This window comes from Bradyrhizobium sp. UFLA05-112 (assembly GCF_053572325.1).
Genome location: NZ_JBANBK010000028.1, coordinates 1 through 56,485, shown reverse-complemented (window position 1 = coordinate 56,485; position 56,485 = coordinate 1). Strand labels below are relative to the sequence as shown.

The window sequence follows — 56,485 nt, the reverse complement described above, 5'->3', positions numbered from 1 at the left end:
CGGCGCGTCAGTGGTGATCTCGCCACTTGCCGTGGCGCTGCTCGGCATCCTCTTCGAGCGCTTCATCCTGCGCCGTTTCTATACGTCCGACCCGATCCTCAGTCTTCTTGTGACCTTCGGCCTTGCCATGGTTGCCGAGCAGGCGATCCGCATGATCTGGGGCGCGGCGCCGGTGTCGGCCGAGATCCCGCAAAGCTTTCGCGGCTCGGTGATCGTCGGTGATTTTCTGTTTTCGCGCTATCGCCTGCTGATCTTGGCGGTGGTGGCAGTGGTGCTCGTCGGCATCTGGCTGCTCCTGCACAAGACCTCGTTCGGACGCGTGGTGCGCGCCGGCATCCAGCGGCCGGACATGGTGGCCGCGCTCGGCATTCGGCTTCAGCCCTACATGACCGCAATCGTCATGCTCGGCGTCGGCATGGCCGCGCTCGGCGGCGCGTTCTTCGCGCCGATCACGACCGTGCATCCGGCGATGGGCGCCGAGATCATGACGGTCGCCTTCGTCGTCGTCGTGATCGGCGGCCTCGGCAGCTTTTGGGGCGTCGTCATCGCCGCCCTGCTCGTCGGCGTCGTGCGCGGCATCGCCATTCATTTCGAGCCGGCCGCGGGCGAAGCCTCGATCTACATCCTGATGTTCCTGGTGCTACTGGTGCGACCGCGCGGCCTGCTCGGCGAACGCATCGAGAAGTTCGAATGAGGCGGGCGTCCACCTTCGACAAGCTGAAACCGCTGCTGATCGCGGCGATCGCAGTGATCGCACTGCCGTTCGTGCTGAGGGCCCTCGGCCTGTCACTCAACACCGGCACCTGGGTGATCGGCCTTGCGATCGCCACCATGGGGCTCAACCTCTGCATCGGTTACACCGGCCTCGTCTCCTTCGGCCACAGCACCTGGTTCGGCGTGGGCGCGTACGCGGCAGGCCTGATCCAGCTCCGCTTCTTTCCGGGCGAGATCTGGCTGCCGCTGCTGCTCTCGACGGTTATCGTCGGCGCGGCATCGGCGGTCGTCGGCGCGCTGATCCTGCGCCGGCGCGGCGTTTATTTCTCGCTTTTGACGTTGGCGCTCGCGGCACTGGTCTATACGACGGCGTTCCGCTGGACGAGCCTGACCGGTGGTGAGGACGGTCTCGGCGGGCTGAAGCGCGGCCACGTCGGCCCGCTCGATCTCGACAATGCGGTGGCCTATTACGCCGTCGTCGCCACGATCGGCCTCGTCGTCCTCTACCTCCTGTTGCGCCTGGCGCGCTCGCCGTTCGGCCATGTGCTGGTCGCGATCCGCGAGAACCAGCTGCGCGCGACGTTCCAGGGCTATCCGGTCGAACGCTACAAGCTCGCGGTCTTCGTGATCTCGGCGGTAGTCACCGGCATTGCCGGCGCGCTGATCGCGTTCCTGAACTATCTCGTCTCGGCGGAGGCCGTCTCCGTCCCGTTTGCCGGCGAGCTTCTTGCGATGGTCGTGATCGGCGGCATGCGCAGCATGCTCGGCCCCGCATTAGGCGCGTTGTTCTTCATCCTGTTCCGCGAGTTGTTCTCGATCTGGACGTCGGACTGGTTGCTCTGGTTCGGCATCACCTTCGTCGCCTTCGTGATGTTTTCGCCCGGCGGCCTCGTCGGCATCGGCGCGCTGATCATGCGTCGCATCCAGCCTGCCAGCGAAGAGTCGGCAGCGATGAGCCGGCGCAAGATCTATGATGGCCTGCCGCTGCCGGCCTTCCTGCGGACCGAGGCGCTGAAGGGCACGGTGCTCGAGGTGAGCGGCGTCTCGAAAAAGTTCGGCGGCATCCGTGCCGTGCACGATGCGAGCATCAGCATCAGTGCCGGCGAAATCCACGCGCTGATCGGGCCGAACGGCGCCGGCAAGACCACGCTGTTCAACCTGGTCTCCGGCCTTTACGCGCCCGACCAGGGCAGCATCCGCCTCAACGGCCGTGAGGTTGCGGGCGTACCATCGAACCTGATCTGCCATCGGGGGCTGGCACGCTCGTTCCAGATCACAAACCTGTTCCGCGGCCTCACCATTTACGAGAACCTAAGGCTCTCGCTTCAGGCGCGCCGGCCGATGCGCTTCAACATCTGGAACGACATCGACGCGTACGAAGAGATCCACGCCGAGACGGCTGAGCTGATCAAATTCCTCGGGCTCGAAGGCATCGAGGAGATTGAGGGCGGCGAGCTCTCCTATGGCGGGCAGCGACTTGTTGATTTGGGCATCGCGCTCGGCTGCAAGCCGCAGGTGCTGCTGCTCGACGAGCCGCTCGCGGGCCTTGCCGCCGCCGAGCGCGAGCGCGTCTCCAACCTCGTCAAGAACATCGCCGCCAACATCCCGGTGCTGATCGTCGAGCACGACATCGACCGCGTGCTCGGCTTCTCAGCCGTCGTCACCGTGATGAACCAGGGCGAAGTGCTGATGTCGGACTGCCCCAATGCGGTGCGCGCAGATCTGCGGGTGCAGGAGATCTACACCGGCACGGGCATCCCCGCCGTCGCGCATCAGCGCAGCGATGATGCCGCAAGCGCGACAAAGCCGATCCTGCGCTTCGAGCACGTCAACACGTTTTACGGCAAGAGCCACATTCTGAACGACGCCTCGCTCGACGTGCGCGAGGGCGAGATCGTCGCGCTCCTGGGTCGCAACGGCGCCGGCAAGTCGACGCTGCTGAAAACGCTCGCAGGCCTCGTGCCCGCGGCATCCGGCAGCATCGACTATCGCGGCGAGGACATCGTGCACCTCGACGCGCCCGACATCGCGCGCCGCGGCATCGGCTATGTGCCGCAGGGCCGCGGCCTGTTCGCCGGCATGACCGTCCGGGAGAACCTCGCGCTCGGCCGCCTCGCACGCAAGACCGACGGCAGCGACGGCGTGGTCTGGGACGAGGCGCAGATCCTGCGCACCTTCCCGCGACTGAAGGAGCGCATGAACGTCGCGGCAGATTATCTGTCCGGCGGCGAGCAGCAGATGGTGGCGGTCGCCCGGGCGATGTCCGGCAATGTTCGCCTGCTGCTGCTCGATGAGCCCTTCGAGGGGCTTGCACCGGCGGTGACGCTCGAGCTCTTCAAGGTTTTCGACCAGCTCCGGCGACACACGTCGATCGTGATCGTCGAGCACAATCTCGACCTCGTGCTCGCGCTCGCCGATCGCGTCTTCGCGCTGGAGCGCGGCGCGGTATTCCACCAGGGCCCAGCCAAGCCGCTTCTGACTGACCTCAGCTATCGCAAGCAGATCCTGTGGCTTTAAGCTGCGAGGCGCGCCATGTCAGGCCGGTTTGGCCAGCCCCATCAAAACTCTCGAAGACAACCCCGATGCAAAGTAGCGGGGACGGGAGGCACAGGCCTTACGATTTTACGAAATCCTTTGACACGTCGGGCAAATCACCGGCATAATGCCATCATTGCCAAATCCCTGAAGCGACCCACGGCGTGCCCGGCAACGGCGCGTCGCGACACCTTGCGCGCAAAACATCCTCAACGACATCAGCAATCGGTCCGGCGGGCCGCGGACAGGCGATCGGCCTGGCGCGCATCCACCCACGCGCCTGCGCCGACCCAAGGAAGCAGCGACATGACGCCCTCTTCGAACCACAACACCGCGGCAATCGCAGCAGGCGATCGACCGCAAACGACAGAATTCCCGAGGATCAAGTTCTCCAAACGCGGCTTTGAGATCGACCATCCGGATCTGGAGACGGGCGAACGGCTGATGGCTGAGACGTTCGGGGTCGCCGACAGCGACGCCATGTACGGCATTCTCAAGCAACTGTTGAAGGCGAGCGTGAACGGCAACAAGCTCGACCACGCCAACCTCGCCTTCATGATTTCGATGATGCAGGGCATCAAGCCCCGGGATGCCATCGAGGCCATGCTGGCGGCGCAGATGATCGCCGTGCACGTTACCGCGATGCGAAGTGCGCATCATCTCGCCAGCGCCGGCGACATCCAGTGCCAGGACAGCGCCGCCCGTGCGCTCGGCAAGCTCGTACGTACGTTTCCGGCCCAGATCGAGGCGCTCAACCGCTACCGGAACAAGGGCGAGCCGGCCATCACCGTGCAAAACCTGTCGGTGCAGGACGGCGGCAAGGCCATTGTCGGCAACGTCACGCAGCACGCGCGCATGATCGTGTCGGAGGCGAGCCCGGTAGCCGCGCTAGCGAATGCGCGGACGGTCCCGATGACACCTGTCGGCGGACGGGACCCCGTCGACGCAAGCCAAGATGCCTCCGCATGAGCGGCGGTCACGCCCGCACCACGAGCGCGATGCTGGCAAGCCCGCGCTGCGGCGCCAGAACGCGCGGCGGCGGCATCTGTCGCGCACCGGCAACGCAGGGTAAGAGGCGCTGCCGAATGCACGGCGGCGCGGAGAGATCGGGCGCGCCACGGGGAAACAGGAATGCCCGGAAGCATGGGCTGTTCACGAAGAAGGCCATGGCCGAGCAAAAGCAAATTCAGGAATTGTTGAGTGAGACGCGGAGACTGCTCAGGGAGCTCAAGTGAGACTGGCCGATTGCTCCGAGCGGGCGGCCCTTTTCGTCCTGCATTGACCCTTGATGTCACCATTCAATGGACTGCGCGCCTCCGCGGAAGAGGCGATTATCGTTGCTATCCGGCTGCCTCGCAGGCGATGCTCTCCCAACGGGTTCACTCGGTCGCCCGAGCGACACACAGAGGGGAGACAACATGAACTTCGCTTCTGCCGCCGCATTGACACTTATCGGCTGCCTCGCCGGCTTCAATTCAGCAAACGCACAAGGAGCCGCTATGAAAACGACGCCGACGACCAAAATTCTCGCCATCGGGACAATCAATCCCGGTTTTGAACAATCGCAGGTGTTTGCTGTCCTACCGGAGGAAGTTCGGGAAACTGTCGACCTTTACCTCGATGGCAAGATCGAGCAGTGGTACTCGTTACAGGGAAAGCCGGGCGTGGCGTTCATCATCAACGTCACTGATCCGGCGGTCGCTCACGAAATGCTCGAAAAGCTGCCTTTGGGTAAGGCACATATGATGAGCTTCGAACTGATCCCCATTGGCCCGCTCAACCCGCTTCGCTTTTTGCAGGGCATGCAGCCGAAACCTTGAGATATGCAGGGCCTTACTCGGACGTCATCTCGCTACCGCCGACGACGCCAGGGCTCTGCATGCCATGCTCTAAAAGCAGATGAGCGAGACTTGCTCGGAGTCACTTGGCGGCAATGGTCTCCTTGAACAGTTCGACCTTGCCGCAGGCGTTGTCGGTCACCGCAAAGACCTCGAACAGATCGATCTGCGGCTTCATGCCGTAGCGCTGGATGATGCCCTCGAGCCACGGCCCGGAGTAGAACGCCTTGGCGTCCTCGATGCGCTCCCACTGGTACACGCCGCCCGCCCAGCCGCTCTCGGACCAGATGAAGTGCTTGCTGATCAGCCCTGTCACTTCGCGGAAGTTGGGTGCGATCTTGTGAAAGTGCTCGCGACACGCCGCGTAGTCGATCTGCGGCGGCAGTTTGTATCGTACAACGGCGGTAATCATGCGACCTCCTTGCAAGGATGCCCCGGCGCAACATTGATGACATTCCCGCAATCGAGCAAGTGAAGCGAAGGGTCGACATGGATCAAGGGCGCGAAACCCAACCGGTAGCTTGCCGCGAGTAGGTCAACACGATTGACGAGAGCCTTGATCGTCGCGCAGCTATCTCCTTCCAATTTTTTGCGTTAGTGTGAAACGCTTCATACCAGTGCAGCCGACGGGCTCGGATGATGCCCAAAGCAAGAGAGGCGAGCTAAGGCCCCACAAAGCGCCACCCGGTTCCGATGGGTTTTTTCCATTCACACGCGAGTTTGGGAGCAACACATGGAAAAGCGCGAAATTGACAACAGCTTGACGCAAGGTCTGTCCGAGGCAAAGCGAGGTGCCCTCTCTCGCCGCTCGGTGCTCACCTTGGTTTGCACCGTCGGCGCCGCGGCGCCGTTTGGGATGTTCGGAGCAGCTCGCGCGCTGACGGCATCCGGGACTGGATCGCTGTCTGATATTCCGGCCGAGCCCTTTATTTGCCGCGTCGCAGCGAGCAGCGAAGAGCTGCAGGGCCCGCCCCGCCAACTCAAGATCGCCTGGAACGCGAACGCGGCCTGCACAGTCGCTGCGCCAGTCGCCAAGGAACGGGGTATCTTCGCCAAGCACAACCTCGATGTCGATTTCGTCAATTTCGGGGGTTCGACCGACCAGTTGTTGGAGGCGATTGCAACCGGCAAGGCGGATGCTGGTCTAGGATTGGCCCTGCGCTGGCTCAAACCGCTGGAGCAAGGTTTCGACGTTCGGATCACCGCCGGGGTGCATGGCGGCTGCATCCGGCTCCTCGGCTCCAAGGCCGCGAACATTGACAGCCTGGAGTCCCTGCGCGGCAAGGCGATCGCGATCAGCGATCAAGCGAGCCCCGCGAAGAACTTCTTTTCGATCTACTTCGCCAAGAAGGGCATCGATCCGGCCCAAGAGGTGGAGTGGCGCCAGTACCCGGCCAATCTGCTCGCGCTTGCCGTCGATAAGGGCGAAGTGCAGGCGCTGGCCGAGATCGATCCGCTGCCCTATCTGTGGCTCAAGGACGGCAAGCTCAACGAGATCGCGACGAACTTGACGGGTGAATTCGTCGATCGAACCTGCTGCGTTCTCGCGATACGTGGCAGCCTCACCCGAAACGAAATGCCGGTGGCGGCCGCTCTCACACGATCGATACTGGAAGCGGCAGACCGAGTTGCCACCGATCCCGCCGATGCCGCAGCAATCTATTCGGGCTATGGCGGGAAAGGGTCCGTAGAGGATCTCGCCACGATGTATCGCAGCCATACTCACCACAATCATCCCGTCGGCGCGGTGCTCAAGAAGCAGCTTTTACAGTACACCGATGAACTCAAGGCAGTGAACGTCATCAAGCGAAGCACTGATCCGGCCAAGTTCGCCGAACGGATCTATCTTGACGTTCTAAGCTGAGCCGATTGGGAAGATTCGCAGTGAGCTCGGTCATCGACGAAGTGCCGAGGCCATCAGAGAAATCGGGTTTCGGCGTTTTTGAACGTTCAACCACTGGGCCGTTAATCGGCGGACTATCTGTGGCCGCCGCATGGTCTGTGGTTGCCGCGCTCACTGCGTTCTGGCCGGATAGACCCGAAAACGATTGGATCTACACGGACGGCCTCGCCATTGCTTGTGGAGCATTGGCCATTGCCCTTGCCTTGGCGGCCGTTGCCGGCGTTCGTTTTTCTGCTTTTCAGCGTCTCAAGCGGCTTTTCCCCTGGCTGTTCGCGCTTGCGCTGTTTTTGGCTGCCTGGGAGGTCGTGACAGCAAAGCTCGGATTGCTTCCGTTGCCGTTTTTTCCGCCGCCGCAGGCCATCGTCGAAGTCGTCATCGACGACTGGGGGCGGCTGGTTGAAGGCATCTTCGCCTCGGCTCGTCTGCTCGCGACCGGTTATCTTATCGGTGCGGCGGTGGGGTTTGTGACCGGCGTGGCGATCGGCTGGTCGCGGCTCGTCGGCTATTGGATCCACCCAGTCTTGCGATTCATCGGGCCACTGCCCGCGACGGCCTGGCTGCCGCTCGCATTTTTCGTTTTCCCGTCGAGCTTCAGCGCCAGCATTTTCCTGATTGCGCTCGCCACCGGATTCCCGGTCACCGTGCTCACCTGGTCGGGTGTCGCCGGCGTGAAGAGCGCCTATTACGATATCGCGCGGACATTGGGAGCGACTCAGCGTTTCCTCGTGCTCAAGGTCGCCATTCCGGCGGCAATGCCGCATGTCTTCGTTGGCCTGTTCATGGGCCTCGGCAACTCGTTTGCGGTTCTCGTCGTTGCCGAAATGCTGGGCGTGAAGGCGGGGCTCGGCTGGTATCTGCAATGGGCGCAGGGTTGGGCGGCTTACGCCAACATGTACGCCGCGCTGCTGCTCATGGCGTTCCTATGCTCCGGACTGATCACGTTGCTGTTCCGCTTGCGGGACCACCTGCTATCCTGGCAGAAAGGTCTGGTGCGGTGGTAGCGGCGATCGCAAGCGAAAACCCGGTCCGCGGATCCGCGCTGACGCTCCGCGAAGTAAGCCATCGCTTCGATCTCGAAGGGCAACCGCTGCCGGTATTGGACCGCATCAGCCTGCAGGTCGGCCGCGGCGAATTCGTCGCTCTCCTGGGACCGAGTGGGTGCGGAAAATCGACCCTGCTGCGGCTGGTTGCAGGGCTCGACACACCAACAGCCGGCTCCCTGCTAACGGAGGGAAAGGAGATCGAAGCGCCCGATCCGTCGCGCGTCGTCGTTTTTCAAGATCCCACGCTTTACCCATGGCGGACGGTTTGGAGCAACGTTGCTCTGGGCCTGGAGGCACGCGGGTTGCTGCGTTCCCATCGAGGACGTATTGAAGACGCCCTGCGCCTGGTCGGGCTCACGAGTTTCGCCAATGCCTACCCGCACCAGCTTTCCGGCGGCATGGCGCAACGCGCGGCTCTGGCGCGCGCGCTGGTCAACGACCCGAAGCTGCTCATTCTCGACGAGCCATTGGGCCAGCTCGACTCGCTGACGCGCATCGCGATGCAGGCGGAACTTGTATCACTTTGGCAGCGCTCAAGCTTCACGGCGCTGCTGGTCACGCACGATGTCGAGGAGGCGCTCTTGCTTGCCGGCCGCGTCGTCGTGCTGAGCGACCGACCAGCACGGATCAAGGCCGAGATCGTCAACAGCCAGCCCTATCCACGCCACCGGGGCGATCCACGCTTCGTTGAGCTTCGTCGCGAAGTGTTCGAGCATCTCGGCCTCGATGAGGCATGGTAACCGTCAAAGGAGCTCGCCGAGTCCAGAAATCGAGCGAGCGCACGGAGACTTCGATGACCTCCGAATTCAACGTCCACAACGCCGCGGGCTATGAGCAGCTCATGGGCCGCTGGAGTCGACGACTCGCGCGGCTATTCATCGACTTCACAGGGGTTGCCGACGGCGAAAGGATTCTCGACGTCGGCTGCGGCACCGGGAGCTTGACCTTCGCGCTCGCCAAAACCGCTGACCTCGCCGAAATCGCCGCAGTCGACTATTCGCCGGTCTTTGTCGAAGAGGTGATCCGGCGCAACACACACCCGCGAATAAACGTCCGGCAAGCGGATGCCTGCGCCCTGCCCTTCGAGGACGGCGCGTTCGACCGCGCTTTGGCGCTTCTCGTGCTCCACTTCGTTCCCGAAGCCGGCAAGGCAGTAGCCGAGATGCGCCGCGTCGTTCGGTCGGGCGGCGTGGTCGCGGCAGCGGTGTGGGATCATCTCGGCGGCATGCCCGGCATGCGCATGATGGTCGACACGGTGGCGGCACTCGGTGAAAGCGGGCGACAGCTGCGCAGTCGCTATTGCTTTCAACCGATGATGCAGCCGGGAGAACTGAGGCGGAATTTTGTCGAACAGGGTCTCGTGGACGTGGCGGAAATGGAGCTGATGATCCGCATGGACTACCAAAGCTTTGCCGACTATTGGGCGCCGATTGCCGCTGGCGAAGGGCCGCTCGGCAAATATGTGGCATCGCTCGACGCTACGGAGCGAGCGCGCACCGACGCCGCCGTGCGCGATGCCTACGAGGCTGGCCGGCCCGATGGCCCGAGGTCCTTTGCAAACGTCGCCTGGGCCTGCCGTGGCATCGTTCCCTAGCTCGACCCGCCTCAAGAAGTTCCGCACCGCGAATTCGCTAGAGCATGGTCCGGAAAATGTATGAAGCGGTTTTCCCTCGCGACAAACGCGGAACACGGCGTCACATCGTCGTTCATCCCTGTGAAGTACAGGCGACGATGATACGCGAAGGTCCAGCCGAACCGCCGCAGCTCAACGTCGCCGGGACGACGGAAGGCAGGTGGGCTCGTCCCTATGGCATGCTGTTTACGGCGCTGGTCTCGGCCGCGGTCATCGTCATCGCGATCTATCTTGTCGCCACATAATCCGAGCAGGCCACGTCACGCATCCGACGCCCTGCGTAGCCGGGGATTTTTGGTCGCGTACGCGGAGCGTCCATCATCTACTCCTCTTTTGTTGAGTGCCACGCCGCCCTCCCCGCCGGCAGAACGTCTCCATTGCCCGATCGTTGCTTCACAAAATGCGTGTCCTTCGTCGCCAATGAAACCTGCGCCGAAAACCATCCTGTTCCGCATCGCGGTGACGATGAGTTTTGCTCCGCTTTACCCACAGGACCTCCGACGCGTATCCCCTCCGTTCCGCTCACCGCGAAACTCTGCCTGAAATCCGCATGTCGGCCGTTGAAGATCGAAGAACAGGACGCGGAACTGGGATGAACAACGCCATGGTTCACATCGGCGACGTCAGGGCGACCTTTGTGACCGCCGTGAGCCATCACGCGTGTGGCCGTCTTGCTGAGGCGGGGGCGCTGTGCCGTGCCATCCTGGCGAAAGACCATCGCCATCGGGATGCCATGGTGCTGCTGGCGGTGGCGCTCTGCCTCGACGGCACGCCCGAAGCGCGCGCTGAGGCGATCGAGCTGCTGCAGCGCGCCTTGGCGATCCGCCAGAACGATGCGCAGGCACTTGAGATTCTCGGCGACGCCTTCACGGTCGACGGCCGCCGCGTCGATGCCATCGCGTGTTATCGGCGCGCCATCCGATTGGCGGCGGCTCGCGCCCAGCTCCATTCCAAGCTCGGTATTGCCCTCAACGACAGCGGTCAGCACGCCGAGGCGGTCGAGGCCATGCAGCAGGCCGTGACCCGCGATCCGAACTCGGCCGTGATTCACTTCAATCTGGGCGTGGTGCTCAAGGATGCCGGCCGGCCGGATGCCGCCGTGGATGCTTACCGGCGGGCGATCGAACTCCGTCCCGACGGAGCCGATGCCTACGTCAATCTCGGCCTTGCGCTCGAGGAGCTCGGTCGCCACAACGAGGCAATCGTGTGCTACCGCAAGGCGCTGGTCCTCGATCCCGCGAACGTTGAAGCTTCCATTAATCTCGGTGCTGCCCTCGAAGAGCTTGGCTGTCGTGATGAGGCGGTCGCGGCATGCCGCCAGGCGCTGGCGCTCGATCCCGCGCATGTTGACGCACATATCAATCTCGGCGTTGCCCTCCAGGGGCAGGACCAGCTCGACGCCGCGATCGCATGCTATCGGCAGGCCCTCGTGCTGGATCCAGAGAACGCGAAGGCATTGTCCAATCTCGGCGTCGCCCTCCAGCAACAAGGTCGCGGCGAGATTGCGCTCGACGTCGTTCAGCGAGCTGCGGCGCTGGCACCGAGCTCTGGCAAGATCCGGTTCAACCTGGCAATCAACCTGTTACGGCACGGCAAACTTGACCAAGGCTGGGACGAATACGAGTGGCGCTGGCGCGGCGGCGTTCGCAACCTCAGCGCGCCGAACCTGCCGCAACCGCTCTGGCAAGGCGAAGATCTTGCTAACCGCACCCTGCTTGTGCGCTCTGAGCAGGGGCTCGGTGACGTCCTGCAATTCGTCCGTTATCTTCCGCTGCTGGCGCGCGCCGGCGCCCGCGTGATCCTGCTTGCGCCCCGCGGGCTCGAGCGGCTGCTGCGCTCATCGCTCGCCGGAGTAACGGTGATCGGTGAAGACGCGCAACGGCCGCACTTCGACTTTCATATTCCGCTCATGAGCCTGGCGCGGCTATTCAGGACCGATCTCGACAACATTCCGGCCGAAATCCCCTATCTTGTCGCTGATCCGGCGGCAGTCGCGGCCTGGCAGCAGCACCTCGGTGCCGACGGCGACCTCCGTGTGGGGGTCGTCTGGTCCGGGAACCCCAAACACAGGGGTGATCGCCAGCGCTCGATCGCCGCGGCCGCTTTGCTACCCGAACTGCTTACTCCCGGAGTACGGCTCTATGGCCTGCAGAAAGATGTCCGGCCTGCGGATCATGCCGCATTGCTCGAACTGTCGCACGCCGTTACCGATCTGTCGCCGCATTTGAACGATCTCGCAGACACGGCGGCTGCCCTGTGCGCCCTTGATCTGCTGATTTCGGTCGATACGTCGGTCGTGCACCTTGCCGGCGCACTCGGACGCCCGGTATGGACCCTGCTGCCGTTCACCCCCGATTGGCGCTGGCTCCTCAAGCGTGAGGACAGTCCGTGGTACCCGACCGCGAGACTATATCGGCAGGAGCGGCGAAACGACTGGAGTGGCGTCTTCGAGCGGCTGCGCGCCGACCTGCGGCGGCGGGCTATGCATCAAGTGTCGGCGTTGCCGGTCTCCGGATTACCGTGGCACGAGGAGACCGGCGCGATGCAGCGGATGCAAGTTTCGGATGGGTACAACACCAACGACATCGGGGCGATCTGACGTCACCCTGTGGCTCGTTCTCATGTGACCTAGATCATAGTCCGTGTTCGCCGGGCAGACTATGCTGGTACGTGAGCATTAGCTCGCTTTGCCGCGCCCCACGGGCGGTTCCTCCCTAGACTTGGCCGATCGCTTCGAACAAGCGAAGCGATCGGCTCGTTCGTCGCGCGTGGACCCTCAATATGGCGGCTGCCAAAGCTTTGAGGCTCGCCTCCGACCCCGACGACGCAAGGGATCACCAACAAATCCTGACGTGATTGCTGCGCGGTTTGCGCGTCGGAGAAATGCGTGATGAAGGCCGTGAAAGCATCGTTTCGTGTTGCGGTCACGGTGCTGACCCTGAGCCTGTCGCTCGGTGTGCCATCATACGCGGGACAGGATGAGGCCAGCAGCCTCGAACAGCAAATCAATCTGGAATAACGGGGCTGTCTTTCCCGCAGTTGGCACCCTTCCCCCAATCGTGTAACGCCACCGAAAAGCTTTATCGGGATAGGACGCTCATGACTGCGGTGACCACGGAGGAAACGGGAGTTGGCACCCGCGCTCTGATCCTTGCGCTGATCGCGCTCGCCTGCGGTCACATGCTCTCGACCTTGCTGCGCACCATCCCGGCGGTCAGCATCGATCTGATGGCGGCGGATTTCGGCATCAGGCCGCAGGCGCTGGCCAGCCTCACCTCGGTCTATCATTTCGCCTTTGCCGCAGCCCAAATTCCGGTCGGCGCGGCCATGGACCGCTTTGGCGTGCGGCCGGTGTCGCTCAGCCTGCTCGGCGGGACCGTGGTCGGCGCCACGGCTTCCGGCTTTGCGACCGGGCCGGAAAGTTTCGCGTTCGGTCAATTGCTGCTGGGCGTCGCCACCTCCGGCATGCTGATGTGCCCGATGACGTTGGCTGCCAAACAACTCTCGACGGCGCGGTTCGGCCTGTGGTCGGGCGCGATCCTCTCGATCGGCAATATCGGCATGCTGCTATCATCGAGCCCGCTCGCCTTCGTGGTCGATCATTATGGCTGGCGCGCCGGGTTCTGGATCGCTGGGCTCGCGGGCATCCTGGTGGCGCTCGCCGTGTTCGTGCTTGTGCCGAGCCAGCCGGCCGAGCACAAGGACGATTCCTCAGCCCTGTCGCAGATGATCGAGGTGCTGCGGCTCGGTCTGTCGCGTCCCCTGCGCGGGCTGATCGCGCTCGCACTGGTGTCGCTTGCGACCTCGCTGGTGCTGCGGGGACTGTGGGGCGGGCCGTGGCTGATGGAGATCAAGGGCTTGTCGCGAGTCGAGGCCGGCAACCAGCTCGGCGCCTTCACGATCGCGATGATCGCGGGGCCGCTTTGCATCGGCATGATCGATCGCAGGCTCGGCCGCCGCCGCGAGCTGGTTGCCAGCGCGCACCTCGTCGCCGCATTTCTGCTCGCGCTGATGGCGCTCGGCGCACCGCGCTTTGCGGTCTCTCTGCTGCTCGGCGTTCCCGTCATGCCGCCGCAATACGACCTCGTGCTGTTCGTGCTCATTGGCCTTGCGACCTCCGCACAACCGCTACTGTTCGGCATGTCCCGGCAGCTCGTCGACGCGCAAGTTGCGGGCAAGGCACTCGCCGCGGTCAACCTCGCCTTCTTCCTCGGCGCAGCCCTGATGCAGTCGACCACCGGCGCAGTGGCGGCGCTCGCGGGGCTGCCGGCGGTGCTGCTGTTCATGGCCGCAGCGCTTGCGGCGGGAACGCTGATTTTTCTGGCTTATACATCGCCAAGCTCGCCATCGCCGCGCATGAATCGATGAGAGAGCGCGCCGGGGCTTTCGCCCTGGCTGCCGACGTTCGGGGCGGGTTGAGGAAAGCTTGCGCACAACTTTCGGCACATTCTCGGCGAGACGAATTGTCGCGGGCGTTCGAAATTCGCTGCTGCCTGTGAATTCGCTCACAATGGCCCCTGCGGCAGCGAGCTAAAGTCGTCGACGGAAGTCGGCTTGCGAAATTTTCTGCGCAGGAGATTTCCATCAGGAAGCTGTTTGGACCGGAGCTATCGCGGGTGCCTTCGACGTAACCGTCGCAGCGGCTGCGCCTGCCTCCGTCAGACAGAAATGTTGGCTGCGCGCTCCAAGTGATAGCGAAGCCAACCGTGTTTCGATCACAGTTGATTTGAAGACTGCCCGCTAGCGAGGCGGCGGCGACGATGCGCGGGCCGGCCGATTTTGGAATCCGGAGATTGCGCCCATGAGCACGACCTACAATGCAACACGGTTGGACAGAAGGCTCGCTTCCGCCCGGCGCGTCGTCAGATTCCTGGAAAGACATTGGGAGGCGTTTCAAGAGCGGCGCAAGCGCGCGCGGCTGAGCGCCGCCTTGTCGAATCTCGCCGACCGGGAGCTGATGGACATCGGCATTTCGCGTGGCGAGATCGACTACGTCGCCTCGAACCCGAATATCGACCCGCGCGGTGCCCGATCGATTCCGCCAGCAATGCTCTGATATCTGCCTCCGACGCTTGAATTCCATCCGGCCGGGGAAGAGCCATCCAGGATATCGAGCTTCGCGCGAAGCCCATCTTGAAATGGATGATGGGCATCGCTTCCACCTTCGCCTCTCAGGCTTGCGCGGACAAGCCGCTTGACCCATCCTGCGAGCTGTCGCTTGATCCGGCTGGTGCGATCGGCGTACCCTGCAAAGAAAAATGCGGGATGGAAGCATGGCGCGCATCATAACGGCCGAGACCGGACTCTACCGGATCCCCCTCCCCGTCACCCTTTCCGACAGCACGCATGGCGAGATCAGGGCGTTCGAGCTCATCACCTGCCGCGTGCGCGATGCCGGTGGCGCGGAAGGAACGGGCTACACCTACACCGTCGGCCGCAATGGCGGCGCGATCGCCGATATCTTGAAACGTGAAATCCCCGAACTGATCGAAGGCTTTGAGGCCGACGACACCGAGGCGATCTGGCACCACGTCTGGTGGGGCCTGCATTATGGCGGACGCGGCGGCGCCGCGGTGCTCGCGCTTTCCGCGCTCGACATCGCGCTGTGGGACCTGAAGGCACGCCGCGCGAACCTGCCGCTGTTCCGCCTGCTCGGCGGTTTCGATGCCCGCGTGCCCTGCTATGCCGGCGGCATCGACCTTGATCTCCCGGTTGAGGCGCTTCTCAAGCAGACCGAGGCCAATCTCGCCAAGGGTTTTTGCGCCATCAAGATGAAGGTCGGTCGGCCCGATCTCAAATCCGACGTCGCGCGCGTCGCGGCGATGCGAGCACATCTCGGCGACGGTTTTCCGCTGATGGCGGATGCCAACATGAAATGGAGCGTCGAGGAGGCAATCCGCGCTGCCCGCGCACTGCAACCGTTCGATCTCACCTGGCTCGAGGAGCCGATCATCCCCGACGACGTCGCAGGCCATGCTCGTATCATCAGCTCCGGCGGCGTGCCGATCGCGGCGGGGGAAAATCTGCGCTCGCTATGGGAGTTCAAGAATTACATCGCCGCGGGCGCGGTGTCCTATCCCGAGCCCGACGTCACCAATTGCGGCGGCGTCACCGCGTTCATGAAGATCGCGCGGCTCGCTGAGGCCTTCAACTTGCCCGTCACCAGCCACGGTGCGCACGACATCACAGTGCACCTGCTCGCGGCCTGCCCGAACCGCTCCTATCTCGAGGCGCACGGTTTCGGGCTCGACCGCTATATCGAGCATCCGTTGGTGCTCGACCGCGGCATGGCGCTGGCGCCAATGCGTCCCGGTCACGGCATCAACTTCGACTGGCAAGGGCTGGCACAGCTTTCGCCTTGAGCGAAGCGCTTTGTTGCACGCGAGCCATTCCGGCATGCCGGATGTACGAGCCGGAGATTCGGCTATGGTGGCGGTGCCGGCACCATCCGAAAGACACCTGCCTTGACACCTGACCTTCACCAGAAACTGACCGCGTGGCGCCAGCATCTGCATGCTAATCCCGAGCTGTCCTTGCAGGAGAAGGCGACGTCGGCCTTCGTGCAGGACAAGCTAGCCGAGCTCGGCATTCCCTTCGAGGCCGGCATCGGCGGCCACGGCATCGTCGCGACGCTGACGCGCGGATCCGCGCAAGGCCGCGTCGGCTTGCGCGCCGACATGGATGCGCTGCCGATCACCGAGGAAACGGGGCTTGCCTACGCCTCGCATCATCAAGGTGTCATGCATGCCTGCGGCCATGACGGCCACACAGCATCGCTGCTCGGCGCGGCCGCGCTGCTCGCAGCAGATCGGAGCTGGAGCGGCACGATCGATTTCATCTTCCAGCCGGCCGAGGAAGGTTTTGGTGGCTCGCGCGCGATGGTCGCGGACGGCCTGTTCGAGCGTTTTCCGATGACGCGGATTTTCGGCTTTCACAACTGGCCGGGGCTGGACGCCGGCACCATCGCGGTCCACGACGGCGTCGTCATGGCGTCCGGCGGGCGCGTCACGCTCACGATCGAGGGACACGCCGGTCACGCCGGCATGCCACATCTGACGCGCGATCCGGTCGTCGCCGCCGGCCACCTGATCGTGGCGCTGCAATCGATCGTGGCGCGCAATGTCGATCCACTCGACACCGCCGTGCTGTCGCTGTGCGCGATCGAGGGCGGCACGGCGGCGAACCAGATCGCCGGGCGCGTGGTGATCCGCGGCACGCTGCGCAATCATCGCGGCGCGGTACGCGATACCATCGTCGAAGCCATCGAGCGGACCTGCGCCGGCATTGCGACGAGCTTTGGCGTCAAGGTCACGCCCGACATCACCTTCGGCGTCGGCACGGTCGTCAACACGCCGGCGGAGGCGAGCCTTGCGCGCATCGCCGCGGAGAAGGTGCAGGCACCGCAGCGCCGCGACCTCGCCCCGAGCATGGCCGGCGAGGATTTCGCCTTCTATCTCCAGCATTGCCCCGGCGCCTTCGTCTGGATCGGCAACGGGCCCTTGCGCGACGGCGCCGAGCTTCACAGCCCGCGTTACGATTTCAACGACGCGATCCTGCCGGTGGCATCAAGCTGGATGGCCGAGGTCGCCAAGATAGCGCTATCCGCGAATTAGCCGTCGACGGCTGGCCACACCGCTAGATGATGCCGCCTTGCCGAAGCGCCGCAATCGCAGCCGCGTCGTAGCCGAGTTCGGCCAAGACGAAATCGGTATGTTCGCCGAGCGTCGGCGGTCGCGCCGCGATTTCACCCGGCGTTTCCGACAGCCGGACGGCTGCTCGTGCGACCGGTGCGCGTTTCGGCAAGCCCGGATAATCGACGTCCTGCATGAAGCCGGCAGCACGGATGTGCGGATGATCCAGCGCCTGTTGCGGGCTCAGGACGGGCCCGGCCGGAATCATCGCACCGCCAAGCGTGTCGACAGCCTCCTGCGTGGTGCGCTCGGCGCACCAGCGTGCCATCCGTTCGCTGATGATGGGGCCATTGTTGCCGCGGCCGATGTCGTCGGCAAAGCGCGGATCGTTCAGCCACTTCGCCTCCTCGCCCATCAGCTTCGCCCAGCGTTTGAACAGCGGATGACCCGTGACCTGGCACAGCACCCAGCCGTCTTTGGTGCGGTAGATGTCGGCTGGAGCAGCGGTCTGGCCGAGATTGCCGGTCGGAACGCGATTGACTGATATCACCGCCTGCTCGATCAGCGTGGCATTGGTGAAGGACAGCGCGGTGGCGAGCAACGCCCCCTCGACGATCTGCCCGCGCCCGGATTTGCCGCGCTCGATCAGCGCGGCGAGCGTCCCGAACGCGCAATGCAGCGCAGTTCCGAAATCGACCCAGTTCACCGCGGCCCGGTAAGGCGGATCGCCAGCGCCCGTCATGTACACCGAGCCCGACATGACCTGCCCGACACCGTCGAAACCGACGCGGTCGGACCAGGGGCCCGGCCCGCCGAACGCGGTTGCCGTCGTCAGGATGATGTCGGGCCTGATCGCCTTCAACGAGTCGTAATCGAGCTTCACCGCGCGCAGGGTCTGCGGAGGCAGGTTGGCGACGACGACGTCCGCGGTCGCAACCAGGCGGCGCATTATCTCGTGCCCCTCCGGCTTCATCGGATCGAGCGTGATGCACTTCTTGTTGCGGTTGATCTGCAGAAACAGCGCGCCTTCACCGCCTTCGCCGACCGGTGCCACGAAGCGATCCTCGCTGCCGTCGCGCTTTTCCACGCGAATGACCTCGGCGCCGAATTCGGCCAGCAATGTCGCGCAATACGGTCCCGCGATATAGCGTCCGAAGTCGAGGACGCGCACGCCCTCCAGAACTCCCCCCATCGATGCCTTCCCTTATCTATGTTTTTGCCAGATTACAGGGACTGGCTGCCACGGCAAGGTGGCAACGAGCATGCTACTTTGCCCGCAGATGTGATCGGCTGACAGTTTCGGCTGACGGAAATTCTGCTCTAGTATGGCCAGTCCGTCATCGTTTCCAGAGCCGCATCCATGCCCCAACAATTCGACCGATCCGCCGAAGATCTCGGCAACGCGATCCATCTCGAGCACGTCAACGTCCAGGTCCCCGATCAGCGCCTCGCGACCTTGTTTTACGTCACGGGGCTCGGGCTCACCCGCGACCCCTATCTGATGGTGTCCGACACCAACATGTGGATCAATGCCGGTCAAAGCCAGTTTCACTTGCCGAGCGGCCGGCCGCAGGTGCTGCGCGGTCACGTCGGACTGGTCATTGCGGGCCGCGAGGCGCTGCTGGCGCGATTGGCATCGGTCGCCAGCAAGCTCGAGGGCACGGCGTTCGCGTTCGCAGAGCACAACGACTACGTCGAGGCGACCTGTCCGTGGGGCAATCGCCTACGCTGCCATGAACCGGACGCGGCGCGCTTTGGGCGCATCGCGCTCGGCATCCCCTACGTCGAATTCGAGGTGCCGCTCGGAACCGCGCCGGCGATTTGCGCCTTCTATCCCGAGATCATGGGCATGCCCGCCAGCTTGCGGAACGGTGACGGCCAGGTTGCCGCGGTGAAGACGGGCCGCGGCCAGCATCTCCTGTTCCGCGAGACCGATCGCCCCCAGGCCGACTATGACGGCCATCATGTGCAAATGTACATCACCGATTTCTCCGGCCCTTACCGAAGGCTGTCGGCGCGCAAGCTGATCTCCCGCGAGGACAATCAATACCAGTACCGGTTTTGCGACATCGTCGATCTCGACAGTGGCAAGCATCTCTTCACGGTCGAGCACGAGGTGCGCAGCGCGACCCATCCAATGTTCATGCGGCCGATGGTCAATCGCAACCCGGCGATCACCAACCGCAACTACGCGTTCGGCCACGATCAATCATCCTGGGCGATGGGGCCGGATCAATACGACGGATAGGAGCAACAGGGATTGCGCTTGGCAAAGGCCGGCTCGTGCTCCGCTCCTTCGATTGCATCATCAGAAGGATGATGTCCAAGCGCGGAGGCCACCCGTAAATTTCCCAAGTGTTGGCCACTTGGCTCACTGGTTAACTGGTGCCTGTCGAGCGCAGCGCCATGAAAACACCGAAGCCAAAGCAATGGACCGAGCAGGAAGTCCGGCGATTGCTCAGGCTCGCGCGGCAGGGAATTGGCGCATCGAAGATCGCCGACGAACTGGGCCGCCACGCCGGATCGGTGAGGCGAATGGCGCGGACGGTGGGAATATTGTTGAGGAAGTAGCCGTCACGCGCGATGGGACTGCAGACGTCGCTGACGAGATTCGCTGCCGATTCGTCGAAACTCGACGACGTGGCGCCATCTCTGGTGGAATCTCTCGACAAAACAGCCGAACACGATTGCCACACTTGCGAGCTAATCAAGCAAGATTCCCGTTTGGGCCTTCCTCAAGAACAATGAGGCGCTATACTGACCCAATTGCAAATATCTTTTTTTCTGTACGGGGACGACGATGTTGGACGACGAATTTAACAAGCAGCGCGCGACGATATTGCGTGATCTCGCAGAGCAGGCTGATCCCTTTATCAAAAGGCGTCTTTTGAAGCTGGTGGAGCGCTACGAACCCAAGCGACGGGCCGCGCCCATTGACCAACAATTTCAAGCGAGGCTTCAGCGGGACATCGAACATCGCGACATCACTTCTGACTGATTCTTGAGTCGATCTCTTTTGAAGTGGGTCAAAAAAGAACTGGCGTTCGCGAGCGAGAGGGTAGAAACTCGTCCTCGACGAGCATCACGTCACCCGTAAATTCGAAAGTCGCGAATTCGCCATCCGCACGCCGGAGCAGCGTCATGCGATACGTTTTTGGGCAGACAGTCTCTCTTCAAGACGAGCTCTCGAAAGTCGCGCAGGAGAGTCGTGAGCACGCGAAAACGATGCCGGCCGGCAAGGAGAAAGAGGAGCTTCAGAGAAAGGCCAGCCAAGCCGACACGGCAGCCCACATAGACGAGTGGATCAATTCTCCCGGGCTCCGACGCCCAACCTAGTCCGATCAGATCGTATCATGTCTGCTCGCAGCGGGCGTCTGCAGGCCTCGCTATCGCCGGGCCCTTTCGTGCGAACGCAACGAACGTCACTCGGCCCTCTGCGACCGCCGCGCCAGGTAGGCGGATTGCCTTGACCGTCAACCGATGATCGCGACAGCCCGTGTCCAACCTGCGGATGCGCGTTCGACCTTGACCGGAAAGCAGCATACCGTGAAGCCGTAGTCAGGCAGGGCTTCAAGGTTGTGCAGCTTCTCGAGATGGCAATAGCCGATCTCACGCCCGGCCTTGTGCCCTTCCCAGAACAGCGCGCTGTTGCCGGTTTCGGCAATCCTCTGCCGTGTGAAACCGAACGGGGCGTCCCAGCTCCATGCGTCGGTTCCAGTGATACGGACCCCACGTTCGAGCAGGTAAAGCGTGGATTCTCGTCCCATGCCGCAGCCGCGACCGACATAGTCGTCATGTCCATAGCGTGTGCCCGCCGCGGTGTTGACGAGGACGATGTCCAGCGGTTGAAGCGTATGCCCGATGCGCGCGAGTTCGGCCTCGACATCCGCAGCCGTACAGACGTGGCCGTCGGGCTTGTCCCGAAAGTCCAGTTTCACACCCGGCCTAAAGCACCAGTCGAGCGGGATCTGATCGATCGTGGCCGCGGGCTGTCCGCGGTTCATGGTCGAATGATAGTGCCAGGGCGCATCGAGATGGGTCCCGTTATGGGTGCTCATCTGCACTCGCTCGAACGCCCATGCTTCGCCATCCGGCAATTGATCGGGCGTCAGCCCCATCATGGCCTCGACCTCGTGCAGCGCGTCCTTGTGACCGAAATACTGGATGTGCGGTTCGAGGCCCGGCGGATCGGACTTGATCCCGACCTGGAGCGGCACGGAGATATCGACAAAGCGCATCGTCATGGTGAGCTTCTCTCTCTAGAGGATCCGCATGAACTTACGTTTTCAGATCATCTCGAGCGGCGTTGACTGGACCGCCGTCTGATCGACAAATCCGAACGGCCCCTCGCGACCATCGGCAAAGCGGGCCTGCATGGTCACGCGATCGCCGAATTTCAGGAACGATGTTCGTGGCGCACCGTGATCGATCGTTTCGATGGCTCTCACCTCGGCAAGACAACTCGACCCGGCGGCGCGGTCCGCGTTGGAGACCGTCCCCGATCCGATGATCGTGCCCGCCGTCAGACGACGGGTCTTTGCCGCATGGGCGATCAATTGCGGGAAGGAGAATGTCATTTCGCGGCCGGAGGCGGAGCCAACCCGTGTTCCGTTGAGCGAGACGTGAAGAGCCATGTCGAGCCGGCCATCGCGCCAGGCGTCGCCAAATTCGTCCGGTGTCACGGCGAGCGGCGCGAAGGCGGTCGATGGTTTCGACTGCAAGAATCCAAATCCGGTTCGCACCTCGCGCGCAGCGAGCGCGCGCAGGCTCCAATCGTTGATCTGAACAAGCAGGCGGATACGCTCGCCGGCCTGAGTTGCCGGCGTCGCCATCGCGACCTCGTCGACGATGACGCCGAACTCACCCTCGAAATCGATACCATCGGCTTCCGACACGAAGGGAACGTCTGCGTGCGGTCCGAGAAAATCATCGCTGGCCCCCTGATACATGACGGGGATGGTCTCGAAATCGGGAATCGGCGCCTTCTTGAGCGCAACGTCCATCAGCCAGCCGTGATTGAGGAAGGCCGAACCGTCGCACCATTGCGGCGCGCGCGGGAGCGGTGCGAGGCAGCGGGCGGGATCGAAAACGAGCTCACCCTCGACCTTTCCACTCTCGAGCTGGTCCGCAAGGCTGCGCAGAGGTGTCTCGACCTGCGACCAGACGCGCAGCGCGGCGAGAAGGCTCGGCGCGACACCGCTCGCCTCGACCGCCCGCGTCCCGTCCTTCGACACGACGACCAGACGACCGTCGATGCTCCCATCGTCGTAGGTTGCAAACCTCATGGGCCCTTCCTCTCCAAATTGACTTCCGGGCCGAACCTTCCGTCCACAAGTACGAACAACATGCGGCCCCGGCTTGCCGCTCCGATTGGCCCATGCGTGATTTGTACCGCGCTGGGATCAGGCGATTTCAAGCGAACCTGGCACGGGCCGAGCCGCCGAAGCAAACACCTTCGAGAACAACAGGACCGCGACGGTCGAGATGACGACCGCACACAGGCCAAGTGCCGGATAGCCGAAGAGCTGGACGAGCGTACCGCCAAGAATTGGGCCAACGGCTGCGCCGATCATCAACATTGCCGGCGTTCCCGCAAGCGCGCGAGCCGTGGGATCGAGACGGGACAGCAGCCCGAACGCGAAGGTGTGGGTGAATATCATGACCGCAGCGAACAGCACGGTGGGAGCTGCATAGGCGACGAATCCCGCACCGAACGTGACCGCAACCGCAATCACGGCCTGGCAAACCGGCCCGGCAAGCAGCACGGTCTTCGCCGGCAACCGTCTCTCCAGCAATGCAGCGAGCGGAGCGGGAAGCAGGTTGACGAAGCCGAGGGCGATCAGGACGCCTGTAACCGCTTGGGTCCCAAAACCACGATCGATACCGATGCGCTCGATGAAGCTGAACATCATCGCCTGCGTCAGTGCCATACAGCTGATGCCGGCGATGCCGAACCAGACAGCTCGCCCGAGATGGCTCACAGCGGCAACAATGTCGTCCGCACGCTGGGCACCTCCGGTCGGAAACGAGATCGCGGCGAAGAGCGCAGCGATGGCCATGATCGCCGCGAAGGCAACAAACAGCGCAAACCCGCCAAGGCTAGCGACGAGATTGGGCGTGACGCCGAGGAACACGATCGCGAAGACGCCGAGCGCCATGCCTACGATCGCGAACAATCGATGCGGATTGGCGCTGCGGGCGATTGTGCCGTGGGTGAAGCTCAGTCCGCAGGCGGCCGCGGCGCCGGCCACGGCGTGCAGACCAGCGAGCGGCGCAAAGTCGGACATCCTGCTGGCGACCAGGAAGGCCGCGCTCGCGATCCCGAAGCCGACAACTGCCGCAACGCGCGCATTGAGCCGGTTGAACCGCGGCGCGAAGAATGCGCTGCTGAGCACGGCTCCCAGGAGGAACAAGGTGGCAAGTCCGCCAGCCTGTTGAGGAGTGAACTTGTAACGTTCGATGAGGGTCCCGACCCAGACCGGCAACGCGACGAGATCCACCATGCCGGCGCAATGCGCCACCATCAGGGGAATTCGACCCGACCATGTTTCCGTTGTTGATTTCATCTGCTCCTCCCGTTGATCGTTGGTATCGTTCTTTTCAGATCGGCTGTGTCAGGGCCGCCACCGACTCACGCATGATCCCGGCGTGCTCGGCCTTGTCGCCATTTTCCATCTCGATGCGACACAACCGTTCGGAATTCTCGATCACCATCCGGCAGCGATCCCAACGGCGACCATGGAAGCCGTCGAACGCCTCCTGGAGCGTCGAGGCCCGCATCAGCTCTTCCGCGAGAACGATGCCGCTCTCGATGCCGATGCCCGCGCCGGATGCCAGATGCGGCGTCGTTGCGGCAACCGTATCGCCGATCAGGATCACGCGGCCGCGATTCCACGGCGCTGGCACGAGCAGATTCGAGAGCGGACGATAATCGATCGCGGCGTCTGGCGCGAAAAGGTCGGAACGACACGCCACCAGAACGGGGTCGGCGAAGGGCGCGATGAGATCGGCAACCAGCTGCGGCCGGCTCGCCGCATCGACTTGAAGCTTGTCCGGCCGCGCCTCGGTGATGAACATGTACATGTGGGTTTGCGAGACCGGATTGACGCCGACCTTCACAGGCCCTCCCAGCCACATCCGCGGGCGCACGATGTCCGAGGGGCGCGGCAGGACAGCACGCCAGACGCCCTGCCCCACATATTGCGGCGGCTTCACGTCCGGGAATAGCAATTCACGGGTCCTCGAATGAACGCCGTCAGCAACGACGACGAGATCATATGTCCCTGTCGTCCCGTCGGTGAAAGCAACGGTGACATGGTCGCCAGCCTGTTCGAGCCGTTTATAGGTGCATCCGACGCGAACGGAGACACCGCTGGCGCGTGTTGCATCGGCCAGGATGCGACCGAGCTCCGGGCGCATGATTCCACCGCCGCCGGGAACGTCGGAGCCCGCGACCTTTGGCGTTGGAATCTCCCCGACCTTGTGGCCGGTTGGCGTGAAGAGATCGACCCCGTCGGCGGTAAATCCCCGCTTGGCGAACTCGTCATACACGCCGATCGTCTCGAGCGCACGCAGCGTCGGGCCGCTGACGGAGATGCCGGCCCCCTCCGGTCGCCAGTTCGCATCGAGTTCGACGAGATCGACGCTGATGCCGGCCTTGCGCATCTGGATCGACGCGGCCATGCCGGAAAACCCGCCGCCGATAGTTAGAACCCTGTTGACCACCGCCATGCTGCTCTTTCCCCCCGAGCGCGCGCCTCTTTGAGGCGCCATCTCATATCTTCACGAACAGTCCGCCATCTGCGTCGGTGACGAACCCTACCGGTATCAGCCGCTTGCCGAGACACGGCCCCTGAACGCAGAGACCGGTATCGGGCATGAATTGAGCCCCGTGCGCGTGGCACACGATGCGCGTGCCATCGGCATTCAAATACGCGTCCCTGCGCCAGGCCATTGGTGCGCCATCGACATGCGGACAGGCATTGCGCCACGCATGCAGGGCTCCACGACAACGAACGACGAATATCGTGTCCTGGTCCTCATCTCCGAGATCGAAGCCGCGTGATTGCCCTTCACCGATCTCCTCCGACCGGCACAGCCGAATCCAACCTTCCAAATCCGTTTCAGGCGTAGTCGCCATTCTCGTGAATTCCAGGACCTGGAGACCACTTCTTCCGCATCTTCAGCAGGAAGGTTTGTGAATTGTCCGCCGATGCCGCCGTCTCGCGCGGCGTCCAGCTCGCATCGTGCTGGTCCATGTCCGCATCCATCTCGATGTGACAGGCAAACGGGCTGTTGAAATACCAGAACCAGTTCGAGCCCAGCATATGACGGCCTGGTCCCCAGAAAGCCTGATAGCCCTTTTCGACGAACCGATAGCCGTTGGCGATCATCTCGGTCGGACCACCAAAATGAAAGGTGAAGTGCTCCAGCCCGTGCATGTGCGGCGGAGCGGCCATCAGAAAGTGCGTGTGATGATCGAGACTTCCGCCCGGCTGCAGGAACGGACCGGTGCCGGTGAAGCGGTCGGTGCAGCGGAAGCCGAGGCGATTGACGTAGAACGCCTCGGCCTTCAGGACGTCGGGAACGAAATACACCACGTGGGAGAGCGACCGCGGGCGGATGACCGAGCCAGGCGATGGCACACCAAGACTGTTGATCGGACGGAACATGATCCCGCCGGGAGCATTCGAAATTTCGCCTGCCAGCGTGAAGGTCCGACGGACCGAGACCTGGAAGCCAATAACGAAATTCGCGTCGTCGATCGATTCGATCGAGCCGTCGTCGAACTGGCGAACCTCGCGATCGCGGCGCAACTCGGCCGCGATCGCCTGCAATGTCGCAGTGTCGGCCACGCCCATCACGGTCTTCCGCAAGCGGCACCCCGGTGTAGGTGGCGCGGGCAGCCGCGGATTGCCCTCGTGCGCAATCACCACCGACGTGCCGTCGATGGCCTCGAAACGTCCGCCGTTCTCCGAAACGTTCACCGGCGTCAGGCCGTAATCGGTGAGAAACCGCGCAGCGCCCGCGACGTCATCGACGCCGAAGACGACGCTGTCCAATCCGACGATTTTCATTGTTCTTCTCCAGTCCTATCCGCGATCACGCAACGCGCCCGCCGAGGGTCTCCGCGACCCAATCGGCGATGTAGTGGCCAGCGTTGATGCTGTTGTCGAAGCTCGAGTGCTGAGAACCGCCCTCGCGCTCGGTGAAGATCCTCAACTCGCGCTTGCGGCTGTTGACGAGCTGGTCGTAGGTGCGATGCGCCCACTGCAATGGAATCTGGGAATCGTTGGCGCCATGCGTGACGAGGAAAGGCACCTCGATGCGGTTCAGGATGCCGTCAAGATGGACATTCTCTGCGATCTTCAGGAACTCATCCTGATCCCTGGCGCCCCAGACCCAGCGGACGTGGGCCCAGTAGTGCGGCACCGGAAAGCTGCCTTCCTTCTGCAGCCGCTTCTTCTGCACGTCGCGCCAGTCGTGGTTGGCACCCCAGGCAACGCCGCAGGCAAAACGCGGCTCGAACGCCACTGCGCGCGGGCAGAAGTAGCCGCCGAGCGACACGCCTTCGAGGCCGATTCGCTTGGCATCGACATCGCTTCGCGTCTCCAGCCAATCGAACACGCGGCTTGCCCAGTGCTCGCTGTCGTAGCGCGCCGTCATTCCGTGCAATCGAAGAGCTTCGCCCGAACCCGGCTGGTCAATGACGAGCGACGATACGCCGCGTTTGGCAAGCCAGCCCGGCAATCCGACGCGGTACTTCATCTCCTTCGTCGAATCGAGACCGTTGACCTGCACGAGCAATGGCGCAGGTCCGGCCGATCCTTCGGCCCGCACCAGGAGGCCGGTGATATGCGCGTTCTCATAGGGAATTTCCACGCGCTCGCAATTTTCCTGAGCGAGTGTCACGCCGCGGGCGAACACATCGAGAAAGCGCTGGTAGAGTTCAAGGCGCCCGGGCGCGCCATGCGCCTGCAGCCGCTCGCAGGTGATCAGATAGATGGCGGCGCGATTGTACTTCTCGCCCGCGGAGAAAAACCGCCCTTGCGCCTCGTCCTCGGCAGCAAGCGTACACAGCTTATCCGCCATTGCTGACCACGTCTCGCGGAACGCCTGCACGCCTGCGGCGTCGGGCTGCGACGACGCCTCTTGCAGCGGCGCGCACATCTCCTCGATCTCGCCGATCCGTGCTCCCATCTCAATCGCGAGATCGACGGAGAGATTCCAGACGTAGTTCTTCGGAAAGTATTTGAACATTCGAAATCCCAGGTCGATCTCGAGCATGCTTCGGCCGCCGCTGTCTGCATTGGTCAGCCGGTGAGCGCTCCCTCTGGCCTGTGTCTAATACCTCTCTTACCGTTTCAAAAATCGATTGTTTACATCGTTGGTATTGATAAAAATGATGGATCGGGAGGAAGGATAATGCGCTTCAACAACAGGCTCGACCTCAATCTTCTGATTGCACTGGACCATCTGCTGCATCTGCGAAGCGTCAGCGGCGCCGCAGCGCGAATGAATGTCACCCAATCCGCAATGAGCAGCGCCCTACAGCGCCTGCGGGATTATTTTGGAGACGAGTTGCTCGCAAAGATCGGACGGAAGATGGAGCTAACGCCGAGGGCCGAGGCGCTCAAGGACTCGGTACGCGACCTACTCGTCCGGATCGAATGGACGGTTGCCGCGACCTCGCAATTCGATCCGGCCCAATCTAACCGCCGGTTCACAATATTGGCTTCCGACTACACGCTGGCGACGCTTGCGCCGGCGCTGCTCGCTTCCTGCGAGCGTACGGCGCCCGACGTGAAGTTCAACTTCCTCAATCAGGTAGCTGCGCCGGACCGACTGCTCGAGCAAGGCGCGGTCGACCTCCTTATCATCCCGCGCGAATTCTGCTCGGAGAACCATCCATTCGAGAAGGTGCTACAGGACGATTTCTGTGCCGTCGCGTGGACCAAAGGGCGCTACGCGAAAGGCAAGCTCACGATGAAAGATTTCTCAAGCGCACCACACGTCGTGATGCAACCTTCCGAGGGCATGCAGTCGCTCGAAACAGTCTTTCTCACCAGGCTCGGCATTGAACGGCGCATTGACGTCATCACCTACAGCTTCAGCTCGATGGCGGGACTTGTTGCCGGAACCAATCGCATCGCGACTATTCATCGCCGTCTCGCCAAGGAGGCGCTTCGCAGATTGCCGATCAAGATTCTCGAACTGCCGTTCCAGTTGCCCCAGATGAATCAATCCGTGCAATGGCACAGATACAGGTCAAACGATGCCGGCCTAGCCTGGCTCCTAAAGACGATCAAGCTGGCTGCAAAGACACTCGATTAAAGAAGAGGCCGGCAGAGCCTTGTCGTCAAGGATGCCGGCCGCGAGCTCGCCAGTTCAATGCCTGACGGGAGAGCCTGGGGGACCAGATCCTGGGGGCGGAGCCGGTACCCAGATCGGAAAGGCGATGTTCGCCCAAACGGACTCCGACTTGGTCCCATTCTCAACAAGGAAGGTGTGCTGGTAGTTGACGTTCACCTGGAATTTGCCGGCGTCATAGGTCAGCGACGGGCCCGCTGCAAAAGTCCGCAGCCGGTTGCCGTCCTGCACGCCGGCCGCATTAAACGCCTTCACGCCGTTTACTGTGTCGTCGGTGAACTGCTGGGTATAGGCGCCCACGACGCTGGCCTTCCATGGACCGAAATTGTATCCGACGTTGAAGTCAACATTGAATGCATCGCCACTCCGATAGTTTTGCAGAGTACGGGTGAACACGTTGGGCGACGCGGTGTTGGCATCGTTGAACATCAAGCGGGGCGAAATGCCGATCTCGACCCCCTTCGGATCAAAATAGCGATACGCCAGTGTCGGCATGATCGTGTTGTAGTTGGTGCCGACATTCAACCCGGCCCAGGGCGAATAGGTGCCGGTGTTCGTCGCGATGTCCAACCCGAGTGTGAGACTCTGGTATTGGCTGAGATGCCACTGCATGATCACAGGAGATATCGTCAGCCCGGCGAAACCGTCCGCAGAAAACTTGCCGCCCGGATTTGAGCTCTGCACGTGCACGAACGGCAGCACGAACTGCGTGTAGACGTGAGCGCCCAGGAATTCGGTCGGGTAGCTTACGAGAATGCGGGCCGTTTCGGAGATCGAGGAAACGGCGAACGGAATCGGAAGCTTGTTGCCGTGACCATCATAGAGTCCGTCACCACTCGAATAGTTGGTTTGGCTGAGCATGAAGATTCCGGGAATGGGCGGAAACGTCCCGATGAAAACGCCGGGCGCTCCCGGCGGATAGTTCAGCACACCATTCTCGGCAGCGACCGCGGCCCCGCCAGATGCGCACACAAGCAGCAGCGACGCTGCAGAAATCTTCTGTAGCCTGTTCATGTTTCCCCCAAGCAATCGGCGCATTGCAACGCTTCGCAAGCGTAACGCGCCGACTGACGTCCCCATCATTGGACCGACCTGCCGACGATTCCGTCGGGATCGACTGGCGTATTATTGGTCGGGGCAAACCATCGGTAAAATTGATCCTTATGATCCCAGGTATTCGCAAAATCTATAGATGGGGAGAGGTCGTCGCACTGAGACGCCCACTCGCGTCTGCGGCGCCGCCGTGCACTCGCCTCCCGCGACCGGACAGGCGGGAAGTATCGGCGGTCAGCGCCGATGAATATTGGCATGAGAATTCGCAGCCGAAGAGCGGGTCAACTGCAGCGTATATTCCGAGTTCTTGCGCCGCGACTTGCCGCGATCATCCGCCGGATAGGGTTGGCCCCGGTGCGGCGGCGGCGGTTTCGCGAAGCCGGCGCCGCCGCATCGGGCTCTAGCTGCCGAACCCGGCCGGTATGAACGCCGGCAACTTCTCTTCGATGAACCGCTTCACCTCGGGTGAATTGAACACCTGGATGAAGGCTCTCAGGCGCGGATCATCCTTCTTGTCCGGCCGTGCCGTGAAGCGCAGCACGAGCCCGTCGTCGACGGTGCGGTCGATAATCAGTGCTGATTTGGGATCGCCGCCGGCGGGTATGAGGTAGGTGATGTTGACGAGCGCCAGCGTCACGTCGTCGAGCGATCGATAGGTCTGCGCCGGGTCCAGCTCGACGATCTTGAGATTCTTCGGATTGTCGATGATGTCGAACTTGCTGACCGAAAAGCCCTTGCCCGGCGTCAGCTTGATCAGCCCCGCCCGCTCCAACAGGATCAATCCGCGAGCGCCGTTGAGGGGCTCGTTGGGAATGGCGACGCTATCACCGGACTTGATCTCATCGAGCTTCTTGATCTTCTTCGAGAACAACCCGACCGGCGCGATCACGCCGACCTTGTCGACCTGCACCAGACTGAAGCCGCGCTGCTTGTTCTGGAGCGCGAGATAGGTCGCATGCTGAAACAGATTGGCATCGACGTCGCCGCTGTTGACGACCTCGTTCAGCGCCACCCAGTCCGAAAGCTCGACGATCTTGACGTCCTGCCCCTTCTCCTTGGCGAGCTTGGCGGCAAAGGACGCCAATTGCGCGACCGGGCCAGCGCTGGTTGCGATCTTCAAGGGCTCGTCGGCGAAGGTGGCTCCCGTGAGGCCGAGCCAGAGGCCCACGGTCTGCGCGATACGAAAGAAGATCTTCATTGTCTCAAGTCCCGTTCCAATTCAACCACGCTTGTCGACGAAAATGATGCGATCGGATTCCTCGACTGTCGAGCGGGTCCAGAAAATAGCGATGCGCGTGCTGCATCGTCGTCGCTTCGTAATTCGTTTCTTTCCGGCCGTTCGTCGAATTGAAAACAAACTCACTCGGCAGGAGCGCGGGGGTTACAGGTCCCTTTCGGCGAGTTTGCGAAACTCGTCGGGCACGGAACGAGAAATACCCAACGCTGCCGAGCCGTATCCGATTGCATCCCAACCGAAGCGATCGCGGATCTTGTCGACGGCGCAGTCAGCCGCCCAACGTGCCATGCCGATCCTGGCGCCGGGGCGGCGCGCTTCATCTTCAAGTCCAAGCGGGAGCTCCAGCTCGAGGTCCCAGTTCTCCTCAAGATGCGACACGGAGATCGCCAGCAACGAGATGGTGTTCTCGTGCGGGTGGTCTGCAAGGATCGCGCGCACCAGCTCCTCGGCGAGCTCAGCGAGGATCATCGTCGCGGAGATCGGCGCGTCGAGGGTCAAGGAGCGCGTGACCGAGTTCAGGTTGGCGAAGCGAACGCGGACCGTCACGGTTCGGCCAGGCCTGGACTTTGCGCGAAGCCGCGTTGCGATGCGATCTGCGAGGTGAAGCAGGATAGGTCGAATAACTCGCGCTTCTGCCGGCTTTCTGCCAATCGCCGATTGCGCTCCTGCCGATTGGGCCCTTCGGTGAGGCCTGAGCTGCCGCGGATCGCGATTCCACGCCAGCGCTGCGAGTTTCTCGCCCGCCGCAGAACCGAGCAACCGCTCGAGCGACCATCCCGGTGTCTTTGCCAGCTGCCCGATCGTCAGCACACCGATCCTGGCCAGCCGCGCCTTCGTGACCGGTCCAACGCCCCACATCAGTTCGACGGGCAGGTTGTGAAGGAATTCCAGCTCCGTTTCAGGATCGACGATCGCGAGTCCGTCGGGCTTGGCAACCTGCGAGGCAATTTTCGCCAGATGCTTGGTGCGCGCAACCCCTACTGAGATCGGAAGACCAAGCTCGGTGCGCACGCGCTCGCGGATTGCAGTAGCGATTTCGGCTGGCGAACCGAAGAGATGGGTGCAGCCCGCTACGTCGGCAAAGGCCTCGTCAATGGAGATCCGCTCGACGAGGGGCGTGAAATCGCCGATCACCTTGATCGCAGCATCACCCAGTCGTTGGTAATCCTTGAAATGTCCACTGACAAAAGTGAGGTGCGGACAGAGCTCACGCGCTTGCCGTCCAGGCATGCCGCCGCAGACCCCAAAAGCCCTGGCTTCATAGGAAGCTGCAAGTACAACCCCACCGCCGACCGCGATGGGCTTGCCGCGCAACGAAGGCACAAGCAACTGCTCAACCGAGGCGTAGAACGCGTCCAGATCAGCGTGGAGGATGGTTGCTGTCCTTGCCATCCGACCGTTCGCCTGAAGAAATTCCCTGAGAACATAATGAGAACACGCATGGCAGGTGTCAAGCCGGGATCTGCATCGACTTGCACCGTTGCCGCGGAGTCACGACGCACCTCATCTGCCGTTTTCTGCGTTGAGTGGTGGCCGATCAGTTTGTCATCCGCGTCTGGCGTTCACAGCACCCAAGACATCACCGGGCGAACAGGAGAAACGGATGCGCCATGCCGCGAGGCGCTCGGCCGAAAGGTGCTCCATCCTCGCGGCAAGGAGATCCTTTCCCACCTTCCCCGCCGCGGTATCTCCATGGTCCTGCGTGCGGTTGAGGAAGGAAAGTCGAAGCAGTTCGCCTTCACCGTGCAGCACAAGGTGCAGCGCATGCGTGCGAAACTCGAATTGCCGGCGGACTTCACCTTCGACGCCTGCCGGCACGGCCGCATGACCGAGCTGGAGGAGGCCGAACTGACCGACGGACAAGGGCGCGCGCTGTCGGCACATCGCACGCAGCAGTATATCGACTATGCCAAGCGCACCGAAAAGCGAATGCTGGCCGCCACCCGCAAGCGGCACGCGCACAGGCTGGCGAACGAAACAGCGACATATGTTCAGAATGAGCAGCGGAATCGCGTTCAGAATGAAGGGCCAGAACGACGTACGATTGCCGAGTAACATCAACTGGCTGGGGCGGGAGGGATCGAACCTCCGAATGGCGGAATCAAAATCCGCTGCCTTACCGCTTGGCTACGCCCCAACGGCGCTTGTCACGGGAATGGCTACCGCAGATTCCCGTTTGCTCCGCCGGTCTATAGAGAGAAAGCGAGCATTTCAACCGCCTCGGCGCGTAAATTCGCCGACCGCGGGCGCAGTTTGCACGCCCCTCCGACGTCAGCGCCCCGCCCGCGCCTGGCTGGCCTCCCAGGCACGAAACTTGGCCCTCCCGGCCATTGAGACCTCCGCGGTTTCGTGGGAATACGGCGCCAACGAGGTTTCCGGGAGCACGCCATGACCTACCGCGCGCCGATCAACGACATGCTGCTATCGCTCAACCACGGCGCGGGCCTCAAGGCCGCCGTGGAGGCCGGCCATTACGGCGATTTCGACGCCGACATCGCCCAAGCCGTACTGGAGGAAGCCGGCAAGTTCGCGACCGACGTGCTTGCGCCGCTCAACCGCGTCGGCGACGAGAACGGCATCAAGCTCGACGACGGCAAGGTCACGACCGCGCCCGGCTGGCCGGATGCCTATAAGCGCTGGACGGATGGCGGCTGGAACGCGGTCTCGGGACCGGAAGCCTTCGGCGGCCAGGGCCTGCCGATCGCGATCAACGCGGCCTGCACCGAGATCTGGAGCGCCTCGAACGTCGCCTTCGGCCTCTGCCCGCTGCTCACGGCCTCGGCGATCGAGGCGCTGGAGGCGCATGGCAGCGACGAGTTGAAGCAGATCTATCTGGAAAAACTCGTCACCGGCGAATGGACCGGCACGATGCAGCTCACCGAGCCGCAGGCCGGCTCCGACGTCGGCGCGCTGCGCGCCCGCGCCGAGCGGCATGCCGACGGCACCTATCGCATCAAGGGGACGAAGATCTTCATCACCTATGGCGAGCACGACATGACCGACAACATCGTGCATTTCGTGCTCGCTCGCCTTCCCGACGCGCCCGCCGGCACCAAGGGAATTTCTCTGTTCCTTGTTCCAAAGTTCATGGTCAATGCCGACGGCTCGCTCGGCGCGCGCAACGACGTCTATGCATCCGGCGTCGAGCATAAGCTCGGCATGCACGCCTCCCCCACCTGCACCATGACCATGGGCGATCATGGCGGTGCAATCGGCTTTCTGATCGGCGAAGAAAACCAGGGCATGCGCTGCATGTTCACCATGATGAACCAGGCCCGTCTCGGCGTCGGCCTCGAGGGCGTCGGCGTCGCCGACCGTGCCTATCAGCAGGCTCTCGCCTACGCGCAGGAGCGCAGGCAGGGTCGCGCCCTCGGCAAGAAGGGCGACGGCTCGGACGCGATCTTCGTGCATCCTGACGTCAAGCGCATGCTGATGCGAATGCGCGCACAGACCGCGGCCGCACGCACCATCTGCTATGCGACGGCAGTCGCGATCGACGTCTCGACGCGCGCCAAAGATCCCGGCGTGCGGGTCGAGGCCGCGGCGCGCGCGGCGCTGCTGACGCCGATCGCAAAGGCCTATTCGACCGACGTCGGCAACGAGGTCGCCTATCTCGGCGTACAGGTGCACGGCGGCATGGGTTTCATCGAGGAGACCGGCGCGGCCCAGCACTATCGCGACGCGCGCATCACCGCGATCTATGAAGGCACCAACGGCATCCAGGCGATCGACCTCGTCACGCGCAAGCTCGCGGCCAACGGCGGTACCGCCGTCTGGGCGCTGCTCGGCGAGCTCTCCGGCATCATCAAGCAGGTCGAGGCCTCCAACGATCCCGCCTTCGGCACCACCGGCGTCAAATTGCGCGAGGCGCTGGACGCGCTCAAGCGCACCAGCAAGTGGCTCTTGGAGCGCCTTGCCGAGGCGCCGAACGACGCGCTCGCCGGTGCCACGCCTTATCTCCAGCAGTTCGGTGCGACGCTCGGCGGCTGCATGCTGGCAAGCGAGGCGCTCGCGGCCAAGAGCGAGGGCAACGTCGATGCGCCCCGCTACGTCTCGCTCGCCCGTTTCTTTGCAGAGAACATCACCGTGCAGGCGAGTTCGCTGGAGCGCACCGTGACGGAGAGCGCGGAGTCGGTCGCGGCGGCGGACGCGGTGTTGCTGAGGTAGGTGGCTGCGTCCACATCACTGCTGTCATTCCCCGCGACCCGGCTACGCCAAGGCTTCGCCGGGGCGTGAGGTCTTGGCTCGCCGAAGCTTTAGCGTAGGCGGCAAGCGGGGAATCCGGTACGCCGCAGCTTCTCCGTATCCTCGCACAGCCCCTGGAATACTGGATCGCCCGCCCCAGTGCGCAAGCGCGCACAAGGCGGGCGATGACAGTGAGAGTGTGGTGAGTAACGCAGGACGCAGCCGCACCGCATCGCCATTGACTACCGCGCCGGCTTAGGCCGCACCAAAACCGCTGCCGCCGCGACGAGATTGAGCAGCAGGCATAGCGTCAGCGCTGCCGTGTAATCGCCGGTCAGGCTGCGCACGAACCCGATGAGGCCCGGGCCGAACGCGCTGATGACGCCGCTGATCGACGTGCCCAATCCCATGGCGGCACCAAATGCGGCATGGCCGATCTCGCGCTGAATGATCAGGGGTGGGAACGTGATCATGTTCCCGATCGAGAAGCCGTAGACGGCGCAGGCCGCCAGCATCACGCTCGCCTGCGACGATTGCAGCAGCACGAGAAGCGCCAGCGCCTGGCTCACCATCGACACCGAGCTCGCCAGACGCGGATCGATCCGGTCCACGAACAGGCCGAGCGACAGGCGGCCGACGACGGCCATGCTCGCCATGATGGTAAGCGCGAGCCCCGCCGCCGAGCGCCCGATCAGCGGCTCGAGGAACGGAACCTGGTGGACGATGAAACCCACTTGCGCGAGAATCGCAATCGCGATTGGCACCACCATGGTCCAGAAGCCGGAATCGCGGAGCAGTGCCCTTCGTGACGGCGCGGGAAGCGTGTCCTGGCCTGCCGCCTGGGACGATGCTGGGGGCGCCTGCGTTCCGCCCTTCGGCCGGTCGATCAGGGACACGATCACCGGCACCAGCACGACAACCATCACCGTCGTTGCGGCCAGCATCGCGCGCGCGAAGCCGACGAGGCCCGTCATGAACAGCAGCAGCGGCGCCAGCACGATGCCGCCGCAGGTGGCGCCGTTGAACGCGAGACTGAGCGCAAGCCCGCGACGTCGGTCAAACCAGGCGTTGAGGACCGTCGCGATCACGACCGTGCCCATTCCGGTCCAGCCCACCGACATCAGGGCATAGGCGAGATAGAGCTCCCAGGGTGCCGTCATCAATCCGAACATGATCGTCGAGGCGCCAAGCGCAGACAGGCCGCACAGCGAAAGCGCGCGCGGACCGATTCGCACCATGATGTCATCGGTGAAGATGACGAGAGCGGAGGTGAGCAGGAACGAGAAGGTGCTGGCCGTCGAGATCAACGCGCTCGGCCAGCCATGAACGCGCTGAAGCTCTGCGAGATAAATGCCCTGACCGTAAAGGCCGAAGCCGAACATGAAGAAGGCGATCAGGAAACAACCGAAGACGACCCGCCAGCCGCGATAGTGCAGCGAGGATTCGTCAACGATCTTTGCTGCAATCATCGATGGGCAATCGGCCAATGAGAGCGAAACGGGGCCGATCCTGTCGCACAACTCCCGGTTTTTCAATAAGGTCAGTGTAACTTTTTGTTGCAATACTCGCCTCGCCTGTGCGACGCCGGCGGTGGCATGCACAGCCCCGTTGAAAACGGCAACCCCAGGTTTGGCAACTCCGCAAGATGATGTAGGCTGACAGCAAAACGATGGGCTAGCGGCAACGGTGCTGTGGGCCGCTATTGGGGACTGGGAAGCATGGCCGGCCAGATCGTTGTGACGCATGAAGGCGCGATGCGCGTGATCACGCTGCGCCGGCCGGACAAGAGGAACGCAGTCACGCAAGCCATGTACCGCGACATCGGCCAGGCGATCGACACGGCACAGAACAACCCGGACATCCGTTGCCTCATCATCACCGGCGGCTCCGGCGCGTTCAGCGCCGGCAACGACCTCGAGGAGTTCCTGGCCGATGCCACGGCGAGCCCCGAGACGCCGCGAGCCTCCAACTCCATCAAGCTGCTCTATTCGCTCGCCCACAATGTGAAGCCGATCATCGCTGCCGTCGACGGCGTTGCGATCGGCATCGGCACGACCATGCTGTTCCATTGCGACTATGTGCTCGCATCGACCGCTGCGACCTTCAGGACGCCGTTCGTCCCGCTCGGACTGATCCCGGAGGGCGCGTCCACCCTCTTGATGCCGCGCACCATGGGCTATCAGCGCGCGTTCGCAATGCTGGTGATGGGGCGGACCTTCGACGCAGAGGACGCCCGGTCGGCGGGATTCGTCAATGTCGTGGTCTCGCCCGGACATACCGAGGCGGAAGCCAAGAAGGTGGGGCGGGAGATTTGCAGACTGCCGGCAGATGCGGTCGCGATCTCGCGCAAATTGCTGCGCCTGCCGCCGGAGGAGCTGACACGCCGCATCGACCAGGAAAGTCATCTCTTCGGCGAGCGAATACGCTCGAAGGAAGCGATCGCTTCGTTCAGGGCATTCTTCGCGAGAAAGAGGCATTAGAGGAGCGCAAGCTGCCACCTCCTCCGCAATGAGAGAAGGAAGAGAGCAACAAGCTTCGTGAAATCTTCCCGCGGAACGTCTAGGCTCGTTCCATGCGACATCTGCTTCGCCTGATCCCAGCCACTCTCGCCTTCGCGCTCGGCTGCGCCCTGCCCGTTCTTGCCCAGGGCTCGGCATCGGTCGAACTGCGCATCCTCGCGATCAACGACTTCCACGGCAATCTAAGGCCGCCGCCGGGCGGCATCCGCATCGGCGATCCCGAGGACAAGACGAAGAAGGTGACGGTCGCGGCGGGCGGCGCCGAATACATGGCGACGCTGGTCAGGCAGCTTCGCGAGGGCCGCAAGAACACGATCTTCGTCGCGGCCGGAGACCTCATCGGGGCGAGCCCGTTTTTGTCGGCGATGTTTCACGACGAGCCGTCGGTCGAGTCGCTGTCGATGATGGGGCTTGCGATCACCTCGGTCGGCAATCACGAGTTCGACGAGGGAAAGGCCGAGCTGCTCAGGATGCAGAACGGCGGCTGCCATCCGGAGGACGGATGCCAGGGGCCGCATCCCTTCACGGGTGCCAAATTCCATTATCTGGCGGCCTCCACCATCGAGACCGCGACCGGCAAGAGCATCCTGCCGCCCTATGAGATCAGGGAGTTCGACGGCATCCCCGTCGCCTTCATCGGGCTGACGCTCAAGGGCACCGCCGGTATCGTCTCGCCAAAGGGCATTGCCGGGCTCGAATTCCGCGACGAGGCCGAGACGGTGAATGCGCTCGTTCCGCAACTGAGGGCGCGCGGCGTCGAGGCGATCGTGGTCCTGATCCACGAAGGCGGCGAGCCGACCGGCGACTACAATGAATGCCCGGGCATTTCAGGGCCGATCGTCGACATCGTCAAGAAATTCGACCGCGCGGTCGACGTCGTCGTCAGCGGCCACACCCACCGTGCCTATGTCTGCAACATCGACGGCCGGCTCGTCACCAGCGGCGACAAATACGGCACGCTCGTCACGGCGATCGACGTCACGCTCGATTCCGCCACGCGCGACATCGTCAGCGCGAAAGCCGAGAACGTGATCGTCGCGAACGCCTCGCTCGCCAAGGATCCCGATCAGACCGCGCTGATCGAGGCCTACGACAAGCTCGCTTCCCCCATCGCCAACCGTCCGGCGGGATCGGTGACACAGACGCTCTCGCGCGTGCCCAACGACGCCGGCGAGAGCGCGCTCGGTGACGTCATCGCCGATGCGCAATTGGCGGCGACGAAGGATGCGAAGGACGGCGGCGCCCTCATCGCCGTCACCAATCCCGGCGGCATCCGCACCGACATCGTGCCGAAGGAGAACGGCGCGGTGTCCTTTGGCGACGTGTTCGCGAGCCAGCCGTTCCGCAACCGCCTCGTCACCCTGACGCTCACGGGCAGCCAGCTCAAGGAGATGCTGGAGCAGCAATGGCTCGATCCGAAGCGTCCGCGGATCCTCCAGGTGTCGAACGGCTTCAGCTACGTCTGGGACGCCTCGAAGCCGTTCGGTGAGCGCGTGATGGCCGACAAGATGACGCTCGACGGCAAGCCGATGGATCCGGCCTCGAGCTACCGCGTCACCCTCAACGACTATCTCGCCGTCGGCGGCGACGGCTTTACCGCCGCCAAGCAAGGCGCCTCGCCGCAATATGGCGGCTACGATGCAGATGCGCTATTTGCCTTCTTCAGGACGCACGGCCCGATCGGCCCGCTGCCACTGAGCCGCATCCTGCGCGTCAATTGATCCAGATCAAACGGCCCGGAACGGGACCACCTTTGCCATTCCAGGCCAAACGCCTACATTGCGTTTTGCATTGCCTTTTGGCGCCGGATGCGCCAAGCGAGGTCAAAAGCCCGTTCGCAGTGAGCCCGACCTGATGAGCACGCTTCTTCTCTCCCACAAGGCCTGCCTCGACCACGTTACGCCGCAGGGCCATCCTGAGCGGCCGGACCGCCTGCGCGCGGTGGAGGAAGCGCTGTCGCACGAACGCTTCCAGTTCCTGGTACGGGACCAGGCGCCGGAGGGCAATCTCGACCTCGTCACGCTCTGCCACAACGAGCACTACGTCACCGAGCTGCGCCACATCGCGCCGACCAGCGGCCAAGTCTATATCGACGGCGACACCTCGATGTCGCCGGGCACCTGGGAAGCAGTCATGCGCGGGGTCGGCGGCGCCGTCGCCGCCACCGAGGCTGTGATGGCAGGCGAGCATCGCAACGCCTTCGTCGCCGTGCGCCCGCCCGGACATCATGCCGAGATCGGCAAGCCGATGGGCTTCTGCTTCTTCGACAATGTCGCGATCGCGGCGCGCCACGCGCAGCGCAAATACGGGATCAAGCGCGCGGCCATCGTCGATTTCGACGTGCACCACGGCAACGGCACACAGGACATCTTCTGGTCGGATCCGACCGTGATGTACTGCTCGACCCATCAGATGCCGCTGTTTCCAGGCACGGGCGCGCGCTCCGAGCGCGGCGATCACGACACCATCGTCAACGCGCCGCTCGCCTCCGAGGATGGCGGCCCTGAATTCCGCGACGCCTTCGAGAATTTGATCCTCCCGCAGCTCACCAAGTTCAGCCCCGAGCTCCTCATCATCTCCGCGGGGTTCGACGCGCATTACCGCGATCCGCTGGCCTCGCTGAACCTGCGCGGCGAGGACTACGCCTGGGTGACACGGAAGCTGATGGACCTCGCCGACAAGACCGCGGGCGGGCGCGTTGTTTCGGTGCTCGAAGGTGGCTATGACCTGCAAGGACTGAAAGAATCTGTTACGGCGCATGTCGGCGCCCTGATGGGCGCCTGACGACACCCGCCACATTGCGCCCGCAAAATATTGCTTCGTAACCTAGCGAAGGGCGGGCAATCGGATACGGATATGGCCGAAAATACCCAAATCGACGTCACCAGGCTGACCTTTGAGCGCGCGATCGAGGAACTCGAGACGATCGTGAAGCGGCTCGAGGAGGGCAAGGTGCCGCTGGAAGAATCGGTGGCGATCTATGAGCGCGGCGAGGCCTTGAAGCGCCGCTGCGAGGAGCTCTTGCGCCAGGCCGAGGCCCGCGTTGACAAGATCACAACGGACGCCAGCGGCCAGGCGAGCGGCACCGCACCCCTCGACGTTCAGTAGCCATCCTTCCCCCGATACCCCAAGCCATTCAGAACATTCAGGGAATGCGCCCGAAGGCCGCGCAGCCAGGCTGCAAATAGCTCTTGGCCTGTCCCACGGACTGCTATAGTCCCGGGCAGACAATGCGGTCCGGACCAATGGTCCGGACGAATATCGACGGTTTTCGTCGAAAAAAAAGCATGTCAATCGGGGAGAGGCTGGGCTCCTGTCGGGGCCCAAGGCCGGCTTGCGGGATCACAGAGTCAGTGCGCGTTCAGAACCGCCATATCATCTATGTGCAGGGCTACGATCCGCGCGGGCTCGCGCGATATTATCGCATGTTCCGCACCGAGCTGCGCAAGTTCGACCGGCTCTACCAGCTCAAGACCACGATCAGCCGGCCGCAGGATCTGAGCGAAGGCGAGATCGCGTCCTGGAGCATCGAGACCCGCGCTGACGACTGGCAGACCCGCACGGCCTACGATTTCCTGCGCTTTGAGGATTACATCAAGCGCGACCTCGCCCAGCCGATCCGCAAGACCGTCTTCGCCGCGCTCTGGGTCTACTGCCAGCTCGTATTCGGCGGCACCATCGCGCGCTTCGCCAAGGCGAATTGGCGATTCGCGACCTTCGTCAGCTATCCCTATCTGGTGCTGCTCGTGCAAGCGCTGTGCGCGGCCGGCGTCGCATGGTTGTTCCGCAAAGGGCTGGATGCATTCGGCATCCCAGATCCCTTCAGCCTGCTCGCGGCCGCCGCACTATTCGTGGCGCTGCTCGGCACCATGCTGAGATACACGGAGGAGAGGACCTATGTGCTCTATCTCCTGCGCGACCACATCTGGACCTGGGAATTCGCCCATCGCCGCCAGCCGGAATGGGACCGGCGCATCGACCGCTTCGCGGAGCATCTGTGCAAGGTCGCGCGCACCACGCGCGCAGAGGAGATCGTGCTGGTCGGCCACTCCTCGGGCTCGTTCCTCGCCATCGAGATCCTGGCGCGCGCGCTCAAGCTTGATCCTGTGCTCGGACAGCGCGGCGCCCGCGTCATGCTGCTCACGGTCGGCGGCAATTGTCCGGTCGTCGGCTATCACGCTGCGGCACAGGATTTCCGCGACCGCTTGCGCGAGCTCGCGGTCGAACCCTCGGTCGAGTGGATCGACTGCCAGGCCCGCAAGGACGTGATGAACTTCTTCCAGTTCGATCCGATCGCGGGCCACGGCATCGACGTCGGCGCGGCACGATGCAATCCCGCCGCCATCGTACCGGTGCGCTTCCGCGAGATCATCGCACCGGAGCACTACAAATTGTTCCGCTGGCAGTTCTTCCGCGTCCATTTCCAGTTCGTGATGGCCAATGAGCGGCCGCACGCCTACGACTTCTTCATGATCGTGTGTGGCCCGGTTCCCTTGCGGGAACGGATGGCCATGCCGGACGCGGCGCTTGCGGTTGCGGTAGGGGACGCCCCGGCCCGCGAGTTTGCCTGGCGGCGGCTGGAGCTGGAAAGTTCCCGTCCCCGCGGTCAAATTTCTGCCGAGGAACTCGGCAAAATGGAACCTCCGGCCCGGAGCCGGGGTTAACCAAACCGGCCCAAGGCTTGCAAGTGCATACCCTGTCCACGGGCCTTACGGGTTGGCTTTGGCGGCAGCTTTGGTGTAAAGCTTCGCGGACTATGGCTATTTGCGAGCCTTTCGTGAGCAAGTATTGCTGACGGCAAGCGCTTCAAATCGCTAATGAAATTGGCTGGGACGGGTGACGCCGAGCTGGGTGACAAAGATCACTGAACTGAACCGGAGCGCACTTAGGCTCACTTAAGCTTGAAGAAGGGGCTTTGCCCCGCGCAGTTGGCTCCGACAGTCAGGGCTCGCGCTGCGCCAATATTATGCATACCCATCTCGCGCCGGACGGTCGTCCGGCCCTTAAAATTGGAAATCGCCGTGAACGCATACAGCAAGACGCCGCTTCTCGACACCATCCGGACGCCGGATGATCTGCGCAAGCTCAAGATCGAGCAGGTCCGCCAGGTTGCCGACGAGCTGCGGCAGGAGACCATCGACGCCGTTTCCGTGACCGGCGGTCATTTCGGAGCGGGCCTCGGCGTCGTCGAGCTCACCACCGCGATCCATTACATCTTCGATACGCCGCGCGACCGGCTGATCTGGGACGTCGGCCACCAGGCCTATCCGCACAAGATCCTGACCGGGCGGCGCGACCGCATCCGCACCTTGCGCACCGGCGGCGGCCTCTCCGGCTTCACCAAGCGCAGCGAGAGCGACTACGATCCGTTCGGCGCGGCGCACTCCTCGACCTCGATCTCGGCCGGCCTCGGCATGGCGGTCGCGCGCGACCTCTCCGGCGGGAAGAACAACGTGATCGCCGTGATCGGCGACGGCGCGATGTCCGCCGGCATGGCCTATGAGGCCATGAACAATGCGGGCGCGATGAACTCCCGCCTGATCGTCATCCTCAACGACAACGACATGTCGATCGCCCCGCCGGTCGGCGCGATGAGCGCGTATCTGTCGCGGCTCTACTCCGGCAAGACCTACCGCACGCTGCGCGAGGCGGCCAAGCAGATCAACAAGCGCCTGCCCAAGATCATTGCCAACCGCGCCAACCGCGTCGAGGAATACTCCCGTGGCTTCATGATGGACGGCGGCACGCTGTTCGAGGAGCTCGGCTTCTATTACGTCGGCCCGATCGACGGCCACAATCTCGACCATCTGCTACCCGTGCTGAAGAACGTGCGCGACATGGAGACCGGCCCGATCCTGGTCCACGTCGTGACCCAGAAGGGCAAGGGCTACGGCCCGGCAGAAGCCTCCGCCGACAAATACCACGCAGTGGTCAAGTTCGACGTCGCGACCGGCACGCAGGTCAAGGCCAAGCCGAATGCGCCGGCCTACCAGAACGTGTTCGGCCAGAGCCTCGTCAAGGAAGCGCAGAAGGACGAGAAGATCGTCGCCATCACCGCGGCGATGCCGTCGGGCACCGGCGTCGACATCTTCAACAAGGCATTCCCCGACCGCACCTTCGACGTCGGCATCGCCGAGCAGCACGCCGTGACGTTTGCCGCAGGCCTCGCCACAGAAGGCTACAAGCCGTTCTGCGCGATCTACTCGACCTTCCTCCAGCGTGGTTACGACCAGGTCGTGCATGACGTCGCGATCCAGAGCCTGCCCGTGCGCTTCGCCATCGATCGCGCCGGCCTCGTCGGCGCCGACGGCGCGACGCATGCGGGCTCGTTCGACAACGCCTATCTCGGCTGCCTGCCGAACATGGTGATCATGGCGGCCGCGGACGAGGCTGAAATGGTGCACATGGTCGCGACCCAGGTCGCGATCAACGACCGTCCGAGCGCTTTGCGCTATCCGCGCGGCGAAGGCCGCGGCGTCGAGATGCCCGAGGTCGGCATTCCCCTCGAGATCGGCAAGGGTCGCGTCGTGCGCCAGGGCAGCAAGATCGCCCTGCTCTCCTTTGGCACCCGCCTTGCGGAGTGCGAGAAGGCGGCCGACGAGCTCGCCGCGCATGGCCTTTCCACCACGATCGCGGATGCGCGCTTCATGAAGCCGCTCGACACCGACCTGGTGCTCAAGCTCGCCCGCGAGCATGAGATCCTGATCACGATCGAGGAAGGCTCGGTCGGCGGCTTCGGCTCGCATGTCGCGCAGTTCCTGACCGACCAGGGCGTTCTCGACAGTGGCGCCGTGCGGTTCCGCACGATGGTGCTGCCCGACGCGTTCCTCGACCATGACACGCCGGCCGCGATGTACGGCCGCGCCGGTCTCGACGCCAAGGGCATCGTCGCCAAGGTATTCGAGGCGCTCGGCAAGGATGTGAAGACCGAGACGGTCAAGCTCGCCTGATTGTTGCGCGGGCACTGCCTCTTACCTCTCCCGCTTGCGGGAGAGGTCGGATCGCGAAGCGATCCGGGTGAGGGCTCTCTCCTCTAGGGGGTTCTCGATTGCGGAATCACCCTCTCCCCAACCCTCCCCCGCAGGCGGGGGAGGGAGCAGAGCACGCGCTGCGGCTCGTACCTTGATCCAGAATTTTTCCGGCTTTGGCTCCATGAAAATCTATCTGGCAGGCCCCGACGTGTTCCTGCCGGATGCGGTTGAGATCGGCCGACGGAAGGCCGCGATCTGCGCGGCGCATGGACTCGTCGGACTCTATCCTCTCGACAACGCAGTCGACCTCGCCGCGCCCGATGCCTCGCGGCGGATCTTCGCCGCCAACGAGGCGATGATGGATGCGGCCGACGCCATCATCGCCAATCTCACTCCCTTCCGCGGCGCCGGGGCCGATCCCGGCACCGTCTACGAGCTCGGCTACATGGCCGGCCACGGCAAGCTGTGCCTCGCCTACTCCAACGATCCCGCCCTCTATGCCGACCGCGTCGGCCGCTTCATGGATATCACCACCGAGGACGGCCGCCTGGTTGATGCGCAAGGACTGACGATCGAGGATTTTGGCCTCGTCGACAATCTCATGATGGTCCACGCGCTGGAGCTGCACGGCTGCCCGCTGGTAACGCCGGCCGAGATACCCATCGACGTCTGGCACGATCTCGCCGCGTTCGAGACTTGCGTCCGGATGGCGGCCGCGCGACTTATCTCTACATAAGCGCTTCAGCCGGTCCCGGAGAGCCTGATGTCCCCTCCCCGCAAGCGCGCGGATGTTCTGCTGGTCGAACGCGGCCTGTTCGAGAGCCGGGCGCGGGCGCGCGCGGCGATCGAGGCCGGGCTCGTCACCGCCAACGACAAGCCCGTCGCAAAGCCCTCCGAGACCATCGCGGAGGACGCAGTGCTTAAGGCCGAGCCGGCGCATCCTTATGTCTCGCGCGGCGGCGTCAAGCTCGCCGGTGCGCTGGAGCGCTATCCCATCGAGATCGAGGACCATGTCTGCCTCGACGTCGGCGCCTCCACCGGCGGCTTCACCGAGGTGCTGCTGGCGAACGGCGCGAGCCTCGTCTTTGCAATCGACGTCGGGCGCGAGCAGTTGCATCCGTCGCTGCGCGGTCATCCCAAGATTGTCTCGATGGAGGAAACCGACATCCGCTCTTACGAAGGCAAGCGCCTGCCGGCGCGGCCCGACATCGTCGTCATCGACGTCAGCTTCATCTCGCTGAAGACGGTGCTGCCGGTGGCGCTGTCGCTGGCGGCGGCGCCGATGAGCCTGCTCGCGCTGATCAAGCCGCAATTCGAGGCCGAGCGGAAGCACAACAAGAAGGGGATCATCCGCGACGCCGCCGTGCATCAGAAGATCTGCGACGACATCGCGGCCTTCGCCGCCTCGCTCGGCTGCACCGACATCGAGGTGTTCCCGTCGCCGATCACGGGCGGCGATGGCAACATCGAATTCTTCCTGGGCGCGCGCCGTGGTTGAGCGTCTGGCAATCGATCACGTCGGCCACCGCGGTGATGGCGTCTGTCTCGATGATCGTGAGGCGATCTACGTGCCCTATGCGCTCGGCGGCGAGACCGTCGAGGTCGAGCATGTTCCGGGCCATCATCCGGACCGCCGCAAGCTGCTCGCGGTCGATGTGGCAAGCCCCGAGCGCATCGCGCCGTTCTGTCCGCATTTCGGCGTCTGCGGCGGCTGCGCGATCCAGCACTGGGCGGCCGCGCCGTACCAAGCCTGGAAGCGCAACATCGTGGTCGAGACGCTGGCACAGGCCGGCGTCGCGTGCGAGGTGGCGCCGCCGGTCGACGCGCATGGCGCGGGCCGGCGGCGGATCACGCTGCATGGCCGGCTCGGCACGCATGAGATCCTGAAGGTGGGCTTTGCCGCAACGAGCTCGCACGACGTCATCCCGATCCATCGTTGTCCGATCCTCGATCCGGCGCTCGAAGGCGCGCTCGACGCGGCCTGGGCAGTCGCCGAGCCGCTGACGTCGAAAATGGCGGTGACCAAGCCGCTCGACATCCAGGTCACCGCGACCGAGAACGGCCTCGACGTCGACGTGCGCGGTTCAGGTCCGCTGCCGGCGGCGATGATCACGGCGCTCTCAGGCGTCGCGGAGCAGCATCGGCTCGCGCGGCTGACGCGGCACGGCGAGCTCGTGCTGCAACGGCTGCCGCCGACGCTGCGCATGGGCCGCGCAGAGGTGACGCTGCCGCCGGGCTCTTTCCTCCAGGCAACCGTGGCCGGCGAAGAGACGCTGGCCGCGCTGGTGAGCGAGCGCGTCGGCAAGGCCAAGGAGATCGCCGATCTCTTCTGCGGCGTCGGTCCATTTGCCCTGAGACTTGCGGAAAAGGCGCGCGTCACGGCCTATGACAGCGACGCCGGCGCCGTCGCAGCGCTCGCGAAAGCTGCGCGCACTCCGGGCCTGAAACCGATCACGTCCGCGCCGCGCGACCTGTTCCGCCGCCCGCTGGTGCCGCAGGAGCTGCGCGAGTTCGACGCCGTCGTGTTCGACCCGCCACGCCAGGGTGCGCAGGCGCAGGCGCTGAAACTCGCCGCTAGCAAGGTGCCGGTCGTGGTCGCCGTATCCTGCAACGTCGCAACCTTCGCCCGCGACGCGCGCCTCCTGATCGACGGCGGCTACAAGCTCGAGACCGTGGTGCCGGTCGACCAGTTTCGCCACACGCCGCATGTCGAGCTGGTGGCGCGGTTCAGCCGGTGACGCGATAAGAGCCGCCTGCCGCCGGATCCTACCTGGCCTCTACGCCGACTGCTCGAATTGCGGCTGCCAGCGCAGCAGGTAGGATTGCAGCGAGCGCACGGCGAGCGCGAGCAAAATTCCGACGAACATCATGACGAAGATGGCGACCATCATCTCGCTGGCGTTGGCGCGTGCCTCGGCTTCGATGATGAGCTTGCCGAGCCCGCGTTCGGCACCGATGAACTCGCCGACGATGACGCCGATCAGCGCAAAAGACACCGCCGGCAGGAGCGAAGCGAACACCCAGGCGAGCGCGGACGGGATCACGACGGTGCGCAGCACGGTGAATTCGCTGGCGCCGAGCAGACGGGCGGCTGCGATCTGGTCGCGATCGACCGCGCGCGTTCCCTCGAATGTGTTGAAGAACACCACGAAGAACACGACGAGCCAGGCAGTCGCGATCTTCGAGAGATCGCCGAGGCCGAAGATCAGGATGACGAGCGGCACCAGTGCGATGCGCGGAATCGAGTTGAGCGCCACGACGTAGGGGCCGAACACGCGGGCCAGGAAATCGGAACGGCCGAGGATCAGACCGGCGGCGATCCCGCTCGCCGATCCGAACAAGAATCCCCACCAGGTGTTCTTCAGCGTGACCAGCGTGGCAAGCCATAAATTATTGTCGTTGCCCCTGATGCAGGCAGCAAAGCCGTCGGCATCGGCAAAGCAGCCAAGCCGCAGGAAGCTCTGCCAGATCAGCGACGGCTTGGCGACGAAATAGGGATCTAGGATTTTTGGCACGTAAGCCTTCGGCAGCAGCGCCTTGCTCCATTCAAAGCCCCACTGCCAGATGACGAGCACAGCGGCGAGAATGGCCAGTTGCCAGAACAGGATCGCAATGCGGCTTTTGGCCATGGTCAGTCAACCCTGGTGCGGCGGAATTCTTCGCCGAGCGAATGCCAGATGTGGGAATAGAGGCGGCCGAATTCGGCGCTCTCGCGCACGGCCACGGGATCGCGCGGCCGCGGGATGGCGACGTCGAAATCCTCCTTGAGCCGCCCGGGCCGCGCCGAGAGCAGGATGATGCGGCTTGCGAGCGTCAGCGCCTCGCCGAGATCGTGCGTCACGAACAACACGGTCTGCCGCTCGCGCTCCCAGATCTCCAGCAGGGTCTTATGCATCTCGAGCTTGGTGTGGGTGTCGAGCGCACCGAACGGTTCGTCCATCAGCAGGATTTCGGGCTCCAGAATCAGCGTCCGCATCAAGGCGACGCGCTGGCGCATGCCGCCGGACAGCATGCGCGGAAAGCTCTGCGCAAAACCTGTGAGCCCGGCCTTCTCGACCGCCGAAGCCACGCGCCGGGCACGCTCGGTCTTGGGCAACCCCGCGATCTCCAACCCGTAGCCGATGTTCTGCTCCACGGTCCGCCAGGGAAAGAGCGTGTCGCGCTGGAAGACATAGCCGACCCTGGGGTTGACCTTGCCGGTCTCGACAGTGTCGTCGTTGATGAGGATGCGTCCGCCCGAGCGCGGCAACAGTCCCGCGACCATGTTAAGGATAGTGCTCTTGCCGCAGCCGGATGGGCCGAGCAGTGCTACGAATTCGCCCTGCCTGACCTCGAACGACACATCATCGACCGCCACGAACTCGCGACCGGACGCGCTGAAGCGTTTGGCGAGACCCTGCACGGCGATGCGCGTACGCGCCCCTGCCCTATCATCGTCGTCTCTCGCGCGCGCGAGGCCCGGGCTGGGTGCGGCCATCATTTGTATTTCGCCCTGGCTGACTCAAGGAAGCTCATATCGACGACATCCGCGTACTTGGTCTCGGGAATGTCGGTACCCTTGCGGTACCAGGGCTTGGCGCCGCGCTCGAACGAGGTCTTGTCGATGCTGCCGTCATAGGCCCAGGTCGACTTGTCGAAGCCGAGCTCGGCGCTGATTGCATCGGGGTCGATGCCGGAGAAATATTTCGGCGTGACCAGCGCCTGCACATCCGCGAGCGGCGTCGCCTTCACGAAGGCCATCGCGCGGTAGACCGCGTTGACATAGGCCTGCACCATCGCCTTGTCCTGCTCGACCGTGTCCTGGAGCGTATAGATCACGAGCACGGGCAGCGTGCCGCCGAAATCTTTCTCGAACACGCCGGGCTTCGACGTGTCGTAGATGGTCCTGCCAAAACCCTTCTTCTCGACCTCGACGATCCAGCTCGGCGGCGCCATGATGGCGTCGAACTGCTTGGTCTGGAGCGAGGGGAACATCGTGTTGGGTCCGCCGCCCGCAACCCAGTTGACCCTGTCGCCGAGTCCGCGCGCCTCGAACACGTAGGTGCCGAACACCCAGGTGCCCGAGCCGATCGCGGTGGCGGCGACGATCGGCTTGGCGCCGTCCGCGCGCTTGTAGTCCGCGAGCTTTTCGACCGAGTTGATGCCACTCTCGTAGAGGTCCTGCCGGACCATGATGTTGGCGTAGGAACACACCATCTCGGTCGCGAGCAGGATCTTGCAGGGTTTGCCGCGCGCGCTGAGCTGAAGCGGATGGCTGGCATCGCCATGCGCGAACAGCGCCTGTCCCGCCGCCAGCGTCTGGCGGCCGAACGTGCCGGCGTTGCCGGTCACGAGCTTCGAATCGAGCCCTTCGTCTCTGAAGTACCCCTTCAGCTCCGCGATCATGCCGATGGCGTAGACCGGCGATACCGGTCCGAACGCGAGCGAGACCTGCTTGCCCTCCGCGCGCAATCGTCCCGGCAGCAGCGATGCGCCGGCCAATGCGGAGCCCGCGATCAGCGCCTGGCGCCTGGTAATGGTCATGTGCTCCTCCCTGTGTTCTCTTTGATCGCGCCAAGCGTCAGGACGGCGCGGCTTTGATCGTCCCTGCTTGTCGCAGCGCTTCGATTTCGTTCGGGGAAAGGCCGATCTCGCTCAGGATCTCGCTCGTCTGCTCGCCGATCTGGGGCGGATCGTAACGGTTGGGCAGGCGCCGGCCGTCCATGGAGATCGGCAACAGCGGCGTCTTTGCCTCGCCGCCGTCAGGCAAGTGAATGTCGGTCAGCCCACCCGACTGGTTGAGATGCGGGTCATCGAAGAGATCGCCGGGCTTGTTCACCGGCGCGTAGGGCAGATCGAGCTGCTCGAGGCGCGCGGCGAGATCGGCCTTGTCCCATTGCTTGAAGATCTTCGCGATCTCCGGGATCAGCCAGCCGCGATGGTCGACACGATCGTTGCTCGTCGCAAAGCGCGGATCGGCAAGCCAGGCTTCGCAATCGAAGGCGCGGCAGAACGCCTCCCATTGCTCTTCGCCGACGATGGTGACGAACAGTTTTGAGCCGTCTTTGGTGTCGAAGAGGTCGTAGACCGGCCACGGGCTGTCCTTGATCGAATAGGGGATCGACGGCTGGCCGCTGACCACCTCGCACATCATGGCCTGCGCCATCAGGAACACGTTGTTCTCGTACAATGCGCTCTGGATGTAACGACCGCGGCCGGTGCGCTGCCGCTCGGCGAGCGCCGCCTGGATCGCGATCACGCCGAACATACCGCCCATGATGTCGTTGACCGAGGCGCCGGCGCGCATCGGCCGGTCCGGCAGGCCGGTCATGTAGGCAAGGCCGCCCATCATCTGCACGACCTCGTCGAGGGCGAGGCGGTTTTCGTAAGGGCCGGGAAGATAGCCTTTGAGCGAGCAATAGATCAGGCGGGGCGCAAACGCGGCGACGCTCTCGTAGTCGAGGCCGATGCGCTTCAACAGGCCCGGCCGGAAATTCTCGATCAGGACATCGCTGCTCTCGATCAGCTTGCGCGCGATGTTCTGGCCTTCCGCGGTCGACGTGTCCAGCGCGATGCTGCGCTTGTTGCGACTGTAGGTGGCGAAGAAGCCGGCGGCGGGGCCCTTGAAATAGCGGGTGCGGTCGCCCTTGGGCGGCTCGACCTTGATCACGTCGGCGCCGAGATCGGCGAGGATCAGCCCGCAGCTCGGCCCCATCACCATCTGGCTGAACTCGATGACGCGAACGCCGGCCAGCGGACGAAGCTCCGGTGCGGTCTCGCGCATAGAAACCGTCATGCCGCCCTCCGCAGCACCTTGGGGATGCCCGCCTCGTGCAGATGCCCCGTCAGATGTTTCGCCGGGATATGGCGGGCGAGAATCTCGCGCGTTTGCATCAGGCGATCGAGGTCGATGCCGGTGGAAAGGCCCATCCGCTCCAGCATGAACACGAGATCCTCGGTGACGATGTTGCCGCGCGCGCCCGGGGCAAAGGGGCAGCCACCGAGCCCGGATACCGCCGCATCGAAACGGCGAATCCCCGCCTCGAGGCCTGCGACGGCATTGGCAAGGCCGGCACCGAGCGTGTCGTGCAGATGCAGCCGCAGCGTCATCTGCGATCCGACCTCGCGCCTGACAGCTTCGACGATCTGCCTGATCAGTTTGGGGGTCGCGTAGCCGACGGTATCGGCAAGCCCGATCTCGTCGGCGCGGGCTTCGGCAAAGGCGCGCGCGACCCGGCACACGGCCGCTTCGCTGACCTCGCCTTCCAGGGAGCAGCCGAAGGAGGTGGAGATCGCGCCCATCAGTTGCGGCCGCTGGTCCACCGGCCGGGCATCGACCGCGGCTCGGACCGCGCGAAATCCCTCGAGCTGCTCTTCGACCGAGCGGCGCACATTGGCGCGATTGTGCGTCTCACTTGCCGAGATGACGAAATAGACGGCGTTGACGCCGGCGGAGATGGCGCGCTCGGCGCCCTTCGGATTTGGCACCAGCGCGCCGATGGTCGCCGTGTTGTGCGTGAGCGCATGCGCCATCACCGCATCGACGTCGGCGAATTGCGGCACGACCTTTGGCGGCACGAAGGATCCGGCATCGATCTCGCGCACACCGGCGGCAACGATCGTGTCGATCAGCGTGCATTTGGCTTCGGTGGGAACGAAGATGTCGAGATTCTGCAGGCCATCGCGGGGAGCGACCTCGCAAATATGGACATCCGGCGCGCGCGCCATCGGGCTCTCCCTGCTTGATTGTATATTGTTGCATAAAAGAACAATCCATGGGACAGTCTGTCAAGCCTAAACCTTGCGTGCGCTGCAATGACCACGTCCGATAGTTCCCGACTGCGCGCCACCAGGAACGGCGGTTCCGAGCGCGCCGAGCACCTCGCCGGCCTGATCATGGCGCTCGCCCGGCGCGAAGGCATGAAGGCCGGCGATCGCTTGATCGAACAAAGACTTGCGGATGCGCTGGACCTTTCGCGCGCGCCGATCCGGCTTGGCCTCAAGGCTCTTGAGGCGGCAGGGCTGGCGCGCGGTGAGCCGCATCGCGGCTTCGTGCTGGCGAAGAATCCGACCAGCGGCGCAGCCCAACCGGCCCTCGCGGCAGTCAGGCGCAGCGAACACGTCTATGCGACGATTGCGGGCGACGTGCTCGCGAGCCGGCTGCCGGCTGATGTCACCGAGGCGGAGCTGATGCGCCGTTATGATCTGAGCCGGGCCGAGCTGCAGCGGCTGCTCGACCGTATCGCGGCCGAGGGCTGGATCGCGCGCCTGCCGGGCTATGGCTGGCGCTTTGCGGAGACGATCTCCAGCCCCGAAGCACAGGCCAAGGCGATGGCGTTTCGCGCGGTGATCGAGCCCGCGGCGATCGCGCAGCCCCACTTCATGCTACCTCAGGAGGTGATCGCACGGTTGCGCGAGCGTCAGCTGCGCGTCCTGGAAGGTGAGCTCGAGAAGATGACGATCGGCGAAATCTATCACTCCGGCTGCGAGTTTCATGAAGAGATCATCCGCGGAGCCGGTAATCCGTTCTTCATCGAAGCGCTCAAGCGTGTGAACTCGATCAGGCGCCTGTTCGCCTATCGCAGCTTCGCCGACCGCGACGGCATGCGCCGGCACGTGCGTGAGCATTTGCGCCTGCTCGACCTCCTGGAAGCGCGGCGCTATGCCGAGGCAGCGGAGCTGATGGCAAGACACCTGCAACGCCCGCTGGTGGCCGCCTTGTCTTGAGACCTGGGCGACGTGGCCGCTGGTTCTCCCGCAATTGCGACAAAAATGTCGCACGCTCAGAAAAAATCGGTCCTTGCTTTGAAACTGGCCGGTCTGCCCGCCCCAGCCAGTCCAGAATCTGCTAATGTCCGCAATTATTACCTGTTTCTTTTTCATACGGAACGACTCAAGTGATCATTGAAATCGCTTGTTCTGTCATTTGCATCGTCGCGATGCGGGCTATCTCGAAGACATACAGGCGGCGACGAGACGTACTTTATGGCCGGTATATGACCCCGGCCGATTAAGTCGGCTTCGTCGTCAGCTTCCCCAATTCGAGGCGAAACGTCCCGCCAACGGGAACGGCTGCGCTCATCGATGGCACATGTGATTGCCACCCAAAAGAATGCGCCTGCCACCTGAATTGGCAGATAGGAAAATCCGCCTACCGGCGACTACTCTGGCAAGACATACCGCCGGAGCATTGCCATGTCGGCTCAAATTATTCAGTTCAGCAAATATCAGCGATCCCGTGAACTCGCTCGGATGCACAGCGACATCGAAAGGAGCCTGACCAAGCTAAGCGCAATGGCCGCCCAGGTGTTCAACGCATTGCGAGACGATGCAGCCGCCGGCCCCTCTGAGTTGAGCGCTCGACAGCAAACACATCCCATTGAACCAGGGCTTGACCGCCCGCCGCTTCCGTCATCTGACCTCCAGCGCGACCTTGATCCGTACGCAAGCGGGCTGCGATGGCTCAATGGACAAGACGACAATTCCTGATTGTCCGGGAATGGGATCGCTGGATCGCGAGGCAACGATTGCCGCGCTATCGATCCGCGCGCAAAAAAACTCTCGAATTCTTCCTCGAACTTCAAAGTGCCAAGTCGCCCCTCCTGGATTTCAATCCGCGCGGACGCGACAAATGGGCGATCGTGCATCATTGGTTGGTAATTGCGGGGCGGGTGCCCGACGGTAGGCCGCGCCCGAAATAGGCAGCGGTTCCCGTCGGGCTCGCGGAGAGGTGTGCGCCGACACGTTGAACCAGCTGCGCACCGGATTGACCCACTTAGAGGACCCGCGGATTTCCGAGAGCCTCGCTCTCATCACGGCCGATGGCTCGTGCGCGGTCCGGCAAAGCACAACTGCTGGTAAATGCCCGACACCGCATGGAGGCTGTCATGGAAGTCGATACCGACAGGTTGAATGCTTTTATGGGCAAGATGGTCACCGAGCTGGGCGCGGCGATGAATGCATCGCTGGTCCTGCTGGGCGACAAGCTCGGCCTCTACCGCACCCTCGCCGCCAAGGGGCCGATGAACTCCACCGAACTCGCGAGCGCGACCGGAACGAAGGAGCGCTATATCCGCGAGTGGCTGGCGAGCCAGGCGGCCTCCGGTTACATCGAATACGATTCCGCGAGCGGAAAATTCTCGATGCAGCCGGAGCAGGCGATGGCGCTGGCCGACGCGGACAGCCCGGTGTTCCTAGGCGCATTCGGCGATGTCGTCGCGGCGACGTTCCTCGACGAGCCGAAGGTTACGGACGCCTTCAAGACCGGCAAGGGTGTCGGCTGGAACCGGCGCAGCGAATGCCTGTTCTGCGGCACCGCCCGCTTCTTCCGTACCGGCTACAGGCATCATCTGGTCCAGGAGTGGCTGCCCGCGCTCGAGGGCGTGGTGGAAAAACTCAAGCGCGGCGCCAAGGTCGCCGATGTCGGCTGCGGGCACGGCGTCTCGACACGGCTGATGGCGGAAGCCTTCCCGAACTCCCGCTTCTACGGTTTTGACTATCACGAAGGCTCGATCGAAGCTGCGCGCCGGTCGGCCGCAGAAGCCAAGCTCGGAGACCGCGTCAGCTTCGCCGTTCATTCGGCCAAGACCTATCCGGCCGAAGGCTATGATCTCGTCTGCTTCTTCGACTGCCTGCACGACATGGGCGATCCCGTCGGCGCCATCAGCCACGTGCGCGAGTCCATGGCGAACGACGGCACCTGCATGCTGGTCGAGCCGTTCGCCAATGATCGCCTCGAAGACAACCTCAATCCGGTGGGGCGCGTCTATTACGCGGCATCGACCATGATCTGCACACCGGCATCGCTCGATCAGGAGGTCGGCATGGCGCTCGGTGCTCAGGCCGGCGAGGCAAGGCTGCGCAAGGTCGCGCGCGAGGGCGGCTTGAGCCGCTTCCGTCGTGCCGCCGAGACGCCCTTCAACCTGATCCTGGAGGCGCGGATCTGACGTCGATCATGCCGGGCTCGGGTCTGCGCGCGACGTAGCCGACGCGCAGGCCCGGCACGAAACCGCAACGCTCGTAGAAACGATGCACGCGCGCGTCCTCGCGGCCGCTTTGCATGAGCACGTGGTGGCAATCCCTGGTCCACGCCGCCTCCAGCGCCGCGGCGACGACGGCACGCCCGTGTCCGCGCCCCTGAAATTCCGGGTGTGTCGCGACATTCTCGAGAAAGCCGTGCCGGCGGCCGCCGCGCAGCAGGTTGGGCGCGGTGATGAGCATGCAGGTCGCGACGATTTGGCCGTCGGTGTCCGACACGAACACGGCGAGGTCGTCGCGCGACAGGGTCTGCCGCCAGATATCTTGGGCCCGTTCCTGCGGCTCGGCCGCGGCGCTGACCTCCGAGACGCGAAAGAGCTCGAGCAGGCCGGCGAGATCAGCGCTTTCCGCAAGTCTGGCGTTCGCCATCCCATTCATCTCCTTTTGACGTCGCGCCAGTTTCTCCGGCGGTCGAGCCGTTGGCAATCCGGACGTTGATGTTGGTCAACCGCAGCGCCATGCAATCGCGAGCTTCACATCTTCCCCGGCTGCGCAGTCGAAGACCTCGCACTCGCGGCCTCCCTGCTCGGCTTCAAGGCGAACGTGGCGATTGGCGGCGACAGCATCGCGATCGCGCTGGAGACGGCACCGGCGGAGAAATCCGCGCTGGCGGATGCCGTTACGGCGATGCAATGCACCCGCGCGACGTTCGACGGCAAGCCGGTCGCGCCGCGAGATGACGATTCATTCTAGCACTACTTTGGCAGAATCTGTTTGCGCCAGTGTTTTTCAAGGATTTTTTTTCGGCAGTATGGACACTGTTGAGACGGCGGCCGAAGGATGAGATCGACGATGGCGTGACGTACGGCGGGCATGGTTGGCTGAGGCGGAGGTCCG

At 63.6% G+C, this 56,485-nt stretch carries 54 protein-coding genes and 1 tRNA gene (1 of these 55 cut by a window edge); 34 read left to right on the top strand and 21 right to left on the bottom strand.

The window, feature by feature from the left end:
* The 5 genes from SO180_RS18270 to SO180_RS18250 form a co-directional block, all read left to right on the top strand.
* Positions 1-694, top strand: the 3' portion of a protein-coding gene (locus tag SO180_RS18270; RefSeq protein WP_449380227.1) for a branched-chain amino acid ABC transporter permease. 182 nt of this gene lie to the left of the window's left edge; only the last 694 of its 876 coding nucleotides appear in the window; its start codon lies off the left edge, out of view; its stop codon occupies positions 692-694.
* Positions 691-3,231 (top strand): branched-chain amino acid ABC transporter ATP-binding protein/permease, encoded by a 2,541-nt coding sequence (locus SO180_RS18265; protein WP_449380226.1) that lies wholly within the window; start codon positions 691-693, stop codon positions 3,229-3,231. Before SO180_RS18270 ends, SO180_RS18265 begins: the two co-directional genes overlap by 4 nt.
* 324 nt (positions 3,232-3,555) lie before the next feature.
* A complete protein-coding gene (locus SO180_RS18260) occupies positions 3,556-4,218 on the top strand; it encodes a hypothetical protein (protein ID WP_449380225.1) in 663 nt (220 codons plus the stop codon).
* Positions 4,215-4,484, top strand: a complete 270-nt coding sequence (locus tag SO180_RS18255) for an HGGxSTG domain-containing protein (RefSeq protein WP_449380224.1) — start codon at positions 4,215-4,217, stop codon at positions 4,482-4,484. The genes SO180_RS18260 and SO180_RS18255 overlap by 4 nt, the downstream gene beginning before the upstream one ends.
* A gap of 183 nt (positions 4,485-4,667) precedes the next feature.
* Positions 4,668-5,069, top strand: a complete 402-nt coding sequence (locus SO180_RS18250) for a hypothetical protein (RefSeq protein ID WP_449380223.1) — start codon at positions 4,668-4,670, stop codon at positions 5,067-5,069.
* 100 nt (positions 5,070-5,169) lie between these two features.
* Here SO180_RS18250 and SO180_RS18245 read toward each other — a convergent pair whose 3' ends face one another.
* Positions 5,170-5,499, bottom strand: a complete 330-nt coding sequence (locus SO180_RS18245; RefSeq protein WP_449380222.1) for a hypothetical protein — start codon at positions 5,497-5,499, stop codon at positions 5,170-5,172.
* A 321-nt stretch (positions 5,500-5,820) separates the two neighbouring features.
* On the opposite strand from SO180_RS18245, the gene SO180_RS18240 reads away from it, so the two are divergent.
* From SO180_RS18240 to SO180_RS18190, 11 genes are all read left to right on the top strand, one after another.
* A complete protein-coding gene (locus SO180_RS18240; protein ID WP_449380221.1) occupies positions 5,821-6,951 on the top strand; it encodes an ABC transporter substrate-binding protein in 1,131 nt (376 codons plus the stop codon).
* Between the two features lie 104 nt (positions 6,952-7,055).
* Positions 7,056-7,991, top strand: a complete 936-nt coding sequence (locus SO180_RS18235) for an ABC transporter permease (protein ID WP_449380260.1) — start codon at positions 7,056-7,058, stop codon at positions 7,989-7,991.
* Positions 7,985-8,773 (top strand): ABC transporter ATP-binding protein, encoded by a 789-nt coding sequence (locus SO180_RS18230; RefSeq protein ID WP_449380220.1) that lies wholly within the window; start codon positions 7,985-7,987, stop codon positions 8,771-8,773. Before SO180_RS18235 ends, SO180_RS18230 begins: the two co-directional genes overlap by 7 nt.
* A 53-nt stretch (positions 8,774-8,826) precedes the next feature.
* Positions 8,827-9,627, top strand: coding sequence for a class I SAM-dependent methyltransferase (locus tag SO180_RS18225; protein ID WP_449380219.1), 801 nt, complete (start codon positions 8,827-8,829; stop codon positions 9,625-9,627).
* 137 nt (positions 9,628-9,764) lie between these two features.
* Positions 9,765-9,911 (top strand): hypothetical protein, encoded by a 147-nt coding sequence (locus tag SO180_RS18220; protein WP_449380218.1) that lies wholly within the window; start codon positions 9,765-9,767, stop codon positions 9,909-9,911.
* Positions 9,912-10,303: 392 nt separating this feature from the next.
* Positions 10,304-12,265 (top strand): tetratricopeptide repeat protein, encoded by a 1,962-nt coding sequence (locus tag SO180_RS18215; RefSeq protein ID WP_449380217.1) that lies wholly within the window; start codon positions 10,304-10,306, stop codon positions 12,263-12,265.
* Positions 12,266-12,553: 288 nt separating this feature from the next.
* Positions 12,554-12,685 (top strand): hypothetical protein, encoded by a 132-nt coding sequence (locus SO180_RS18210; protein WP_449380216.1) that lies wholly within the window; start codon positions 12,554-12,556, stop codon positions 12,683-12,685.
* An 80-nt stretch (positions 12,686-12,765) separates the two neighbouring features.
* Positions 12,766-14,034 carry an MFS transporter gene (locus SO180_RS18205; RefSeq protein ID WP_449380215.1) on the top strand — a complete coding sequence of 423 codons (1,269 nt, stop codon included), beginning with the start codon at positions 12,766-12,768 and terminating at the stop codon, positions 14,032-14,034.
* Positions 14,035-14,467: 433 nt separating this feature from the next.
* Positions 14,468-14,722: a DUF1127 domain-containing protein gene (locus SO180_RS18200; RefSeq protein WP_449380214.1), complete on the top strand. Its 255-nt coding sequence runs from the start codon at positions 14,468-14,470 to the stop codon at positions 14,720-14,722.
* Positions 14,723-14,939: 217 nt separating this feature from the next.
* Positions 14,940-16,028: a mandelate racemase/muconate lactonizing enzyme family protein gene (locus SO180_RS18195; RefSeq protein ID WP_449380213.1), complete on the top strand. Its 1,089-nt coding sequence runs from the start codon at positions 14,940-14,942 to the stop codon at positions 16,026-16,028.
* 102 nt (positions 16,029-16,130) lie between these two features.
* The gene (locus SO180_RS18190) at positions 16,131-17,279 is read left to right on the top strand and encodes an amidohydrolase (RefSeq protein WP_449380212.1); all 1,149 of its coding nucleotides are present in this window, start codon (positions 16,131-16,133) and stop codon (positions 17,277-17,279) included.
* 22 nt (positions 17,280-17,301) lie between these two features.
* Here SO180_RS18190 and SO180_RS18185 read toward each other — a convergent pair whose 3' ends face one another.
* Entirely contained in the window at positions 17,302-18,489 is a 1,188-nt protein-coding gene (locus SO180_RS18185) for a CaiB/BaiF CoA transferase family protein (RefSeq protein WP_449380211.1), read from the bottom strand.
* Between the two features lie 168 nt (positions 18,490-18,657).
* On the opposite strand from SO180_RS18185, the gene SO180_RS18180 reads away from it, so the two are divergent.
* Positions 18,658-19,545 carry a VOC family protein gene (locus tag SO180_RS18180; protein ID WP_449380210.1) on the top strand — a complete coding sequence of 296 codons (888 nt, stop codon included), beginning with the start codon at positions 18,658-18,660 and terminating at the stop codon, positions 19,543-19,545.
* Between the two features lie 130 nt (positions 19,546-19,675).
* Here the strand turns inward: SO180_RS18180 and SO180_RS18175 are convergent, their stop codons facing one another.
* The gene (locus tag SO180_RS18175) at positions 19,676-20,008 is read right to left on the bottom strand and encodes a hypothetical protein (RefSeq protein ID WP_449380209.1); all 333 of its coding nucleotides are present in this window, start codon (positions 20,006-20,008) and stop codon (positions 19,676-19,678) included.
* Positions 20,009-20,097: 89 nt separating this feature from the next.
* On the opposite strand from SO180_RS18175, the gene SO180_RS18170 reads away from it, so the two are divergent.
* Entirely contained in the window at positions 20,098-20,295 is a 198-nt protein-coding gene (locus SO180_RS18170) for a hypothetical protein (RefSeq protein WP_449380208.1), read from the top strand.
* A gap of 475 nt (positions 20,296-20,770) precedes the next feature.
* On the opposite strand, the gene SO180_RS18165 is transcribed toward SO180_RS18170, so the two are convergent.
* The 7 genes from SO180_RS18165 to SO180_RS18135 all read right to left on the bottom strand — a co-directional run bounded on the left by SO180_RS18165 (position 20,771) and on the right by SO180_RS18135 (position 27,557).
* Complete coding sequence (locus SO180_RS18165) at positions 20,771-21,541, bottom strand: cyclase family protein (RefSeq protein WP_449380207.1); 771 nt, start codon at positions 21,539-21,541, stop codon at positions 20,771-20,773.
* A 42-nt stretch (positions 21,542-21,583) separates the two neighbouring features.
* Positions 21,584-22,582, bottom strand: coding sequence for a fumarylacetoacetate hydrolase family protein (locus tag SO180_RS18160; RefSeq protein ID WP_449380206.1), 999 nt, complete (start codon positions 22,580-22,582; stop codon positions 21,584-21,586).
* A 117-nt stretch (positions 22,583-22,699) separates the two neighbouring features.
* Positions 22,700-23,863: an MFS transporter gene (locus SO180_RS18155; RefSeq protein ID WP_449380205.1), complete on the bottom strand. Its 1,164-nt coding sequence runs from the start codon at positions 23,861-23,863 to the stop codon at positions 22,700-22,702.
* Between the two features lie 34 nt (positions 23,864-23,897).
* A complete protein-coding gene (locus tag SO180_RS18150; RefSeq protein WP_449380204.1) occupies positions 23,898-25,028 on the bottom strand; it encodes an FAD-dependent oxidoreductase in 1,131 nt (376 codons plus the stop codon).
* A 43-nt stretch (positions 25,029-25,071) separates the two neighbouring features.
* Positions 25,072-25,437: a Rieske (2Fe-2S) protein gene (locus SO180_RS18145; RefSeq protein ID WP_449380203.1), complete on the bottom strand. Its 366-nt coding sequence runs from the start codon at positions 25,435-25,437 to the stop codon at positions 25,072-25,074.
* Complete coding sequence (locus tag SO180_RS18140) at positions 25,421-26,374, bottom strand: VOC family protein (protein ID WP_449380202.1); 954 nt, start codon at positions 26,372-26,374, stop codon at positions 25,421-25,423. The genes SO180_RS18145 and SO180_RS18140 overlap by 17 nt, the downstream gene beginning before the upstream one ends.
* 25 nt (positions 26,375-26,399) lie before the next feature.
* Positions 26,400-27,557: an alpha/beta hydrolase family protein gene (locus tag SO180_RS18135; protein WP_449380259.1), complete on the bottom strand. Its 1,158-nt coding sequence runs from the start codon at positions 27,555-27,557 to the stop codon at positions 26,400-26,402.
* 60 nt (positions 27,558-27,617) lie between these two features.
* Between SO180_RS18135 and SO180_RS18130 the strand changes: the two genes are divergently transcribed.
* A complete protein-coding gene (locus tag SO180_RS18130) occupies positions 27,618-28,631 on the top strand; it encodes a LysR family transcriptional regulator (RefSeq protein ID WP_449380201.1) in 1,014 nt (337 codons plus the stop codon).
* 54 nt (positions 28,632-28,685) lie between these two features.
* On the opposite strand, the gene SO180_RS18125 is transcribed toward SO180_RS18130, so the two are convergent.
* The 3 genes from SO180_RS18125 to dinB all read right to left on the bottom strand — a co-directional run bounded on the left by SO180_RS18125 (position 28,686) and on the right by dinB (position 32,349).
* The gene (locus SO180_RS18125) at positions 28,686-29,681 is read right to left on the bottom strand and encodes a SphA family protein (RefSeq protein WP_449380200.1); all 996 of its coding nucleotides are present in this window, start codon (positions 29,679-29,681) and stop codon (positions 28,686-28,688) included.
* Between the two features lie 439 nt (positions 29,682-30,120).
* On the bottom strand, positions 30,121-30,918 hold the full coding sequence (locus SO180_RS18120) for a MetQ/NlpA family ABC transporter substrate-binding protein (RefSeq protein ID WP_449380199.1): 798 nt from the start codon (positions 30,916-30,918) through the stop codon (positions 30,121-30,123).
* A gap of 183 nt (positions 30,919-31,101) precedes the next feature.
* A complete protein-coding gene (gene dinB / locus SO180_RS18115; RefSeq protein ID WP_449380198.1) occupies positions 31,102-32,349 on the bottom strand; it encodes a DNA polymerase IV in 1,248 nt (415 codons plus the stop codon).
* Positions 32,350-32,397: 48 nt separating this feature from the next.
* On the opposite strand from dinB, the gene SO180_RS18110 reads away from it, so the two are divergent.
* Positions 32,398-33,012 carry a hypothetical protein gene (locus SO180_RS18110; RefSeq protein ID WP_449380197.1) on the top strand — a complete coding sequence of 205 codons (615 nt, stop codon included), beginning with the start codon at positions 32,398-32,400 and terminating at the stop codon, positions 33,010-33,012.
* A gap of 7 nt (positions 33,013-33,019) precedes the next feature.
* On the opposite strand, the gene SO180_RS18105 is transcribed toward SO180_RS18110, so the two are convergent.
* Positions 33,020-33,094, bottom strand: a tRNA-Gln gene (locus tag SO180_RS18105).
* Positions 33,095-33,345: 251 nt separating this feature from the next.
* On the opposite strand from SO180_RS18105, the gene SO180_RS18100 reads away from it, so the two are divergent.
* Entirely contained in the window at positions 33,346-35,124 is a 1,779-nt protein-coding gene (locus SO180_RS18100) for an acyl-CoA dehydrogenase family protein (protein WP_449380196.1), read from the top strand.
* A 260-nt stretch (positions 35,125-35,384) separates the two neighbouring features.
* Here SO180_RS18100 and SO180_RS18095 read toward each other — a convergent pair whose 3' ends face one another.
* Positions 35,385-36,611, bottom strand: a complete 1,227-nt coding sequence (locus tag SO180_RS18095; protein ID WP_449380195.1) for an MFS transporter — start codon at positions 36,609-36,611, stop codon at positions 35,385-35,387.
* 249 nt (positions 36,612-36,860) lie between these two features.
* Here SO180_RS18095 and SO180_RS18090 point away from each other — a divergent pair, with 249 nt between their 5' ends.
* The 9 genes from SO180_RS18090 to SO180_RS18050 all read left to right on the top strand — a co-directional run bounded on the left by SO180_RS18090 (position 36,861) and on the right by SO180_RS18050 (position 47,370).
* Complete coding sequence (locus tag SO180_RS18090) at positions 36,861-37,622, top strand: enoyl-CoA hydratase-related protein (RefSeq protein WP_449380194.1); 762 nt, start codon at positions 36,861-36,863, stop codon at positions 37,620-37,622.
* A gap of 92 nt (positions 37,623-37,714) precedes the next feature.
* Positions 37,715-39,382, top strand: a complete 1,668-nt coding sequence (locus SO180_RS18085) for a bifunctional metallophosphatase/5'-nucleotidase (protein WP_449380193.1) — start codon at positions 37,715-37,717, stop codon at positions 39,380-39,382.
* Positions 39,383-39,515: 133 nt separating this feature from the next.
* Positions 39,516-40,445, top strand: a complete 930-nt coding sequence (locus SO180_RS18080) for a histone deacetylase family protein (RefSeq protein ID WP_027526546.1) — start codon at positions 39,516-39,518, stop codon at positions 40,443-40,445.
* A 72-nt stretch (positions 40,446-40,517) separates the two neighbouring features.
* Entirely contained in the window at positions 40,518-40,769 is a 252-nt protein-coding gene (locus tag SO180_RS18075; RefSeq protein WP_027526545.1) for an exodeoxyribonuclease VII small subunit, read from the top strand.
* Between the two features lie 245 nt (positions 40,770-41,014).
* Positions 41,015-42,325 (top strand): hypothetical protein, encoded by a 1,311-nt coding sequence (locus SO180_RS18070; protein ID WP_449380192.1) that lies wholly within the window; start codon positions 41,015-41,017, stop codon positions 42,323-42,325.
* A 357-nt stretch (positions 42,326-42,682) separates the two neighbouring features.
* The gene (gene dxs / locus SO180_RS18065; protein WP_449380191.1) at positions 42,683-44,611 is read left to right on the top strand and encodes a 1-deoxy-D-xylulose-5-phosphate synthase; all 1,929 of its coding nucleotides are present in this window, start codon (positions 42,683-42,685) and stop codon (positions 44,609-44,611) included.
* A 202-nt stretch (positions 44,612-44,813) separates the two neighbouring features.
* Positions 44,814-45,368 carry a nucleoside 2-deoxyribosyltransferase gene (locus tag SO180_RS18060; protein ID WP_449380190.1) on the top strand — a complete coding sequence of 185 codons (555 nt, stop codon included), beginning with the start codon at positions 44,814-44,816 and terminating at the stop codon, positions 45,366-45,368.
* 27 nt (positions 45,369-45,395) lie between these two features.
* Entirely contained in the window at positions 45,396-46,130 is a 735-nt protein-coding gene (locus tag SO180_RS18055; RefSeq protein WP_449380189.1) for a TlyA family RNA methyltransferase, read from the top strand.
* Positions 46,123-47,370, top strand: coding sequence for a class I SAM-dependent RNA methyltransferase (locus SO180_RS18050; RefSeq protein ID WP_449380188.1), 1,248 nt, complete (start codon positions 46,123-46,125; stop codon positions 47,368-47,370). The genes SO180_RS18055 and SO180_RS18050 overlap by 8 nt, the downstream gene beginning before the upstream one ends.
* Positions 47,371-47,409: 39 nt before the next feature.
* Here the strand turns inward: SO180_RS18050 and SO180_RS18045 are convergent, their stop codons facing one another.
* Genes SO180_RS18045 through SO180_RS18025 form a run of 5 tightly spaced genes read right to left on the bottom strand, consistent with a single transcriptional unit; the run spans position 47,410 to position 52,339 of the window.
* Entirely contained in the window at positions 47,410-48,261 is an 852-nt protein-coding gene (locus SO180_RS18045; RefSeq protein WP_449380187.1) for an ABC transporter permease, read from the bottom strand.
* A 2-nt stretch (positions 48,262-48,263) separates the two neighbouring features.
* Complete coding sequence (locus SO180_RS18040; protein ID WP_449380186.1) at positions 48,264-49,112, bottom strand: ABC transporter ATP-binding protein; 849 nt, start codon at positions 49,110-49,112, stop codon at positions 48,264-48,266.
* Positions 49,109-50,155 carry an ABC transporter substrate-binding protein gene (locus SO180_RS18035; RefSeq protein ID WP_449380185.1) on the bottom strand — a complete coding sequence of 349 codons (1,047 nt, stop codon included), beginning with the start codon at positions 50,153-50,155 and terminating at the stop codon, positions 49,109-49,111. Before SO180_RS18035 ends, SO180_RS18040 begins: the two co-directional genes overlap by 4 nt.
* 37 nt (positions 50,156-50,192) lie before the next feature.
* Entirely contained in the window at positions 50,193-51,407 is a 1,215-nt protein-coding gene (locus SO180_RS18030) for a CaiB/BaiF CoA transferase family protein (protein WP_449380184.1), read from the bottom strand.
* Positions 51,404-52,339 (bottom strand): hydroxymethylglutaryl-CoA lyase, encoded by a 936-nt coding sequence (locus SO180_RS18025; RefSeq protein WP_449380183.1) that lies wholly within the window; start codon positions 52,337-52,339, stop codon positions 51,404-51,406. The genes SO180_RS18030 and SO180_RS18025 overlap by 4 nt, the downstream gene beginning before the upstream one ends.
* Before the next feature lie 87 nt (positions 52,340-52,426).
* Here SO180_RS18025 and SO180_RS18020 point away from each other — a divergent pair, with 87 nt between their 5' ends.
* The 3 genes from SO180_RS18020 (at position 52,427) to SO180_RS18010 (ending at position 55,557) form a co-directional block, all read left to right on the top strand.
* Entirely contained in the window at positions 52,427-53,338 is a 912-nt protein-coding gene (locus tag SO180_RS18020) for a GntR family transcriptional regulator (RefSeq protein WP_449380182.1), read from the top strand.
* A gap of 468 nt (positions 53,339-53,806) precedes the next feature.
* Positions 53,807-54,100: a hypothetical protein gene (locus SO180_RS18015; protein WP_449380181.1), complete on the top strand. Its 294-nt coding sequence runs from the start codon at positions 53,807-53,809 to the stop codon at positions 54,098-54,100.
* Positions 54,101-54,498: 398 nt separating this feature from the next.
* Entirely contained in the window at positions 54,499-55,557 is a 1,059-nt protein-coding gene (locus SO180_RS18010; RefSeq protein WP_449380180.1) for a class I SAM-dependent methyltransferase, read from the top strand.
* Here SO180_RS18010 and SO180_RS18005 read toward each other — a convergent pair.
* The gene (locus tag SO180_RS18005; RefSeq protein WP_449380179.1) at positions 55,529-56,026 is read right to left on the bottom strand and encodes a GNAT family N-acetyltransferase; all 498 of its coding nucleotides are present in this window, start codon (positions 56,024-56,026) and stop codon (positions 55,529-55,531) included. The two genes, SO180_RS18010 and SO180_RS18005, sit on opposite strands and share 29 nt — an antisense overlap.
* Positions 56,027-56,191: 165 nt before the next feature.
* Between SO180_RS18005 and SO180_RS18000 the strand changes: the two genes are divergently transcribed.
* Positions 56,192-56,341, top strand: a complete 150-nt coding sequence (locus tag SO180_RS18000; protein ID WP_449380178.1) for a hypothetical protein — start codon at positions 56,192-56,194, stop codon at positions 56,339-56,341.
* Positions 56,342-56,485: the final 144 nt, after the last annotated feature.

What these genes read in the sequence shown, in the direction of transcription:
- SO180_RS18265 (WP_449380226.1), top strand. Translation starts at nt 691, where the DNA reads ATGAGGCGGGCGTCCACCTTCGACAAGCTGAAACCGCTGCTGATCGCG.
- SO180_RS18260 (WP_449380225.1), top strand. Translation starts at nt 3,556, where the DNA reads ATGACGCCCTCTTCGAACCACAACACCGCGGCAATCGCAGCAGGCGAT.
- SO180_RS18255 (WP_449380224.1), top strand. Translation starts at nt 4,215, where the DNA reads ATGAGCGGCGGTCACGCCCGCACCACGAGCGCGATGCTGGCAAGCCCG.
- SO180_RS18250 (WP_449380223.1), top strand. Translation starts at nt 4,668, where the DNA reads ATGAACTTCGCTTCTGCCGCCGCATTGACACTTATCGGCTGCCTCGCC.
- SO180_RS18245 (WP_449380222.1), bottom strand. Translation starts at nt 5,499, where the DNA reads ATGATTACCGCCGTTGTACGATACAAACTGCCGCCGCAGATCGACTAC.
- SO180_RS18240 (WP_449380221.1), top strand. Translation starts at nt 5,821, where the DNA reads ATGGAAAAGCGCGAAATTGACAACAGCTTGACGCAAGGTCTGTCCGAG.
- SO180_RS18225 (WP_449380219.1), top strand. Translation starts at nt 8,827, where the DNA reads ATGACCTCCGAATTCAACGTCCACAACGCCGCGGGCTATGAGCAGCTC.
- SO180_RS18220 (WP_449380218.1), top strand. Translation starts at nt 9,765, where the DNA reads ATGATACGCGAAGGTCCAGCCGAACCGCCGCAGCTCAACGTCGCCGGG.
- SO180_RS18205 (WP_449380215.1), top strand. Translation starts at nt 12,766, where the DNA reads ATGACTGCGGTGACCACGGAGGAAACGGGAGTTGGCACCCGCGCTCTG.
- SO180_RS18200 (WP_449380214.1), top strand. Translation starts at nt 14,468, where the DNA reads ATGAGCACGACCTACAATGCAACACGGTTGGACAGAAGGCTCGCTTCC.
- SO180_RS18195 (WP_449380213.1), top strand. Translation starts at nt 14,940, where the DNA reads ATGGCGCGCATCATAACGGCCGAGACCGGACTCTACCGGATCCCCCTC.
- SO180_RS18185 (WP_449380211.1), bottom strand. Translation starts at nt 18,489, where the DNA reads ATGGGGGGAGTTCTGGAGGGCGTGCGCGTCCTCGACTTCGGACGCTAT.
- SO180_RS18180 (WP_449380210.1), top strand. Translation starts at nt 18,658, where the DNA reads ATGCCCCAACAATTCGACCGATCCGCCGAAGATCTCGGCAACGCGATC.
- SO180_RS18170 (WP_449380208.1), top strand. Translation starts at nt 20,098, where the DNA reads ATGTTGGACGACGAATTTAACAAGCAGCGCGCGACGATATTGCGTGAT.
- SO180_RS18165 (WP_449380207.1), bottom strand. Translation starts at nt 21,541, where the DNA reads ATGACGATGCGCTTTGTCGATATCTCCGTGCCGCTCCAGGTCGGGATC.
- SO180_RS18160 (WP_449380206.1), bottom strand. Translation starts at nt 22,582, where the DNA reads ATGAGGTTTGCAACCTACGACGATGGGAGCATCGACGGTCGTCTGGTC.
- SO180_RS18155 (WP_449380205.1), bottom strand. Translation starts at nt 23,863, where the DNA reads ATGAAATCAACAACGGAAACATGGTCGGGTCGAATTCCCCTGATGGTG.
- SO180_RS18150 (WP_449380204.1), bottom strand. Translation starts at nt 25,028, where the DNA reads ATGGCGGTGGTCAACAGGGTTCTAACTATCGGCGGCGGGTTTTCCGGC.
- SO180_RS18145 (WP_449380203.1), bottom strand. Translation starts at nt 25,437, where the DNA reads ATGGCGACTACGCCTGAAACGGATTTGGAAGGTTGGATTCGGCTGTGC.
- SO180_RS18140 (WP_449380202.1), bottom strand. Translation starts at nt 26,374, where the DNA reads ATGAAAATCGTCGGATTGGACAGCGTCGTCTTCGGCGTCGATGACGTC.
- SO180_RS18135 (WP_449380259.1), bottom strand. Translation starts at nt 27,557, where the DNA reads ATGTTCAAATACTTTCCGAAGAACTACGTCTGGAATCTCTCCGTCGAT.
- SO180_RS18125 (WP_449380200.1), bottom strand. Translation starts at nt 29,681, where the DNA reads ATGAACAGGCTACAGAAGATTTCTGCAGCGTCGCTGCTGCTTGTGTGC.
- SO180_RS18120 (WP_449380199.1), bottom strand. Translation starts at nt 30,918, where the DNA reads ATGAAGATCTTCTTTCGTATCGCGCAGACCGTGGGCCTCTGGCTCGGC.
- dinB (WP_449380198.1), bottom strand. Translation starts at nt 32,349, where the DNA reads ATGGCAAGGACAGCAACCATCCTCCACGCTGATCTGGACGCGTTCTAC.
- SO180_RS18110 (WP_449380197.1), top strand. Translation starts at nt 32,398, where the DNA reads ATGGCAGGTGTCAAGCCGGGATCTGCATCGACTTGCACCGTTGCCGCG.
- SO180_RS18100 (WP_449380196.1), top strand. Translation starts at nt 33,346, where the DNA reads ATGACCTACCGCGCGCCGATCAACGACATGCTGCTATCGCTCAACCAC.
- SO180_RS18095 (WP_449380195.1), bottom strand. Translation starts at nt 36,611, where the DNA reads ATGATTGCAGCAAAGATCGTTGACGAATCCTCGCTGCACTATCGCGGC.
- SO180_RS18090 (WP_449380194.1), top strand. Translation starts at nt 36,861, where the DNA reads ATGGCCGGCCAGATCGTTGTGACGCATGAAGGCGCGATGCGCGTGATC.
- SO180_RS18085 (WP_449380193.1), top strand. Translation starts at nt 37,715, where the DNA reads ATGCGACATCTGCTTCGCCTGATCCCAGCCACTCTCGCCTTCGCGCTC.
- SO180_RS18080 (WP_027526546.1), top strand. Translation starts at nt 39,516, where the DNA reads ATGAGCACGCTTCTTCTCTCCCACAAGGCCTGCCTCGACCACGTTACG.
- SO180_RS18075 (WP_027526545.1), top strand. Translation starts at nt 40,518, where the DNA reads ATGGCCGAAAATACCCAAATCGACGTCACCAGGCTGACCTTTGAGCGC.
- SO180_RS18060 (WP_449380190.1), top strand. Translation starts at nt 44,814, where the DNA reads ATGAAAATCTATCTGGCAGGCCCCGACGTGTTCCTGCCGGATGCGGTT.
- SO180_RS18055 (WP_449380189.1), top strand. Translation starts at nt 45,396, where the DNA reads ATGTCCCCTCCCCGCAAGCGCGCGGATGTTCTGCTGGTCGAACGCGGC.
- SO180_RS18045 (WP_449380187.1), bottom strand. Translation starts at nt 48,261, where the DNA reads ATGGCCAAAAGCCGCATTGCGATCCTGTTCTGGCAACTGGCCATTCTC.
- SO180_RS18040 (WP_449380186.1), bottom strand. Translation starts at nt 49,112, where the DNA reads ATGATGGCCGCACCCAGCCCGGGCCTCGCGCGCGCGAGAGACGACGAT.
- SO180_RS18035 (WP_449380185.1), bottom strand. Translation starts at nt 50,155, where the DNA reads ATGACCATTACCAGGCGCCAGGCGCTGATCGCGGGCTCCGCATTGGCC.
- SO180_RS18030 (WP_449380184.1), bottom strand. Translation starts at nt 51,407, where the DNA reads ATGACGGTTTCTATGCGCGAGACCGCACCGGAGCTTCGTCCGCTGGCC.
- SO180_RS18025 (WP_449380183.1), bottom strand. Translation starts at nt 52,339, where the DNA reads ATGGCGCGCGCGCCGGATGTCCATATTTGCGAGGTCGCTCCCCGCGAT.
- SO180_RS18020 (WP_449380182.1), top strand. Translation starts at nt 52,427, where the DNA reads ATGACCACGTCCGATAGTTCCCGACTGCGCGCCACCAGGAACGGCGGT.
- SO180_RS18015 (WP_449380181.1), top strand. Translation starts at nt 53,807, where the DNA reads ATGTCGGCTCAAATTATTCAGTTCAGCAAATATCAGCGATCCCGTGAA.
- SO180_RS18010 (WP_449380180.1), top strand. Translation starts at nt 54,499, where the DNA reads ATGGAAGTCGATACCGACAGGTTGAATGCTTTTATGGGCAAGATGGTC.
- SO180_RS18005 (WP_449380179.1), bottom strand. Translation starts at nt 56,026, where the DNA reads ATGAATGGGATGGCGAACGCCAGACTTGCGGAAAGCGCTGATCTCGCC.